Raw genomic sequence first — 57,671 nt, forward strand, 5'->3', positions numbered from 1 at the left:
CCCCGGACCCGGCGGCCACCGACCCGCCCCGGCCCGACGACCGGTGGACGACCACGCCGGCCGGCCCCGGGCCCGCCCCGGCGACCGCCGGGCCGCTCGACGCGGCACCGGCCGACGACGGCGGACCGCTCGACACCGCACCGGCCACGCACCGGTCGGGCGGCCCCGACCCGGCCGACCGGGCGACCGGGGACGGGCGGACGGCGGACGACGGCGTCGACCCGTCGTCGCCTACTGTGGAAGGGCCGGTGACCGACGCGGGCCTGCCGGTGCGGGTGCGCCAGGCGAACCTGGCACCCGAGCTGCGGGCCTCCCCGGGCGCCGGGGAGACCGGGGCCGCGGGCACCCCGCGGCGCGCTCCCGAGCAGGTACGCCAACTGATGAGCGCCTACCAGTCGGGCACCCGCCGCGGGCGCAGCGACGCGGCCCGGCTGCTGGAGGGCACCCGTGCCGGCGAGCGGCCGGACGACGCGGACGACCCGGCGGGCTGACGGCGTCGCGACGGATGCGACGCCGCGACGGGACGGTAACGAGCACGGCGCACGCGCCGGGAAGAGGACGACGAGTGGGGCAGACGACGGCATCCGGTGCGGACCTGACGTGGTTGCTCGACGATCTGGTCAGCCGGGTCAAGCAGGCCGAGCACGCCGTCGCGCTCTCCACGGACGGCCTGCTGATGGCCGCGTCCGGGGGGATGGGGCGGGACGACGGCGAACACCTCGCCGCGATGGCCGCCGGCATCCAGAGCCTGGCCCGGGGGGCCGGGAAGCGGTTCGGCGGCGGGCAGGTCCAGCAGACCATCATCGAGATGGAGTCCTCGTTCCTGTTCGTCACCGCGGCCGGGCCCAACGCGTGCCTGGCGGTGCTGGCCGGCACCGACGCCGACGTCGGCCTGATCGCGTACGAGATGGCGATGCTGGTCGCCCGGGTGGGCAAGTACGTGGCGTCCCCGGCCCGGGGTGTCGACCAGCCGGCCGGCGGGAACTGACCGCGATGGCCGGTGACGGCGACCCCGCGGACGAACAGTGGGTCGACGAGCACGCTGGTCCGGTGGTCCGCCCGTACGCGGTCACCCGGGGCAGGGCCCGCCCGGTGACCGGCTCGTTCGACCTGATCTCGCTGGTCACGGCGACCCGGACGAACGCGGTCGAGGAGGCCGGGCTGGGGCCGGAGCACGTGGCGATCGTGGCGCTGACCCAACGCATGCAGTCGGTGGCCGAGATCGCCGCCCGACTGGACCTGCCGGTGGGCACCGTACGGGTGCTCCTCGGTGACCTGGTGGCGCGGGACCTGGTCCGGGTACAGGAACCCCGGGAGCCGGCCGGTGTCAACGACGAGAGCATCTACGAGGCGGTGATCAATGGACTACGGGCACTCTGAACGTCCGGCGGGGGCGCGGGTGCTGCCCACCGCGCTCAAGGTTCTGGTGGCGGGCGGTTTCGGGGCCGGCAAGACGACCCTGGTCGGGGCGGTCAGCGAGAGCCGTCCACTGCGGACCGAGGAGGTGCTGACCGAGACGGGCATCGGCGTCGACGACCTGTCCGGTGTGGAGCGTAAGAGCACCACCACGGTGGCGATGGACTTCGGCCGGATCACCATCAGCAACGACCTGGTGCTCTACGTCTTCGGCACCCCCGGGCAGGACCGGTTCTGGTTCCTGTGGGACGAGTTGGCGGTGGGGGCGCTCGGCGCGGTGGTGCTGGCCGACACCAGGCGGTTGGCCGACTGCTTCCCGTCCATCGACTACTTCGAGGGGCGGGGCACCCCGTTCGTGGTGGCGGTGAACTGCTTCGAGGGCGCCCGCCGGTTCGGCCTCGACGAGATCCGCGCGGCGCTGGACCTGGACCCGGAGGTACCGCTGCTGCTCTGCGACGCCCGGCAGCGGGAGTCCGGCCGTGGCGTGCTGATCACCCTGCTGGAGCACGCGATGAAGACCCGCGAGTCCCGCCGCCGGGCGGCCGGCGGCTGACCACAACCACACCGCGCGCCGACGCGACGGGCCCCCTCCGCCAGCGGAGGGGGCCCGTTCCTTGCAGGGGGTACGTCAGCTCGCGATCATGCGGCGCAGCACGTACTGGAGGATGCCGCCGTGGCGGTAGTAGTCCGCCTCGCCCGGGGTGTCGATCCGGACCACCGCGTCGAACTCCACGCCGGTGTCGGTGCTGACCCGCACCGTACGCGGGGTGTCGCCGTCGTTGAGCGCGGTCACCCCGGTGATGGAGAAGGTCTCCGCGCCGGTGAGGCCGAGCGACTCGGCGGTGGTGTCCACCGGGAACTGCAACGGCAGCACGCCCATCCCGATCAGGTTGGACCGGTGGATGCGCTCGTAGGACTCGGCGACGACCGCCCGGACGCCGAGCAGCATGGTGCCCTTGGCCGCCCAGTCCCGCGACGAGCCGGAGCCGTACTCCTTGCCGGCCAGGATGACCAGCGGCACGCCGGCCTCCTGGTAGGCGGTGGAGGCGTCGTAGATGGTGGTCTGCTCGCCGGTGAGGTGGTTGACGGTGAAGCCGCCCTCCACACCGGGGACGAGCTGGTTACGCAGCCGGATGTTGGCGAAGGTGCCCCGGATCATCACCTCGTGGTTGCCCCGGCGGGAGCCGTACGAGTTGAACTCGTGGCGCGGCACGCCGTGCTCGGCGAGGTACCGGCCGGCGGGGGAGTCGGCCTTGATCGCGCCGGCCGGGGAGATGTGGTCGGTGGTGACCGAGTCGCCCAGCTTGGCCAGCACCCGGGCACCGGCGATGTCGACGACCGGGCTCGGCTCCTGCTGCATCCCCTCGAAGTACGGGGGCTTGCGCACGTAGGTGGAGTCGTCGGCCCAGGCGAAGGTGTCGCCGGTCGGGGTGGGCAGCGACTGCCAGCGCTCGTCACCGGCGAACACGTCGGCGTACGCGGCGCTGAACCCGGTCGCGCCGATCGCCTGGGCGATGACGTCCTGGATCTCGGCGGTGTTGGGCCAGATGTCGCGCAGGAACACCGGGTTGCCCTCGGTGTCCTCGCCGAGCGGCTCGTTGGCCAGGTCGATGTCCATCGTGCCGGCCAGCGCGTACGCCACGACCAGCGGCGGGGACGCCAGGTAGTTCATCTTGACGTCCGGGTTGATCCGGCCCTCGAAGTTCCGGTTGCCGGACAGCACCGACACGACGGCCAGGTCGCCGGAGTTGACGGCGGCGGAGACCTCCTCGGGCAGCGGGCCGGAGTTGCCGATGCAGGTGGTGCAGCCGTAGCCGACCAGGTTGAAGCCGAGCTTGTCGAGGTACGGCGTGAGGCCGGCCCGCTCGTAGTAGTCCATGACGACCTTGGAGCCGGGCGCCAGCGTGGTCTTGACCCACGGCTTGCGGGCCAGGCCCTTGTCGACGGCGTTGCGGGCCAGCAGGGCGGCCCCGATCATCACCTGCGGGTTGGAGGTGTTGGTGCAGGAGGTGATCGCGGCGATCACCACCGCGCCGTGGTCCAGCTCGTACTCCACGCCGTCGCTGCCGGTGACCCGGACCGGGTTGCTGGCCCGGCCGCCGGCGCCGACGGCGGCGGTCTCCAGGTCGCGCGGCTCGTCGGCGGGGTCGCTGAAGTCGTTGGCGGGCGGGTCGCTGGCCGGGAACGACTCGGCGCTGGCCTCGTCGGCCGGGCCGTTCGCGCCCCGGGGGAGCTGCTCGCGGGCGACACCGGGCTTGAGCTCGCGCTCGCCTGCGGAGTCGTCGGCGACGTAGTCGGTCAGGGCCGAGCGGAACAGCGTCTTGGCGGCCCCGAGCGGCACCCGGTCCTGCGGGCGCTTCGGCCCGGCCAGGGACGGCTCGATGGTGCCCAGGTCCAGCTCCAGGCGCTCGGAGTAGTCCGGCTCGCGGTCCGGGTCGTGCCAGAGCCCCTGCTCCTTGGCGTACGCCTCGACCAGCGCCACCTGGGCGGCGTCGCGGCCGGTCAGCTCCAGGTAGCGGACGGTCTCGGCGTCGATCGGGAAGATCGCGACGGTGGAGCCGTACTCGGGGGACATGTTGCCGATGGTGGCCCGGTTGGCCAGCGGCACGGCGCTGACGCCGGGGCCGTAGAACTCGACGAACTTGCCGACCACACCGTGCTTGCGCAGCATCTCGGTGATGGTGAGGACCAGGTCGGTGGCGGTGGTGCCGGCCGGCATCTCACCGGAGAGCTTGAAGCCGACGACCCGGGGGATCAGCATGCTGACCGGCTGGCCGAGCATCGCGGCCTCGGCCTCGATGCCGCCGACGCCCCAGCCCAGCACGCCCAGGCCGTTGACCATGGTGGTGTGCGAGTCGGTGCCGACGACGGTGTCCGGGTACGCCTGGCCGTTGCGCTCCATGATCGTCCGGGCCAGGTACTCGATGTTGACCTGGTGCACGATGCCGGTGCCGGGCGGGACGACCTTGAACTCGTTGAACGCGGTCTGGCCCCAGCGCAGGAACTGGTAGCGCTCCTTGTTGCGCTCGTACTCCAGCTCCACGTTGCGGGCGAAGGCGTCCTCGCGGCCGAACAGGTCGGCGATGACCGAGTGGTCGATGACCAGCTCGGCCGGTGCGAGGGGGTTGACCTTGGTGGCGTCGCCGCCGAGGTCGCGGACCGCCTCGCGCATGGTGGCCAGGTCGACCACGCACGGTACGCCGGTGAAGTCCTGCATCAGCACCCGCGCCGGGGTGAACTGGATCTCCACGCTCGGATCGGCGGTGGGGTCCCAGGAGCCGAGCTGGGAGATGTGGTCGGCGGTGATGTTCGCGCCGTCCTCGGTCCGCAGCAGGTTCTCCAGCAGGATCTTCAAGCTGTAGGGCAGTCTGTCGTGCCCCGGCACCTGGCTGATCCTGAAAATCTCGTAGCTCGCGTCTCCGACGCGTAGCTGGGTCTTCGCACCGAAGGTGTCGAGGCTCGCCACGTCGTACTCCTTCACACCAGCGACCGTGAGTAGTCCTGAGCAGTCTGTCGCACCGGGCGGAACGTCGCCCAGGTTAGGTAACACTTACTGCCGATTCGTCGTCTTCCAACAAAACCGTACGTCCGTCTTGCTATCGACGCAACCTCGTGCCAGGGTTCGGGACGAGGAGGTGCCACCATGATCCATCATGTGCTGCTCGCCTGCCCGCCCGGTGCCGAGGATTCCTCCCGGGCCTTCTACGTGGGCATCCTCGGCCTGACCGAGAAACCCAAACCCCCGGCCCTCGCCGCCCGTGGCGGCTGCTGGTTCACCGGGTACGACGTTGAACTGCACCTCGGCGTCGAGGCCGACTTCCGCCCCGCCCGCAAGGCGCACCCCGCCCTGCTGCGCCCCGACCTCGACGCCCTCGCCGACCGGCTGGCCCGCGCCGGCCACCCGGTCACCTGGGGTGACGACGACGAGCTGCCCGGGATGCGCCGCTTCCACACCGCCGACCCGCACGGCAACCGGCTGGAGTTCGTCGCCCCGCTGCCCGACCACACGGGGCGGTCGGCCCCCGGTCGCTGAGCGCCGTCGTGTCGGACCCGGCCGCTACGGTGTGCCGATGGCGTCGGTCAGGCAGGTCCAGGTCACGTTCGACTGCGCGGAGCCCGAACGGGTCGCCCGCTTCTGGTGCGCGGTGCTCGGTTACGTCGTGCCCCCACCGCCGCCGGGGTTCGCCGACTGGGACGCGTTCGACAGTGCCCTGCCGCCCGAGCGGCAGGGCTCCGCGTTCGCCTGCGTCGACCCCACCGGCGCGGGCCCGCGACTGTTCTTCCAGCGCGTGCCCGAGGGCAAGGTGGTCAAGAACCGGCTGCACCTCGACGTGCGGGTCGGCCCCGGCCTGGTCGGCGAGCAGCGGTTGGCCGCGCTGGAGGCGGAGTGCGCCCGGCTGGTCGCCCTCGGCGCGACCCGGGTACGCCTGCTGCCCGCCGACGGCCACGACGAGTCGTGCCTGGTGATGCAGGACGTCGAGGGCAACGAGTTCTGCCTCGACTGAGCCACCGCCGCCGCGCCGCACTATCGTTTCCGCCGTGCACATCCGTTTCGACGTCCCCGCCGACCCCGCCTACCCGGGCCGGGTGGCCGCCGCGCTCAGCAGCGTCCGGCTGCGCCGGTTCACCCTGATCGGCGCGGCGCTGGCGGCGGCCGGGGCGGCGGGTCTGCTGGTCTCCCGGGGCGGCCGGCTCTCGTCGCTGTGGCTGGTGCTGCTGGTGGGCGGGCTGCTGTCGATGCTCTACGCGCCCTGGGTGCGCTGGCGGGCCCGACGTCGCTCCGACGACTACGCGGTCGAGGGCGGCTACGACATCACCGACGACAACATCATGATGCGCAGCGGCTCGGAGTCCGGCGGCATCGCCTGGGACGGGGTGGCCCGGGTGCGGGAGGCCGGCGACTTCTGGATCGTGTACGTCGGCCGGATGCCGGCGACGGTGATCCCCCGCTGGCTGATGCCCGCCGAGGACGCCGCGACGTTGCACGCCTTCATGACCGCCCGGGGCCTGCTCGAACCCCGCTGAGCGCACGGTGTTCCCGGGGGCCCGCCCGGCCCGCCCGGCGCGGGTAGGGTTCGAGGTCGGGTCGGAAGGGGTGCGGCAGTGGTCGACGTTCAGCACTGGCTCGTAGCACTTCCCCCGGGGGTGGTCTACCTGATCGTCGCCGGGGTGATCGGCGTCGAGAGCATGGGTGTCCCGTTGCCGGGTGAGATCGTGCTGGTCAGCTCCGCCCTGCTGGCCGCGACCGGGGTGGTCGAGCCGCACTGGGTCGCCACCGCGGCGGCGTTCGGCGCGATCGTCGGCGACTCCGTCGGCTACGCGGTGGGTCGCCGGGGTGGTCGTCCGCTGTTGGCCCGGCTGGGCCGGCGCTTCCCGAAACACCTGGGGCCCGCACAGCTCGCCCGCGCCGAGCAGAGCTTCGCCCGGCACGGCGTCTGGGCGGTGTTCTTCGGCCGGTTCGTCGCCCTGCTGCGCATCCTGGCCGGCCCGCTGGCCGGTGCGCTGCACGTGCCGTACCGGCGGTTCCTGGTGGCCAACGCGGCCGGCGGCCTGGTCTGGGCCTTCGGCACGACCTACCTGCTCTACACGCTGGGCCGGGCGGCCGAGCACTGGCTCAAGGACATCTCCTGGGCCGGCCTGGTCCTGGCCGTGCTCGGCGGGGTGGCCAGCACCTGGTGGCTGCGCCGCCGCGCCCGCCGGCTGGAGTCGACGACCACCCCCGACGGGGCCGAACCGGTGGCGGCCGGCACCGACCGCTGACCGACGCACGGGTACCGACGACGAACGGGCCGCCCCCGGGTGGGGGCGGCCCGTTCGGTGTCCGGGTCAGGACGAGTAGCCGCGGGTGGCGATCCAGTCGGCGAGGTTGTCCACGCTCATCCGGTAGGACGCGGTGTCCGGGTTGGCCGAGTCGGCGATGGTCACGGTCTTCCCACCGTCGCGGTAGCCGATGACGCTGATGTAGTGGCCACCCTCGAAGGAGTGGGCGTTGCCGTCGGTGTCCACGGCGGTGCCGGCGATGTTGGCCACCACGGCCCGGCCGTCGTCGACGGTACGCACGATGTCGGCGCGCAGCTCGTCGGTCTGCTTGTCGTCGGCCTTGGCGCTGCGGATCTCGGTGCTCTCGTACGCCTTGCGGCCGGTCTCCTTGTTCAGGACGGGGGTGATGTCGTTGATGCTGTCGGTGCCGGCCTCGGTGGTGCGCATCTCCTTGGCCATGGCGTCGACGTCGATCTTCTTGCCCTGGACGGACAGGGCGTTACGGGTCGCGGCGGGGCCGCAGTAGTAGAAGTTCGGCTGCGCCTGGTAGTCGACCTTCAGCTCCCGCTCGCCGGCCGGGCGGCGCTCGGCCTGCACGGCTGCGGGGGCACCGGTCCGGGCCTCGGCGGCGTACGCGGCGGTCAGCGGGCCGGCGATGGCGCCGGTGGTGAAGGCGAGGCCGGCAGCGGTCAGGGCGGTCTTACGGATCAGATCGGTACGCATGGTGGCGTGCTCCTCTGCATCGGGGGTGTGGCGCACGCCCGCAGGGGGGTGGGGCGTGGCCGGAAGTTCAGCGGGATCGCCCGGCGATCGGGGGGACCTGCTCGGGCGTCCGGAGGGATGTAACCGACCCGGTGGCGACCGCATTCCACGATCGGGGTCCCGGGGCCGTCCCCCGGGGGGTGGGGGAGTGGCGGTGGTATGCCAGGTACAACGCCCCGCCCCCGGCGGCGATTCCGCCGTGGGGGTGGCCCCGGCCACGGGACGATCGGGCACGAACCGCCTGTGCGGTGGCGGGATGCCCCCGGTGAACCGGACATCCGGTGCGGCACCGGACCCGGGTGCGGTGGGGGTGGACGCGACTCAGTCGGCGCGGATCAGGTCGACCACCGCGTCCCGGGCGGCCCGGACGGCGTCGCGGGACTGCGCGGTGTGGTCCAGGATGTCGAAGGCGTGCTGACCGTCCGGCACCTCCACCAGGCGCACCGGTCGACCGGTGCGGGCGGCGGCGTCGAGGAACGTGGCGATGCCGTTCAGCAGCCCGGGGAGCTTGTCCTGGCCGGCCCGGGTCAGCACCACAGGCGTGGTCGAGCCCGCGCCGAGGGCGTCGACCGGCAGGAACCGGGGCGGCACCTCCCAGCCGGGCAGCGGGACGAGCAGCGGATAGGTCAACGCGATCCCGCGCACCCAGGCCGGCGCGGCGCGCAGCCAGTCGGCCGACAGCAGGCTCCCGCCGGAGAAGAACCAGAGCACCACCCGCTGCGCGTCCACCCGGGGGTCGGCCCGGACGGCCTCGACCAGGCCGGCGATGTCGTCGGCGGTGGCGGGCAGCGCGGCCAGGTCGGTCACCCGGTAGCTGATGACGGCGGCGACCAGGCCCTGCTCGGCGAGGAGCGCCCCGTAGCCCTGGTAGAGCAGCCAGTCCCGGGGGTCCGGCGCGCCCGGCGGAAGTGGGGCACCGTGCACGATCACCACGACGGGGTGCGGACCGTCACCGGTCGGCAGGTGCAGGTCGACCCGGCCGTGCCGCTCCACCGGTGCGGCGGGCGGTGCCAACACGAAGGGTTGCTGCTCGACCGGATCGTCCATACCGGGGAGCCTAACCGCCCACGGCCCGGCGGACCGCCCCGTCGCGACCACCGTGGACACCGCCCGTGGCCGACCGCCGCCGGGCCGCCGCGCAGACGGTCAGGCCGGCTCGTCGCCGGACGTCGCGGCCTGGGCGTGCCGTTCCCGCAGCCGGTCCCGGATCTCCTCCGGGGTGTACGCGCGACGCCGCCGTTCGGCGCGGGCGACGACCACCCCGGTCGCGGCGACCCCCGCGAGACCCGCCAACCCGAGGACCTTCCACCACTGCATCCGTTGCCGCATCGGCCTAGGGTAGACGCCCATGAGCATCAGCCTGGACGAGGCCGTCGACCTGACCCGTACCGGTGACGTCTGGGTGTTCCGGGGGCGCAGCGTGCCGGACCGGGCCATCCAGTTCACCACGAACAGTCCCGTCAACCACGTCGGCATGGCGGTGGTGCTGGACGACATGCCCCCGCTGATGTGGCACGCCGAGCTGGGCCGGTCGCTGCGGGACATGTGGACCGGCACCCACCAGCGCGGTGTGCAGCTGCACGACCTGCGTGACGCGGTCTGCGTCTGGGCCAACCGGTACGGCCAGCGGGCGTGGCTGCGGCAGCTCGAACCGTCGGCCGATCCGACGATGGAGCAGGCGGTGCTGCGGACGGTGGCCCGGCTCGACGGCACCCCGTTCCCGTCCACCGCCCAGTTGGCCTGGCGGTGGGCCCGGGGGCGGGTGCCGCAGCTGCGCCTGCCGCTGCCGGGAAGGCGGGACCGGGACGACGGGCGGGCCGACCTGCCGGCGGGCGACCGTGCGCTGGAGACCGCGTACTGCGCCGAGGTGGTGGCGGTGACCTACGAGGCGATGGGGCTGCTGCCGCCCGGCCGGCGGCCGAACTGGTACGACCCGGGCCGGTTCTGGAGCGGCGACGACCTGGACCTGGCCGGCGACGCGCGGCTCGGCGCGGAGATCGAGGTGCGTATCCCGCCCCGGTGAGGTTTGCCGGCGGTCGGGGACGGCAATTGGTGACGCCGTGAGAGCTTCCACCGACCTCGACACGTTGAGCGACTTCTTCGACCGGTACGGGGTGGCGCTCACCACCGGCGACGTGCCCACCATCGCCGGCTGCTACGCCCTGCCGGGGCTGGTGGTCGCCGACACCTACAGCTTCTCGTTCAGCACGATGGCGGCGGTCGCGCTCTCCTTCGTCGGTGCCGCGCCCGACTACCAGGAACGGGAACTGGTCGCGGCGCACGCGCTGATCGAGGAGGTGGAGCCGGTCTCCGCCCTGCTGACCATGGTGGCGGTGCGCTGGGAGTTCCTGGACAGCAAGGGCCGGGCGGTGCCCGGGGAACGCTACCGTTACCTGCTGCGCGGCACCGAGGACGGCCCGGCGATCTGCACCGTCGTCCGGACCGGCTGAGCGCCGGGTCGCCCCGGCCACGCCCCCGGTGATCATCCCTACCGGACGGTCGCTAATCTCTGCGTACAGGGTCGACCGAGGAGGGCCATGCCGGGCACCCGTGGGACGCGGTGGACGTCCCGACTGCCCCAGGCGGTCGCCGCGATGCCCTGGCTGCTCGCCTCGATCGGGGTGATCGTGCTGCTCCTGCTGCTGGTCAAGGCGTTGGTGGCGGTGCTGGGTCACGACCGCTACACCGAGCACGGCGCCGGTTCACGCAGCGAGGCCGTGATGGTGCCCGGGGTACCGGTGACGACCGGGCCGGTGACGGCGACGCCGTCGCCGTCACCCACCCGCACCAGGCGGGCCACCACCGGTGGCGGGACGGGCGTGGTGCCGTCCGCGACCGGTCGGACGCCCGTCGCGTCCCGGTCGGCCAGCCCGTCGGCGTCGGTGTCGCCGACGACGGTGGCCCTGACGCCGCCGCCGACCACGCTGCTCAACGACGACGCCCCGGGCATCACCTACCGGGGGCGGTGGGCGGTCTCGCGGAACCGGCCGTTCGGCGACCACCGCGACGACGTGCACTACACCGTCCACGACGGGGACTCGTTCAGCTTCACGTTCACCGGCACCGGCCTGGACTACATCACCTCGCGGGACCCCGAGTACGGTGACGCCGACGTGTGGGTCGTCGACTCCGGTGGGCGACCGGTGAAGCAGCAGCGGGTGAGCGCGCGGGCACACCGTTACCAGCCGCAGCAGACCGTGTTCAGCGTGCAGGGGCTGCCGGCCGGGCGGTACACCATCTGGGCGGTCAAACGCGGCGGGGTCTACTTCCAGGTGGACGCGTTGCGGGTGCGCGGCTGACGGGACAAACGAACTGTCCGGTTAGGACAAAGTCCGGACGTTGGGTACTTTCCGACAATCGCCTGAATCGTTACTCTTCTCGGACGGGGCCGACCAGGGAGGGTCATGTCCGGCATGCGTCGCGCGCAACCGCGGGCACACGGAGCGGGTGCGTTGGCGTCGTCGCCCTGGGTCGTGGTCGCCACCGGCGTGCTGGTGATGGTGGTGCTCCTGATCGTCGCGCTGGCCTCGTACCGCAGCCGGGGGCCGGCGTTCGAGGCCCGGCCGGCCGATCCGCTGCCGACGTACTCGCTGCCCGGATCGGGGGCGACGAACCCGGCCCGGGTGGCGGCGAACCTTCCCGAGCCGGTCGTCCCCGGGCTGACGCCCCGTCGCACCGATCCGCCTCCGGTCGAGGTGCCCGTGGTGGTCGTGCCGGGCGGGCCGTCGGGCGGGGACGACGTGCCCACCCCGTCGGCCGGCGGGGTCGTGCCACCGCCCGGCGACCCGGGTGGTGGGCAGCCCCGGCCGACCACGCCCGCGCCGCCACCGCCGGCCGCGCCGCCGTCGTCGCCGGTGACCGGCCGGTTCAGCGTGCGGGACAGTTGGAACAACGAGGCGTTCATCGGTGAGGTGCTGCTCTACAACCGCGACCGGGTGTCCCGGCCGTGGACGGTCCGGTTGGTGCCGCCGCCGGGCAGCCGGCTGGTCACCTCGTGGGTCGAGGGCGCCCCGCAGGGCACTCCCCGGATGTCCGGCGGGGTGTTCACGTACACCAGCGGGGTGAACGTCGGGCCCGGCGCCTCGGTGCCGTTGCGGTTCCACTTCGAGAACACCGGCGGCAGCATCCGGCCGTCGCGGTGCACGGTCGACGGGGTGCCCTGCTCCGGACTGTGACCCGCCGGCCGCTGTCCGGACCACCTGTCGATCCCGGGTTCTGCAAGGTTGCTGCCGTATTGCAGCCGTGTTTGCAAGGCATTGCAGAATCTTTCGGCAAGGGCTAGCGTGCGGGCGAATCAGCGACCATAGGAAGGCCGTCGATGAAACCCCCGCTGCCGCGCAAGGCGCTGCTCGCCCTGGTCTCCACCCTCACCCTCGCTCTCGTCGGCCTCCCGGTCGCCGTCCGTCAACTCGGCGCCGACGCCACCGACCGGCCGTCCACCATCGACGCCCTCGCCGCGGCCGGCGCCGCCCAGTGGGACGCCGAACCCGCCACCGAGGCGCTGCTCGCCGCCGGCACCGGTAAGGGACGCGCCGAACAGTTCTACTTCGTCCTGCCGGACCGGTTCGCCAACGGCGACCGCCGCAACGACACCGGCGGCCTGACCGGGGACCGGCTGCGCACCGGCCTCGACCCCACCGACAAGGGCTTCTACCACGGCGGCGACCTCAAGGGCGTCATCGACAAGCTCGACTACATCCAGGGCCTCGGCACCACCGCCATCTGGCTGGCGCCGGTGTTCAAGAACCGGCCCGTGCAGGGCAGCGGCGCGGACGTCTCCGCCGGCTACCACGGCTACTGGATCACCGACTTCACCCAGGTCGACCCGCACTTCGGCAGCAACGAGGAGATGAAGCGGCTGGTGAAGCTCGCCCACCAGCGGGGCATCCGGGTCTACCTCGACGTCATCGTCAACCACACCGCCGACGTCATCAAATATGCCGAGGACAGGTACGCCTACGTCGACAAGAAGACCGCGCCGTACACCGACGCGCAGGGGCGCGAGTTCGAGGACCGCAACTACGCCGACGGCACCCGGGACTTCCCGACGGTGAACCGGGACTCCGGGGCGTACACGCCGACCTTCGCCAGCCCCGCCGACGCGAAGGTCAAGGTCCCGGCCTGGCTGAACGACCCGACGATGTACCACAACCGGGGTGACTCCACCTTCTCCGGCGAGAACAGCGAGTACGGCGACTTCTACGGCCTCGACGACCTGTGGACCGAACGGCCCGAGGTGGTCCGGGGCCTGACCAAGGCGTACGGCGACTGGATCGCCAGCACCGACGTCGACGGGTTCCGGCTGGACACCGTCAAGCACGTCAACCTCGACTTCTGGCCGCAGTTCAGCCAGGGCATCAAGCGCGCCGCCGACAAGGCGGGGAAGAAGGACTTCTTCATGTTCGGCGAGGTCTACAGCGCCGACCAGGAGGTCACCTCCACCTACGTGCGGCGCGGCGGGCTGCCGGCCACCCTCGACTTCTCCTTCCAGGAGGCGGCGCGCGGCTACGTCACCGCCGACGGCTCGGCCAAGGCGCTGGCCGACGTCTACGCCAAGGACCCGCTGTACGCCGCGCGGGACACCGACGCCGGTCGGCTGACCACCTTCCTCGGCAACCACGACATGGGTCGGATCGGCTCGTTCATCGCCGCCGCCGGGGGCGACGACGCCCGCCAGCTCGGCCGGGACCGGCTCGCCCACCAGCTGATGTTCCTCACCCGGGGGCAGCCTGTCGTCTACTCCGGCGACGAGCAGGGCTTCACCGGGCCGGGCGGGGACAAGGACGCCCGGCAGGACATGTTCGCCACCCGCACGGCGGACTACCTCGACGACGACCTGATCGGCACCACCCGCACCCACGCCAGCGACCAGTACGACACCACCCACCCGCTCTACCGGACCATCGCCGAGCTGGGCCGGCTGCGGGCCGCGCACCCCGGCCTGCGCGACGGCGTGCAGGTCACCCGGTACGCCGCCGACGGGCCGGGCGTCTTCGCCTTCTCCCGGATCTCCCCGGCCGACCGCACCGAGTACCTCGCCGCGGTGAACAACGCCGGCACCCCGCAGACTGTCACCGTGCAGACCTGGTCCCCCGGCATCACCTTCACCGGCATCTACGGCGGCACGGCCACCCCGACCGCCGGCACCGACGGAAAGCTGAGCCTGACCGTGCCCGCCGGATCGGCCGTGGTGCTCCGGGCCGGCCGACCCGTGCCCCAGGCCACCGCGAAGCCGGCCGTCACCCTCACCGAGCCGGGCACCGACCCGGTCGCCACCCGGGCCGCCGTCACCGCGCAGGTGACAGGTGACCCGCTGGCCACCGTCACCGTCGCCGCCCGGGTCGCGGGTGGCAGGTGGACGCTGCTGGGCAGCGCGCACACCGCGCCGTACACCGTGCATCACGACCTGACCGGCCTGGCCGGGGGCACCCGGGTCGAGTACAAGGCGGTCGTGCGCGACGGGAAGGGACGCACCACCGCCACCCGGTCGACCGGTGTGGTCGGCACCCCGGCGCAGGGCGCGTCCCGGGACTGGGTGGTGGTGCACTACCAGCGCCCCGCCGGGGACTACGCCGACTGGGGGCTCTACGCCTGGGGTGACCTCGACCCGGCGTACGTCACGCAGTGGCCCGCCGGGCAGCCGTTCGCCGGCGAGGACTCGTACGGCCGGTTCGCCTGGGTGAAGCTCAAGCCCGGCGCGAAGTCCGTCGGGTTCCTCGTGGTCGACAAGACGGGCACCAAGGACGTCGCCAACGACCGTACCGTCGACGTGACCGCCACCGGCGAGGTCTGGGTCAAGCAGGGCGACCCGGCGCTCTATCCCACCCGGCAGGCCGCCACCGGCGAACCCGACCCGCCCGCCGACCCGGGCACCGCGATCATCCACTGGCGCAAGGCCGACAACGACTACGCCGGCTGGGGCCTGCACCTGTGGGACGGGGCGGCCACCCCGACCGACTGGTCGAGCCCGCTGCCGCCCGAGAGGGTCGACTCGTTCGGCGCGCTGTTCCGGGTGCCGCTGGCGGCCGGCGCGACCGGGTTGAACTACATCATCCACCGGGGCGACACCAAGGACCAGCCCGACGACCAGCGACTCGACCTGACCGGGGTGGGCCACGAGGTCTGGCTGCTGGGCGGGGTGCCCGGCCGGCTGCTGCCCGCCACCGCCACCGGGGCGGCGAAGGATCTCGACATCACCAGGCAGCAGGCGCAGTGGATCGACAGGTCCACCGTCACCTGGGCCGTCGGCCCGACCGACGGCAGGGCGTACGCCCTGGTGGCCGCCCCGACAGGTGGGCTGGGTGTGGTCGACGGCGAGCTGTCCGGGACGTACACCTCGTTGCCGTTGCGGGCGCAGCGCAACGGGCTCACCGAGACCCAGCGGGCGGCCTTCCCGCACCTGTGGGCCCACCAGGCGTTCCACCTCGACCGGGCCGACCTGGCGAAGGTGCCGGCGGCGCTGCGCGGGCAGCTCGTGGTCACCGAGCGGGACGCCCGGGGCGTGCTGCTGCGCGCGACCGGGGTGCAGATCCCCGGGGTGCTCGACGACGTCTACCGCGCCGCCACCGACGCCACGCTGGGTGTCAGCTTCGCCGGTAAGGTGCCCACCCTCGCGGTCTGGGCGCCCACCGCCCGCACCGTCACCCTCGAACTGTCCGACACCCCGTCGGCGTCGCCGCGCACGGTGGCGATGCGCCGCGACGACGGCACCGGCGTCTGGTCGGTACGCGGCAGCCGCGACTGGACCGGCAGGTACTACCGCTACCGGGTGCAAGCCTGGCAGCCGGCCGCCCAGAGGATCGTCACCGCGTCGGTCACCGACCCCTACTCGGTGGCGCTCGCGGCGGACTCCACGCACAGCCAGATCGTCGACCTGGCCGACCCGGCGCTCGCCCCGCCCGGCTGGTCGGGGCTGCGCAAGCCGGCCGCGCCGCCCGCGTCGCAGGCGCAGGTCTCCGAGCTGTCGGTACGCGACTTCTCCATCGCCGACGACACCGTGCCGGCCGACCGGCGGGGCACCTACCTGGCCTTCACCGACCCGGACACGGCCGGCATGCGACACCTGAAGGCGCTCGGCGACGCCGGGGTCAACTACCTGCACCTGCTGCCGGTGTTCGACTTCGCCACCATCCCCGAGAAGCGGGCCGACCAGCGGCAGCCCGACTGCGATCTGGCGGCGCTGCCGCCGGACTCCGACCGGCAGCAGGCGTGCGTCGCGGCGGTGGCCGACACCGACGGCTACAACTGGGGGTACGACCCGCTGCACTACACCGTCCCCGAGGGCGGGTACGCCGTCGACCCGGGCGGGGCGCGGCGGACCGCCGAGTTCCGCCGGATGGTGGCCGGGATCAACGGCGCGGGCCTGCGGGTGGTGCTGGACGTGGTCTACAACCACACCTCCGCCGCCGGCACCGACGCGAAGTCGGTGCTGGACCAGGTGGTGCCCGGCTACTACCACCGGCTGCTCGACGACGGCACCGTCGCCAACTCGACCTGCTGCGCCAACACCGCCCCCGAGCACGCCATGATGGGCAAGCTGGTGGTCGACTCGCTGGTGGTCTGGGCGAAGCAGTACAAGGTGGACGGCTTCCGGTTCGACCTGATGGGTCACCACCCGAAGGCGAACATCCTGGCCGTCCGGGCCGCGCTGGACCGGCTGACCCCGGCTCGCGACGGCGTCGACGGCAAGAAGATCCTGCTCTACGGCGAGGGCTGGAACTTCGGCGAGGTCGCCGACGACGCCCGGTTCGTGCAGGCCACCCAGGCCAACATGGCCGGCACCGGGATCGGCACCTTCAACGACCGGCTGCGCGACGCGGTCCGCGGCGGCGGTCCGTTCGACGGCAACCCGCGCGTGCAGGGCTTCGCCTCCGGCCTGTACACCGACCCCAACGGCGACGACGTCAACGGCAGCGCCGCCGAGCAGAGGGCCCGGCTGCTGCGCCAGCAGGACCTGATCAAGGTGGGGTTGACCGGCAACCTGCGCGGCTACCGGTTCACCGACTCCGCCGGCCGGCAGGTCACCGGGGCGCAGGTGGACTACAACGGCTCCCCGGCCGGCTACACCGCCGCCCCCGGCGAGGCGGTCACCTACGTCGACGCGCACGACAACGAGATCCTGTACGACGCGCTGGCGTACAAGCTGCCGACCGGCACCTCGGCGACGGACCGGGCCCGGATGCAGGTGCTGGCCCTGGCCACCACCGCCCTCGGGCAGGGCACCGGGTTCGTGGCGGCCGGTTCGGAGCGGCTGCGCTCGAAGTCGCTGGACCGCAACTCCTACAACTCAGGTGACTGGTTCAACCAGATCCGCTGGGACTGCGCCCGGGGCAACGGGTTCGGCGCCGGGCTGCCCCCGGCCGCCGACAACCAGGACAAGTGGCCGTATGCCAAACCGCTGCTGGCCGACCCGGCCCTGGTGCCGGGCTGTGCCGCGATCGACCTGGCCGACGCCCGGTACGCGGAGCTGCTGCGGATCCGGCGGTCCTCGCCGGTGTTCGGGCTGACCACCGCCGAGCAGGTGCAGCAGCGGGTCGCGTTCCCGCTGTCCGGGGCGAAGGAGACCCCGGGGGTGCTCACCATGACCCTGGACGCCCGGGGGCTCGGCGGCCGGTGGACGTCGGTGACCGTGGTCTTCAACGCCACCCCGGCGACGGCGAAGCAGACGGTGACCGGCCTGCGGGGCACCGACACCGCCCTGCACCCGGTGCTGGCCGGCTCGGCCGACCCGGTGCTGCGGACCGCCTCGTTCGACCGGGCGGCGGGCACCTTCACCGTGCCGGCGCGCAGCGTGGCGGTCTTCGTGCACCGCTGACCCGGACGACGACCGGCCCCCCTCCGCGTGTCGCGGAGGGGGGCCGGTGCGCGTCCTGCCCGGTGTGCCGCCGTCACCGGCCGCACGTCACCCGAGGGTGCTCAGCCGAAGCAGTTCGGGATGGTGTCGCCCGGGATGGCCAGGCAGTTGGTCGGACGGTTCGCGACGATCGCGGACTTGTCGTCCACGTTCACCACGCCCTCGAAGGTGAACACGCCGCCGGGGGCGAGGGTCGCGAAGTTGTTGACGACCTTCGTCCGGCTGAGGTTGACCTCGCCGAAGATGTTGAAGATGCCGCCGCCGACGCCGATCGGACCGAGGGCCCGGTTGGCGACGACCTCGGACTCGCGCACCGTGGTGACGCTGTCCGCGTTGAACAGCCCGCCGCCGAAGAAGCCGGCGGTGTTCTCCTTCAGGTGGCTCTTCTCGATGGTGACCGCGCTGTCGAACGCGACGGCCACGCCGCCGCCGACACCGGCGGTGCTGTTCTTGGCCACCGTCGAGTTGTCGACGTTGACCTGGGCGTCCGCCACCGCGAGACCGCCACCGGCGAGCACCGCGGTGTTCGACAGCAGTTCGGTGTAGCGCACGGTGGTGTTGCCGCCGATGTCGAGCACGCCACCGCCGAAGCCGAGCGTCTCGTTGTCGGTGATCTTGGACTTCTCGATCAGGACGGTGCCGCCGTCGACGTCCTCGGTGAAGATCTCCGCGGCGCCGTTGGAGATGCCGCCGCCACCGACGATGGCGGTGTTGTCGGTGATCGTGGACTCGTCGACCTGGAGCAGGCCGGCGTTGAAGATGCCCCCGCCGAAGAAGAAGGCGGTGTTGTGGGCGACCTCGGTGTGCCGCAGCGACGTGGTGCCGAAGTTGGCCAGCCCGCCGCCGTTGCCGCCGGACTGGTTCAGCACGACCGAGGTGTCGAACAGGTTGGCGGTGCCACCCGGCTGCACCAGGATGCCGGCGCCGTCGTTGACGCCCGGCTCCTCGACCAGCGTGGTGGCCTTGCCCGGCTTGGCCTTCGCGCTCGGCGCGGCCTTCACCGCGGCCTTGCGGGCGGCCTTCGGCGCGGCCTTCAGGCCGGCCTTCGGGTTCGCCTTGCGGGCGGCGAGCGCCTGGGCCAGCGGGGTGCCGGCCTTGACCTGGGCGGCGATCGCCTGGGAGTCCGAGTAGGCCCCCCACACCGCTGCCGGGGAGACCGGCTGCAACGCCTCGATGGTCTGCCCACCCTTGATGGTCAGGCCCTTGAGGCTCAGGTGACCGCCCGGACCCACGTTGAGGATCCGGAAGTAGTCGGCGGTGGCGTCCCGGGTGATCGTGGTGTGCTCACCCCGCAGGGTGATGTCCTGGGTGATCACCGGCAGGCCGTTGCCGTCCTGGTTGCGGGTCAGGTTGTAGGTGCAGCCCTTGGCCAGGTCCAGCACACCGCCGTCGCGGCTGTTGGCGAAGACGATGGCCTGGATGAGCCGGTCGGTGTCGCAGGGCACCTCCTTCCCCCGCTCGCGGTCCTTACCGTCGTGGTCGTCCTTGTCGCCACGGTCCGGGCCCTCGTCGCCACGACCCTCGTCGCCGCGGCCCTGGTCGCCGTCCTTGGTGACCTGCTGAGTGGTGTTCCACTTCAGTCCGCTCACCCCGACCGCCCCGGCGCTGCCGGCGACGCCCACCGCGGCGAGACTGACCACACCTGTCAACCCGGCGACGCCACTGGCGAGCCAGAGCTTGCGACGGCTCCTGCTCCCCGTCGCCCGCGCGGAGGCTTCGTTGTTCGTTAGGTAGTTGGACATCGGAGCTCTCTGCCCTCTCCTCGTACCAGACAGGGTCGCCGCGCCTGAGCGGACGTCCCCTGCTACAAATCGGTTGTAGCTCCCGAAACCCACGGTATGAGAAGGTTCCTCGCTATGAGGTCAAACCCGAAGAAAGCCCGCCTTGTTTACACGTTCCGGCGGTCGGTGACCCTGGGGACGATCAGCCCCTCCGTGGTGTGATCCGCGCGGGAGCGCCGCGACGGTGGGCAGCTGCGGGCCTGGTGGGCAGGAAACGACGACGGCCCCGCCGCCGGAGGCGTCCGCCGAGGGGCGGGACGCGTCCGACGGCGGGGCCGTCGCGGTGGGTGCGGAGGTCAGCCAGGCAGGCGCGGACCCGCCTCACGCTGCTCGGCCAGCCAGGTCTCCACCTCGTCCGAGCGGCGGGGCAGACCCGCCGACAGGTTCACCGAACCGGTCGCGGTGACCAGGATGTCGTCCTCGATCCGGACACCGATGCCGCGCAGCTCCTCGGGGACCAGCTCGTCCTCCGGCTGGAAGTACAGGCCCGGCTCGACGGTGAGCACGTAGCCCTCGCCCAGCGCACCGTCGCGGTACTTCTCCTTGCGGGCGTTCGAGCAGTCGTGCACGTCGATGCCGAGCATGTGGCTGGTGCCGTGCAGGGTCCACCGCCGGTAGACCGTGGAGGCCGGGTCCATCGCCTCGTCGACGCTCACCGGGAGCAGACCGAGATCCTTCAACGCCTCGGCGAGCACCCGCATCGAGGTCAGGTGCACGTCCCGGAACGCGACCCCCGGGCGGATCGCGTCGATGCCGGCCTGCTGCGCGGCGTACACCGCGTCGTAGACCTGGCGTTGCAGCGGGGTGAACCGGCCGTCGACCGGCAGCACCCGGGTCACGTCGGCGGTGTAGAGGTTGCGGTTCTCCACGCCCATGTCCATCAGCAGCAGCTCACCCGGGCGGGTCGCGCCGTGGTTGTGCACCCAGTGCAGGATCGTCGCGTGCTCGCCCGCGCCGACGATCGAGCCGTAGCCGACGTCGTTGCCGTCGTGCCGGGCCCGCAGCGCGAAGATCCCCTCCAGCAGCCGCTCGGAGACGCCCCGGTCGGCCGGCAGCGCACGGGCCACGTCCTCGAAACCGCGGACGGTGGCGTCGACCGCCTCCTGGAGCTGGGCGACCTCCCACTCGTCCTTGACCAGCTTCAGCTCGGCGATCGCGATCGCCAGCTCCCGGTCCCGGCCCGGCTGCCCCTCCTCCCGGGGGCCGTCCCACGGACGCACCGCCGCGTCGACCCGCTGGTCGAAGCCGCGCAGCACCCGGGTCCGCCCCGGCGCCATCCGGGCCAGCGCCCCGTCCAGCGCGGACAGGTCCTCGGTGGCCAGGCCCAGCTCGGTGGACTTCTCGACCAGGGTGTGCCGGCGGCCCACCCACAGCTCGCCGTGCCGGCTGCGGAAGAACTCGTCGGTCTCCCGGGAGGACCGGGGACGCATGAACAGCGTCGCGTCGTGCCCCGAGCCGTTGGGCCGCAGCACCAGGACGCTGTCCGGTTCGTGGTCGCCGGTCAGGTAGGCGAAGTCGCTGCCCGGCCGGAACGGGTGGTCGGTGTCGTTGGCGCGTACCTTCTCGGTGCCGGTGGGGATGACCAGCGTCTCGCCCGGGAAGGCCGCGGACAGGGCGGCCCGCCGCTTGGCGTGGTGCGGGACCTCCGGTCGGGGGCCGACCGGCAGGCTGGTGTCCCGCCAGCCCTGCCGCATGAAGGACAGGAACGCCTCCGGAAAGTCCGGATCGTGCGATTCGGTGCCATCCGCCGGCTTGCCGTCCGTCCGTTCCTCGGCCATGTCGGCTCCCTTCGCCTCGTCGCTCGTCCAGACGGTACTCCGGCTCCGCCCGGACGGGGTGCCTGCGGTCCCGCACCCGACGTCCCGCCGGCCCGACCCCGTCCGGGTGACTCGACGCTGTCCGGGGCCCGGGGCCGGGCGCGGCGGATCGTGCCGTGGGGAGGGGGACAGAGCCTGCGGTGCCGCGCGGGCGGATTGCGTCGCGTGGAAAGATGTCGGCCATGTGCGGACTCCTGGCCTTCTTCAGCGCGAACGGCAACGCCGCCGCCCACCGCGACAACATCGCGGGGGCGTTGGAATGCCTGCACCACCGCGGACCGGACGAGACAGGGGTCGAGGTGGTCGGCGACGCCACCGGCCACTACGCCGACGGGGTGTTCGCGCACAAGCGGCTGGCCATCATCGACGTGGCGTCCAGCCACGAGCCGCTGCCCTACGCGGGCGGTCGCTACCTGCTGACCTTCAACGGCGAGATCTACAACTACATCGAGCTGCGCGAGGAGCTGGTCCGCACCTTCGGCGCCCAGTTCGCCACCGCCGGGGACGGCGAGGTCATCGTCGCCGGCTACCACTACTGGGGCGAGCAGGTGCTCACCCGGCTGCGCGGCATGTTCGCCTTCGTCATCTGGGACCGGCAGGAGCGCCGGGCGTTCGGCGCGCGGGACTACTTCGGCATCAAGCCGCTGCACTACCTGGAGACCGCCGACGGGCTCTACCTCGCCTCCGAGAAGAAGGCGCTGCTGCCCTTCGCGCACTCCTACTACCAGGGTGACGCCGGCATCGACACCGCCAACCTCAGCCACTACCTGACCCTCCAGTACGTCCCCGAGCCCGGCACCCTGCACCAGGGGATCAGCCGGATCGGCTCCGGGGAGTACCTCACCTGGTCGCCGGGGGGCCGGTTGGACGTGCGGCGCTGGTACCGGCCGGTGTTCCGGCCCGCCCCGGTCGCCGACGAGCAGCGGCTCTACCACGAGATCCGGGAGACGCTGCGGGAGAGCGTCCGGATGCACATGCGCTCCGACGTGCCGGTCGGCTCGTTCCTGTCCAGCGGCATCGACTCCACCGCCGTGGTGGCCCTGGCCCGCGAGTTCAACCCCAACATCCTCACCTTCACCGTCGGCTACGACGTGCCCGGCTACTCCGAGATCGACGTGGCCCAGGACTCGGCCCGGCACCTCGACGTGACCACGATCGCCACCAAGATCGGGCCGCAGGACATGATCGAGGCGCTGCCGAAGATCATCTGGCACCTGGACGACCCGGTGGCCGACCCGGCGCTGGTCCCGCTGTACTTCGTGGCCAAGAAGGCCGCCGAGCACGTCACGGTGGTGCTCTCCGGCGAGGGGGCCGACGAGTTCTTCGGCGGCTACACCATCTACCGCGAGCCGCTCTCCCTGGGCACCGTCAACGGCCTGCCCGGCGGGGTGCAGAAGGGCCTGCGGGCGGTCTCCAAGGCGATCCCGCAGGGGGTCAAGGGCAAGAGCTTCCTGGAGCGCGGCACCACCCCGATCGAGCAGCGCTACTACGGCAACGCCCGGATGTTCACCGAGGAGGAGAAGCGGCACCTGCTGCGCCGCTACGACCCGTCGGTGCGCTACACCGACGTCACCGCCCCGATCTACGCCGAGTGCACCGAACTCGACGACGTCACCAAGATGCAGTACGTCGACCTGTACACCTGGCTGCGCGGCGACATCCTGGTCAAGGCCGACCGGATCTCCATGTCGCACTCGCTGGAGGTGCGGGTGCCGTTCCTGGACCGGATGGTCTTCGACGTGGCGTCGACCATCCCGGTCGACCTGAAGCTGCCGCCCCGCTCCGACGCCACCAAGTACGCCATGCGCCAGGCGTTGCAGGGCGTCGTGCCGCCGGCCATCGTCAACCGCAGGAAGCTGGGCTTTCCCACCCCGACCCGGGTCTGGCTGCGCGGCGAGATGTACGAGTGGGCCCGGCACGTGCTGGCCACCTCCGGCGCGGGCGACCTGATCGACCTGTCGTACGCGATGCGGCTGCTGGAGGAGCACAAGCGCGAGGAGGCGGACAACTCCCGGAAGGTGTGGACGGTGCTGATCTTCTGCATCTGGCATGCCATCTTCGTGGCCAAGACCCTCGACCCGGGCATCCAGCGCAACCAGTCGGCGCTGCTCACCAAGCCGGTGGTCGGCAGCATGGTCCGCTGATCCCGGCCGGTCCCGTCGGCACCGACGCGACGGCACACCGGACCCCGGACGGACCGCAGGCCCCCACCCGACGGGTGGGGGCCTGCGGTGTGTGCGTTCAGCGTCGGGTCACCGGCCGGAGCAGGAGACCGTCGGCAGTCCGTTGGTGCCGGTGCTGCTGGCCGTGAAGCCGAACGTGGTCGTCTTCTCCGGTGCGATCGAGCCGTTGTACGCGGCGTTGGTGACGGTCACCGTCGACCCGCTGGTGCTCAGCGTGCCGTTCCAGACCTGCGAGATCACCTGACCGTTGGGCCAGGTCCAGCTCGCCGCCCAGCCCCCGTAGGTGCGGGTGCTGTGGTTCATGATGGTGACCTCACCCTGGAACCCGCCGGACCAGGCGCTGACCACCTTGTAGACCGCCATGCAGTCGCTGTTGCCCGGCGGCGGGGTCGTGGTCGGCGGCGGCGGGGTGGTGGTCGGCGGCGGCGTGGTGGTCGGGGGCGGGGTGGTGGTCGGCGGGGGCGTGGTGGTGGGCGGCGGAGTGGTCGGGTTGTTGCCGCTGCCGACCCCGGTCACCTGACCGTTGCCACCGTCGAAGGTGACGTCCGAGCAGCCGAAGAAGTTCTCCTGGCTGTCCGAGCGCACCCAGCGGGAGTAGATGATGTGCCGGCCGGACTTGCCCGACGGCAGGTTCCCGCTGAAGTAGTAGTGCCCGTCGTTGGTGCCCGACGCGCCCTGCTGGGGCGGGTTGGTCACCGTGAGGAACGGCTCCTCCAGGTCGCTCCAGGCCAGCGGCCGGGTCGGGCTCCAGCTGTCCTTCGTGACGTAGAAGTAGAAGGTGCCCGGGTGGTGGGCCCAGTTGCTGTACTTGAAGTCCAGCCGTGCGCCGGACGTCAGGTGGGTCAGCGGCCAGTCGGTGCGGGCCAGGTCGTACCCGGCGAAACCGGTGTTGCCGCCGCTGCACAGCTTGCCGTCGGGGATGAACCCGACGGTGCGGCCCCCGGCGTCCGAGCGGAGCACGCTGAACCAGTTGTAGAGGGAGTTGGTGCCGCTCTGGGCGACCGCGGCGGAACAGGCCGGGTTGTTCGGCCTGATCTCGCCGGTGGTGGTCAGGCCGTCCTGCCAGCACAGGTACGTCCGGCTGCCGGGGACGATCGGCGTGCCGTGCGCGGCGGCCGGTTCGGCCTGCACCGTCAGGGCCACGGCCCCGAAGGCGAGGGTGGCGGCCGCGGTGAACAACGCGGCCGTACGGGAACGGAGCACGAGCTTCTCCTGATCTGCGGGGTGGCGCGAGCGCCCGCCCCGCACGAGGGTGGGGGATGCGTCGATCGCGGCTCGGCCGGTGGCCCCGCGGGGCCGACAGGCGTGTGCCGCCGACGGTCCGTGCCCACGGACCGGTGCCTCTCGCGTCGAGCCCCAGCTGATCACCGGACGGGTGCGGCAGCCCTCCGCGCCGGCCCGGCACCCCAATACCATCACGTCCGGACGAACCCTGCAATAGCCGCTGCTCGATGGATGTGGCCGGGGTGCCCGGCCGGCCCCGATCGGCGTGGGCCGTTGTGCCAGCCTGGTAGCCGGACGACGAGGCGTCGGGAGGCGACATGGGATACGCGGTGGTGCTCGGCGAGGCGCTGATCGACCTGCTGGACGCCGAGTGCGGGGGCGGGCCGGTGTTCCGGCAGGCGATCGGCGGCGGCCCGCTCAACGTCGCCGTCGGGGTGGCCCGGCTCGGCGGCACCGCCGAGTTCGTCGGCTCCCTCGGCGACGACGTGCTCGCCGGTCGCATCCGTGCCTTCCTGGCCGACGCCGCAGTCGGGCTGACCGGCGCGGTCACCGTGGCCGCACCCACCACGCTGGCGGTTACCACCCACACCGGGGCCGAGCCGGACTTCCGGTTCTACGGCGAGCCACCGTCGTACGGCCTGCTCACCGCCGACGACCTGGACGTGGCGCTGGTCGAGGGCGCGGACGTGCTCTACTGCGGCTCGATCGTGCTGCTGAGCCCCCCGACGCTCGCCGCCGCCCGGCGGGCCTGGTCGCTCGCGCCCGGCCTGCGGGTCTTCGACCCCAACGTCCGGCCCCGCCTGCTGGCCGGCCCGGCGGAGCTGGCCGCGCTGCGGGAGGTGGTGGTGGAGTTCGCCGCCGGGGCGCACCTGGTGAAGCTCAGCAGCGCCGACGCCGCCCTGCTCTGGCCCGACGAGCCGGTCGAGGGGGTCGCCGCGTACCTGCGGGAGGTGGGCGCGGGCACGGTGGTGGTGACTCTCGGCGCGGACGGCGCGCTGGTCGCCGCCGGCCCCGACCCGGTCCGGGTGCCCGCCCCGACGGTGCACGCCGTGGACGCCACCGGCGCAGGTGACTCGGTGATGGCCGCGCTCGTCGCCGACCTGCTGGCCGACGGCGAGCCGGGCACCCCGGCCGACTGGCACGGGCGGGTCGCGTTCGCGCTGCGGGTCGCCGGCCTGGTCTGCGAGTCGCCCGGCGGGGCGGTCGCCATGCCCACCCGGGAGGCGGTCCGCCGTCGCTTCGCCGACTGAGCGTCACCCGGTCGCCGGGCCGCCCGGGTCGGCCGGTCGTGCCCGGCGCGGTGCCGGCCCGTCCGGGCCGCCCGCGACGGCCGGCGGCTCAGGGGGTGCCGTCGAGTTCCCGGTAACCCCGGCGGGCGGCGACGAGACCGGGACGCGCGCCGAACGGGGAGTCGGCGGCCACCCGCTCCGGCGGGGCCCCGCCCGTGTGCGCGGCCCGGATCAGCCAGGCCAGCTCGACCAGCCGGGCGTGCTGGGCCCGGACGAACGCCACGTCCACCGGCGTGCCGTGGCCCGGCACCACCACCGTGCCGGGCGTGGTCATCCGCAGCAGGTCGGCCACCGCGTCCGGCCACTGCAACGGGTACGACTCCTCGAAGGCCGGCGGCCCGGACTGCTCCACCAGGTCCCCGGCGACCAGCACGTCGGCGTCCGGCACGTGCACCACCAGATCCGCGTCGGTGTGCCCGTGCCCCGGGTGCCGCAGCACCACCCGCCGGCCCCCGAGGTCCAGCACCGTCTCGGTGTGCACGGTGTGGGTCGGGGCCAGCAGGGTCGTCTCGGCCAGTTCGGCGGCCAGCTCCGGCTGTGTCCCGCGCATCTCCTCGTACGCCGCCCGGCGCAGCCGGTCCGGCCGGTCACGCAGGGCGGCGGCGGCCACCTCGTGGGCGTACACCGGGCGGGGCGGGTCGGCGGCGAGCGTCGCGTTGCCGAAGCAGTGGTCGAAGTGGTGGTGGGTGTTGACCAGCGTCCACGGGTACGGGGTGACCGCCCGCGCGGCGTCCGCCAGCGCGGCGGCCTGCCCGGCGGTGGACAGGGTGTCCACCAGCAGCGCCGCGCCGTCACCGACCACCAGCGTGACGTTGACGTCGAGCAGCGGCTCGCGCAGCACGTGGACCCCGTCGGCGACCGCCGTGAACCGGAACGTCACGACGCCCGCACCGCCCGTGCCACGAAACGCTGCCGGTCGACCAGTGCCCGTTCCACCCGCCCCGACGCCACCGTGGTGTCACCGTCGGTCACCGTCACCGTGAACAGCAGCCGCCGGCCGTCGGCCTCGACCAGCCGGGCGTGCGCCACCACCGTCCGCCCGACGGGAGTGGCGGCCAGGTGCGCAAGCTCCACCCGGACCCCGACCGTGGTGCTCCCGGCGGGCATCCCGGGGGCCGTCGCGGCCACCGTGGCCGCCTCGGCGAGGGCCAGCACCCGGGGGGTGGCCAGCACCGGCACGTCACCGGAGCCGACGGCCGCCGCGGTGTCGGCCTCGGTGACGGTCAGTTCGACCCGGGCGGTCAGCCCCGGCGGGAACGGGACGTCCGGTTGTTCCTGCATGCGCTCAGCCTAGTGGGGGGTCACCGGGACCGACCGGACGACGGGCCGGCCGGGACACCCGCCCGTCGGCGCACCGGTGGTCGGCGGTGGTCGATGCGTTGCCCACCGTTAACCTTGACCGCGATGGCCGTTGTGACTGAGCCCCCGCCCCCCGTCCCGACCGACACCCCCGACCCGTCCGTCGGTGGGCGACGGCGGGTGACAGCGATGTCCGTCTGGGCCGTCGCCTTCGTCGTGACCTGGCTGGCCATCGGCCTGCCGACCGACCCGGCGTACGCCTTCCTGTGGATCTGGGCCGGCACCATCGCCTGGAACTGGGGCCGGCCGTGGCGCAGTCACCTGCGGTTCGCCCGGGACTGGATCCCGGTGGTGCTGCTGCTCGCCGTCTACAACCTGTCCCGGGGCTTCGCCGACAACGGCCGCACCCCGCACGCCTACGAACTGATCGTCGCCGACCGGGTGATGTTCGGCTGGGCGACCGGGGGCGAGGTGCCGACGGTCTGGCTCCAGCAGCACCTCTACCGGCCCGACGTGCGCTGGTGGGACGTGCTGGTGAGCTGGGTCTACTTCTCCCACTTCGTGGTGACGCTGGCCGCCGCCGCCGTGCTCTGGATGCGCAGCCGCGAACGCTGGGCGGCGTACATGCGGCGCTGGGGTTTCCTGTGCGCGGCGGGCCTGGTCACCTACTTCGCCTACCCGGCCGCGCCGCCGTGGTGGGCGGCGCAGAACGGCCTGCTGAGCGAGGTCGCGCGGATCTCCACCCGGGGGTGGAAGGAGTTCGGCATGCACGGCGCGGGCAACCTGCTCAACGCCGGGCAGATCGCCTCCAACCCGGTCGCCGCGATGCCCTCGCTGCACACCGCCTGGGCGCTGTTCGTGGTGCTGTTCTTCCTGCGCTCGGCCCGTCGCCGCTGGTGGCCGCTGCTGCTGGCCTATCCGCTGGCGATGACGTTCACGCTGGTCTACAGCGGCGAGCACTACGTCATCGACGTCCTGGTCGGCTGGGCGTACGTGGGGATGACGTTCCTGGTGGTCGGGCTGGCCGAGCGGGCCTGGCGGGCCCGCCGCGCCCGGCGCGGTGCCCCCGCCGACGGTCCGCCGCCCGGCGGATCCGCCCCCACCCCGGTCACCGTCGGCGGGAGCGCCGAACGCTGATCAGCGGGCACGGCGGGCGGCGTGCGCCCGCGCCGTCAGCTCAGCGGCGAGCGCCCACGCCTGCGCCAGGTCACGGTCGTGCGCGGCGGCCCCCGACCCGCCGGCCGTGTCGACGTGTACGGTGGCCAGCCGCAACCGGCGCTGCGCCGGCCCCTGCACCACCCGTACGCTCTGCATCCGGGCGTACGGCACCAGCGTCAACTGGCGGGTGAGCAGGCCGGAGCGGACGGCGAAGACCCGCTCGTGCAGCCCCGCGCCGAGCACCCGGGCGGTGAGCGGGCGCAACCAGCGGGCCCGGCCCGGCGGGGGCGTCAGCGGCAGCGCGGTCAGCGCCACCCCCGGCAGCACCTCGTCGACGATCGCCGCCCCGACGGTCAGGTCGCCGACGGGCAGCAGCCGGTCGGGCCGGTTACGGTCGTCGGCCTCGCCGCCGGAGTAGCCGGCGACCTCCAGCCGCAGCCGCAGCCACCCCTTCATCCGCCAGAGCAGCGGCCAGGTCACCCCGACCGTCTGCACCCGCTCCAGCGGCACGGTCTGCACCCGGGTCTCCAGCAGGCCGTTGTGGATGCGCAGCCGGTCGGCCTCGCGGGCCAGCCGGAAGTTCCAGTCGTCGAGGACCCGCCGGACCGGTTGCAGCAGCACGCCGGCCATCGCGGTCAGGGTGCTGGCCACCGCGATGAACGACCAGGAGCCCTCGGAGAGGAACTGCGCCACCACGAAGGCCACCCCGATCGGCAGCAGGAACGCCTGCGGGGTGAGCAACTGGCTGACCAGCAGGTCGGTGTTCGTCACCGCGTGCAGCGGCCGGCCGGTCGGCTCCCGGTCGGCCGGCCCGGCGGCGTCCCCGTCGGCCGGCGCGACGCCCATCGCCTGCGGGGCGGGGCCGGTGGTCGCCCCGTCGGGCAGGCCGGCGGCCACGGCGAGCAGCCGGTGCCGCAGCCGGGCCGCGTCGGCGACCGAGAGGTACGCCAGCGGCGCCTCGGTCTTGCCGCCGCCGACCACCTCCAGGCGCAGCTCGGCCAGGCCGGTGAGCTGCGCGAGCAGGGGGCGGACCACCTCCACGGCCTGCAACCGTTCCAGCGGGATCGCCCGGGTGCGCCGCCACAGCAGCCCCTCGTGCACCCGCAGTTCCCGCCCGACGATGTGGTAGCCGGTGTTGTACCAGCTCACCACCGCCAGCACCGTCGCGCCGAGGGCGAGCACCGCCACCAGCACCGCGAACCAGCCGAAGCCGACCCGGGACAGCGTCGACCAGGAGAGCCCGGCGATCACCACGACCAGGGACTTCGCCCCCTGCAGCACCGGGCTCAGCGGGTGCAGCCGTTGCCGTGGCTCGGCACCGGCCGGCCCGGCCGTCCCCACCGCCGGGGCGGCCGGAGCCGCCGGGAAGTCGGGAGCCGCCGGGAAGTCGGGAGCCGCCGGATGCGGCGTCCGCGGCGCATCCGGGACCGGCGGAGCCGCCGGGACGTCCGGGGGCGTCGGGTGGGGTGCGCCGGGGCCGGGGGAACCGTCGGTCACAGTCCCTCCGCCCGGTCCTCACCGAGGGCGGTGAGCCGGTCGCGGAGCCGGGCCGCTTCGGCCGGCCGTAGGCCGGGCACCCGGGCGTCGGTGGCCGCCGCGGCGGTGTGCAGCTGCACGGTGGCGAGATCGAAGGCGCGTTCCAGCGGGCCCGCGCTGACGTCGACGAACTGCATCCGCGAGTACGGCACGATGGACAACCGGCGGACCAGCAGCCCGTGCCGGACCAGCAGGTCGTCGGCGCGTTCGGCGTACCCCCAGGCGCGGACGGCGCGGACGATCGTCACCACCCGCCAGGCGCCGCCGAGCAGCACCAGGGCGCAGCCGGCCCCGAACAGCCAGTGCCCGCTGAACGCCCAGCCCAGCGCCAACCCGACCAGCAGCACCGCCAGGCCCATCGCCAGGCGGAGCAGTTCGACCCAGATCAGGTCGGTCGAGATGGGCTGCCAGTGGACCGTGTCCGGCCAGGGTTCCAGGGCGCTCACCGGGGACTGGGGTGGCTCGGCAGCGTTCACGCTTCGAGGGTATGCGATCCGGGGAGCGCGGTGACCTCACGGAGGAACCCGCGGGCGTCGAGGAAGTCGCCGAGGCTGCCCCGGTGGGCCGGGCAGGCGAGCCAGGTCTTGCGCCGCTCGGGGGTGTGCAACCGGGGATTGTTCCAGCGCAGCGCCCAGACGGCGGGCGCGCGGCAGCCCCGGGACGAACAGACGGGTGGCCCGCCTGCGGGGGTGGGATCGGTCACCAGGGGAGTGTAGGCGCGCACCGGGGCCGGAGAACGCGCACCGGGGCCGGAGAGGAGGTGAGCGCCGGGCGGCCACGGGGGGAGCCGCCCGGCGACGGGGTGAATCGTACACGTGGCAGGCCCCTTCGTGTCCAGCCTCGTTCAGCGATTCGGTGATCCGGACGGCGTACCCGAAATCGGGTTCTCCCCACCTCGGCTCTCAGCCGGGCATGCGAGTCTTGTTACCGCACCACGCCACGACGACCGAACATGCTGTGGAGGACCGGTGGCCCAGCCGACCACGCCCGACGCCCCGACCCCGAACGGGACGGCCCCCGAGACACCCGCGGCGGTGACCACCCCCGCCCAGGACGCCACCCTGCTGGAACGGGCCCTGTTCGAGATCAAACGGGTGATCGTCGGCCAGGACCGGATGGTGGAGCGGATGTTCGTGGCGCTCCTGGCCCGGGGGCACTGCCTGCTGGAGGGGGTGCCCGGGGTGGCCAAGACCCTCGCGGTGGAGACGATGGCCCGGGTGGTGGGCGGGCAGTTCGCCCGGGTGCAGTTCACCCCGGACCTGGTGCCGGCCGACATCATGGGCACCCGGATCTACCGGCAGTCGAGTGAGAAGTTCGACGTCGAGCTGGGCCCGGTCTTCGTGAACTTCCTGCTCGCCGACGAGATCAACCGGGCTCCGGCCAAGGTGCAGTCGGCGCTGCTGGAGGTGATGAGCGAGCGGCAGGTGTCGATCGGCGGGCAGAGCCACCGGGTGCCCGACCCGTTCCTGGTGATGGCGACCCAGAACCCGATCGAGCAGGAGGGCGTCTACCCGCTGCCGGAGGCGCAGCGGGACCGGTTCCTGATGAAGATCGTCGTCGGGTATCCGACCGACGCCGAGGAGCGCGAGATCGTCTACCGGATGGGGGTCGCCGCGCCCGAGCCGGCGCAGGTGTTCGACACCGACGACCTGCTCGCCCTGCAACGCAAGGCCGACCAGGTCTTCGTGCACAACGCCCTGGTCGACTACGCGGTACGGCTGGTGCTGGCCACCCGCAGCCCCGCCGAGCACGGGATGCCCGACGTGGCCCGGCTGATCCAGTACGGGGCCAGCCCGCGCGCCTCGCTCGGCCTGATCCGGGCCACCCGGGCGCTGGCCCTGCTGCGCGGCCGGGACTACGCGCTGCCCCAGGACGTCCAGGACATCGCGCCGGACATCCTGCGGCACCGGCTGGTGCTCAGCTACGACGCGCTCGCCGACGACGTGCCCGCCGACCACGTGGTGCACCGGGTGATGTCGACCATCCCGCCGCCCTCGGTCGCGCCCCGGCAGCAGGCGTCCCCACCGCCGGTCAGCGGCCCGCCGGCCGCCGGCTGGCCCGGACAGCACCAGTGACCGCACCGGTACGCCCGGCCGACGCCGGTGGCCAGCGGACCGAGGCGGTGCTGTCCCGCCTGCAACTGCTGGTGACCCGCAAACTCGACGGGCTGCTCCAGGGCGACTACGCGGGCCTGCTGCCCGGTCCGGGCAGCGAGGCGGGGGAGTCGCGCGAGTACCGGCCCGGCGACGACGTACGCCGGATGGACTGGCCGGTGACCGCCCGCACCACCACCCCGCACGTGCGGCGTACGGTGGCCGACCGGGAGCTGGAGACCTGGCTGGCGGTGGACCTGTCGGCGAGCCTGGACTTCGGCACCGGCCGGTGGCTCAAGCGGGACGTGGTGGTCGCCGCGACCGCCGCGCTGACCCACCTGACGGTGCGCGGCGGCAACCGGATCGGCGCGGTGATCGGCACCGGGGCCCCGCCGCCGGCCGCGCCCGCCCGCCGGTGGCGGTCCGCCCCGCCGCCGGAGCCGACCGGCCCGGGGATGCTGACCCGGGTGCCGGCCCGGTCCGGCCGGCGGGAGGCACAGGCACTGCTGCGTGCCGTGGCGCACACCCCGCTGCGCCCCGGGCGCGGCGACCTCGGCGCGCTCGTCGACCTGCTCAACCGGCCGCCGCGCCGGCGGGGCCTGGCGGTGGTGATCTCGGACTTCCTCGCGCCGCCCGCGCAGTGGGGCCGGCCGCTGCGTAAGCTGCGGGTCCGGCACGACGTGCTGGCCATCGAGGTGGTCGACCCGCGCGAGCTGGAGCTGCCCGACGTGGGGGTGCTGCCGGTGGTGGACCCGGAGACCGGGGAGCTGCACGAGGTGCAGACCGCCGACCCGCGGCTGCGCCGCCGCTACGCCGAGGCGGCCGCCGCCCAGCGTGGCGCGATCGCCACCGAGCTGCGGGCCGCCGGCGCCGGGCACCTGATGCTGCGTACCGACCGAGACTGGCTGCTGGACATGGTGCGATTCGTGGCCGCCCAGCGGCACGCCCGCACCCGGGGGACGACGCGATGATCCGTTTCATGCAACCGTGGTGGCTGCTCGCGCTGCTGCCGGTGCTGGCCCTGGCCGCCGCCTACGTCTGGCGGCAGCGCCACCGCCGGGCGTACGCGATGCGGTTCACCAACGTGGACCTGCTGCGTACCCTCGCGCCGAAGGGGTTGGGGTGGCGGCGGCACGCGGCGGCGACCGTGCTGCTGCTGGCGATGGTGGCGCTGGCCACCGGGATGGCCCGCCCGGCGATCGACACCGAGGAGCCGTTGGAGCGGGCCACCGTGATGCTCGCCATCGACGTGTCGCTGTCGATGCAGGCCGACGACGTGTCGCCGAACCGGTTGGAGGCGGCGCAGGAGGCGGCGAAGCAGTTCGTCGGTGAGCTGCCGGCGAGCTACAACCTGGGGCTGGTCTCCTTCGCCAAGGCGGCGAACGTGCTGGTGGCGCCCACCAAGGACCGGGCCGCGGTGACGGCGGCGATCGACGGGCTGACCCTGGCCGAGGCGACCGCCACCGGTGAGGCGGTCTTCACCTGCCTGGAGGCGATCCGGTCGGTGCCGGCCGATGGCGCGGCGGGTATCCCGCCGGCCCGGATCGTGCTGCTCTCCGACGGGTTCCGCACCTCGGGCCGGTCGGTGGAGGAGGCCGCGGCGGCGGCGCAGGCGGCGAACGTGCCGGTCTCGACCATCGCGTTCGGCACCGACTCGGGGCAGGTCGACATCGGTGGTCAGTTGCAGCGGGTGCCGGTGGACCGGTTGGCGCTGGCCCAGCTCGCCGAGACCACCGAGGGTTTCTTCTACGAGGCGGCCTCGGTGGCCGAGCTGAAGCAGGTCTACCAGGACATGGGCTCGTCCATCGGGTTCCGCACCGAGCCCCGCGAGATCACCCAGTGGTACGCGGGGGTGGCGCTGCTGCTGGCGCTCTGCGCGGGCGGGCTGAGCCTGCTCTGGACGTCCCGGATGCTGTGAGGCCGGCCCGGACGTCCCGGGTGCGGTGACCCGTACCCCGGACGTCCCGGGTGCGGTGATCCGGGGCCGGGGCGGCCCGGCGCGGCGGCCGGTGGCGGTCTCAGTGACCGCCGCCGGCCAGGACGAACACGACGGCCACCCAGACGGCGGCGAGGGTGAAGCCCAGCGGGGCGACGTAGCGGCTCATGAACGGCTCCGGTGGCGACTGGACGGTCCGCGGGGCGGGCGGGACCGCAGGGGTTGGTCAGGGCGCGCACACGAAGTCGTGACCGGGCTGCTCCACCGGGGCGTCCCGGCGCGGGACGGCACCACCGGCCGGTCGTCGGCCGGGGCCGCGAACGGGCGGTGCGGGGAGCGGGAGCTGGGTCAGCTCGACCGACTGAGTCGTGGCTCAGCGGGGCTGACGGACGGCCCGGCCACGACTGGGAGGATCGCTATCTCGCACAGCGATCACCTCCTGCGGTCGGCGGGGCCAGAAACGCGAGTCGCATTCGGCTCGCGGACGCCGATCATCGTACAACGGGGACACCCGCGACGCGTATTCGGCCGGTCCCGCCCCGGACGGTGGCCGTCCGCTCCCGCAGGGTGGTCGCACCGCCACCCTGGGCGGGGCGTCCCGGCCCGCCGCGCCGGGGCCGGTGGCGCACCGTTAGCGGTTACCTGTCGGTAACGCCTAGGCTCCGACCGGAATGATCAGCGGAACCGAAGGGGGACCCGTGGCCCGCACCGTGCTGGTGACCGGCGGCAACCGGGGAATCGGACTGGCCATCGCCCAGGCGTTCGCCAAGCAGGGCGACCGGGTCGCGGTCACGCACCGCAGCGGCGACGCGCCGGAGGGACTGTTCGGCGTCCGGTGCGACGTCACCGACACCGCCTCCGTCGACGCCGCGTTCACCACCGTCGAGGCCGAGCTGGGCCCGGTCGAGGTGCTGGTCGCCAACGCCGGCATCACCGACGACACGCTGCTGATGCGGATGTCCGAGGAGCAGTTCACCGGGGTGCTCGACACCAACCTCACCGGCGCGTTCCGCTGCGCCAAGCGGGCCTCGTCCAAGATGCTCCGGGCCAAGTGGGGTCGGATGATCTTCATCTCGTCGGTGATCGGGCTCTACGGCGGCGCCGGCCAGGTCAACTACGCGGCCAGCAAGGCCGGCCTGGTGGGGGTGGCCCGGTCGATCACCCGGGAGCTGGGCAGCCGCAACATCACCGCGAACGTGGTCGCCCCGGGCTTCATCGACACCGAGATGACCGCCGCGCTGCCCGAGGAGCGCCGCACCGAGTACCGCAAGGTCATCCCGGCCGGGCGGTTCGCCGCGCCGGACGAGGTCGCCGGGGTGGTCACCTGGCTCGCCTCGGACGCCGCCGGCTACATCTCCGGTGCCGTCATCCCGGTCGACGGCGGCCTCGGCATGGGTCACTGAGAACGTACGGAGGAAGCCAACACATGTCAGGACTGCTCGCCGGTAAGCGGCTGCTCGTCACCGGCGTCATCACCGACGCCTCGATCGCCTTCTCGGTGGCGAAGCTCGCCCAGGACAACGGCGCCCAGGTCGTGCTCACCGGCTACGGCCGGCTCTCGCTGGTCGAGCGGATCGCGCGGCGGCTGCCCCAGCCGGCGCCGATCATCGAGCTGGACGTGACCAGCCCGGAGCAGCTCGCCGGCCTGGCCGACCAGGTACGCGAGCACGTCGACGGTCTCGACGGGGTGGTCCACTCGATCGGCTTCGCCCCGCAGAGCTGCCTCGGCGGCGGCTTCCTCGACGCCCCCTGGGAGGACGTGGCGACCGCGCTGCAGGTCTCCACGTACTCCTACAAGTCGCTGGCCATGGCGGCGCTGCCGCTGATGTCGCCGGGCGGATCGGTGGTCGGGCTCACCTTCGACGCCACCAAGGCGTGGCCGGTCTACGACTGGATGGGGGTGGCCAAGGCCGGGCTGGAGTCCGCCTCCCGCTACCTCGCGCTGCACCTGGGCAAGCAGGGCATCCGCAGCAACCTGGTGGCCGCCGGGCCGCTGCGCACGATGGCCGCGAAGTCCATCCCCGGCTTCGAGCAGTTCGAGCAGGCGTGGACCGAGCGGGCCCCGCTCGGCTGGAGCCTCACCGACCAGGAACCGGCCGCCCGCGCCTGCCTGGCCCTGCTGTCGGACTGGTTCCCGGCCACCACCGGCGAGATCGTCCACGTCGACGGCGGCTACCACGCCCTGGGCGCCTGAGCCGCACGTGGGGGCCCCGGCGCGGGGCCCCCACGTAACCTGCGGGACCAGGGGCCGTCGTCAGGTCGTCGCCGACCGCGGGGGAGAATGACCCCATGTCGTACGACGCATTGGTGCTGGTCTCCTTCGGTGGCCCGGAGCGGCCCGAGGACGTGCTGCCCTTCCTGGAGAACGTGACCCGGGGGCGGGGGGTGCCGCCCGAGCGGCTGGCCGAGGTCGCCGAGCACTACCTGCACTTCGGTGGGGTCTCCCCGATCAACCAGCAGTGCCGCGAGCTGCTCGCCGCGATCCGGGCGGACCTCGCCGCCCACGGCGTCGACCTGCCCGTCTACTGGGGCAACCGGAACTGGGACCCGATGCTCGCCGACACCGTGGCGCAGATGCGCGACGACGGGATCACCCGGGCGCTGGCGTTCGTCACCAGCGCGTACGGCGGCTACTCGTCGTGCCGGCAGTACCAGGAGGACATCGCCGCCGCGCGGGCTGCCGTCGGCCCGGACGCCCCGGTGATCGACAAGCTGCGCCAGTTCTGGGACCACCCGGGCTTCGTCGAGCCGCACGCCGACGCGGTGCGTTCGGCGCTGGCCCAGCTCGACCCGGCCCGGCGGGACACCACCCGGCTGGTCTTCACCGCGCACTCCATCCCCACCTCCGCGGCCGCCACCGCCGGCCCGCACGGCGGCCGGTACACCGCGCAGCTTGCCGAGACCGCCCGCCTGGTGCACGCCGCAGCCGCCCCCGACCTGCCCTACGACCTGGTCTGGCAGAGCCGCTCCGGCCCGCCGCAGGTGCCGTGGCTGGAGCCGGACGTCAACGACCACCTGACCGCCCTCGCCGGGCAGGGGGTGACCGGGGTGGTGGTCAGCCCGATCGGGTTCGTCTCGGACCACCTGGAGGTGGTCTGGGACCTCGACACCGAGGCGTCCGAGACGGCCAAGCAGCTCGGCCTGGACTTCGTCCGGGCGGGCACCCCCGGCACCGACCCGAGGTTCGTGGCGATGGTGCGCGAACTGGTGGCCGAACGCACCACGCCCGACGGGCCGGCGTCCCGCCGCCGCCTCGGTGAGCTGCCGATGTGGGACACCTGCCCCACCCCGTGCTGCGTGCCCGCCGCGCGCCGCCCCTGATGCCGACGACCCGCCCTCCCCGACACCCCCTTGGGACGACAGATGCTTGACCGCAAGCCGGTGCAGAGCTGGCTCACCGACATGGACGGCGTGCTGGTGCACGAGGGCCAGCCCGTGCCCGGCGCGCCGGAGTTCGTCAACCGGCTCCGGTCCTCCGGCAAGCCCTTCCTGGTGCTCACCAACAACTCGATCTACACCCCGCGCGACCTGCAGGCCCGGCTGACCCGGATGGGATTCGAGGTGCCCGAGGAGGCGATCTGGACGGCGGCGCTGGCCACCGCCCAGTTCCTCGCCGACCAGCGGCCGGGCGGGACCGCGTACGTGATCGGGGAGGCGGGGCTGACCACGGCGCTGCACGCGGTCGGTTACGTGCTGACCGACTTCGCCCCGGACTACGTGGTGCTGGGCGAGACCCGCACCTACAGCTTCGAGGCGATCACCAAGGCGGTCCGGCTGATCAACGACGGGGCGCGGTTCATCTGCACCAACCCGGACGTCACCGGCCCGTCGGTGGAGGGCGCGCTGCCCGCCGCCGGGTCGGTCGCCGCGATGATCTCGAAGGCGACCGGGGTGGAGCCGTACTTCGTCGGCAAGCCGAACCCGATGATGATGCGTTCGGCGCTGAACACCATCAACGCCCACTCGGAGAGCACCGCGATGATCGGCGACCGGATGGACACCGACATCCTGTGCGGCCTGGAGGCGGGGCTGGAGACGATCCTGGTGCTCACCGGGATCAGCACCCGCGCCGAGACGGAACGCTACCCGTACCGGCCGTCGCGGATCGTCGACTCGGTGCTCGACCTGATCGACGAGATCTGAGCCGTACCGGCCCCTGCGGCGGGCCCGGTGGGTGCGGTCAGGGGCGCAGTGGGGCGTTGCAGGCGGCGACCAGCGCCTGCCGGCAGGCGGTGGTGAGCGGGCGCAGCGCCGCGTCGCGCTGCTGCGCCTCGTGGTTGTTGATCGCCCCGCCGGGTGCGCTCTCCCCGGCCAGCGCGAGCACCCGGTCGAGCACGGCGGCGCGGGCGAACAGCCGCCGGGAACGCGGGTCGAACCCGGGCGGCAGGTCGGTCGCGCCGTCCGGGCGACGCAGCGCGGCGAGCGCCCCGGCCAGCTCGGGCCGCCACTGGGCCACGTCGAGCCGGGTCAACGCGGCGGTGGACTCGGCCAGCGCGGTGGCGAGTTCCGCCTCCGCCTCGGCGGCCCCCGGCGCGGTCAGCGACGCCTGGGCCGCGTCGGCCGGCAGCGGGTAGACCCGCCACAGCACCGTCTCCCAGGTCATCCCGGAGCCGGAGGTGTGGGTGCGTACCTCGGGGATCAGGCCGAGCGCACCGGCCACCACGGCCTCCCCGGCCAGCAGCGCCGCCCCGGCGAAGTCGCCCGGACCGGGCAGCCCCCGGGGATCGCCCGGCGCGGGCAGCACCAACCGGATCTCGTCGGGGGAGAGCTTGGCCAGCGCCGGCAGGGCCTCGCGCAGCGGGACGTCCCGCCAGGTGCCCGGGGCGTCGGCGACCAGGTGCTCCTCGTCGCCGGCGACCGACTCGGCGACCTCGTCGAAGGGCACGAGGCCGGCCCGCCAGGCGCGTACCCAGGCCACGAAACGGCTCGACCGGCGCGCGGCCAGGGTGGCCGCGCCCGTTGCGGGGGAGGACATGCGGAAAAGGGTACGTGCTCCCCGCCGCCCCTGTCTCGACTGCCGGATCGTCGGCTGTCCGGTCCGCCCACCGCCGCAGGTGGCGGGCCGTGCGGGCACACGGTCACGGGCCGGTGCCGCCCGGTCGCGCACCCGGCGTGCCGCCGCGTGGCCCGGTCGCGCCGCCCGGCGGGCCGGACCGGACGGCCCGGCGTGTCGGGTCGGGCGGGCGCGTCGGGAGGTGCCGGGGCGCGACGGAGGTTAGCGTGATCGGCATGGCGGGGCGATACGGCGAGGACGTGCTGGCGGGCGACTGGCGGCGACGGAAGGTCACCCCCGAGGTCGACGCCGAACCGGATCTCGTGGTGGAGGACGCCGACTCCGGGTTCTGCGGCGCGGTGGTCGGGTTCGAGGCGTCGGCGGTGGTGCTGGAGGACCGGCACGGCCGGCGGCGGGTCTTCCCGCTGCTGCCCGCCGCGTTCCTGCTCGACGGGGAACCGGTGACCCTGCGCCGGCCGGCCCGCGCCCCGGTGCCCGCCGCCCGCCGCCGGACCGCCTCCGGGTCGATCGCGGTGGCCGACGTGCGGGCGCGGGTGGCCAAGGCCAGCCGGATCTGGGTGGAGGGCGTGCACGACGCCGCCCTGGTGGAGCGGATCTGGGGCGACGACCTGCGGATCGAGGGCGTGGTGGTGGAGCCGCTGGACGGCATCGACGCCCTCGACGCCGAGGTGCGCGGGTTCGGCCCCGGCCCCGGCCGCCGGCTCGGGGTGCTCGTCGACCACCTGGTGCCCGGCTCCAAGGAGAGCCGGCTCGTGGCCCGGGTGGACTCCCCGTACGTGCTGGTCACCGGTCACCCGTACGTGGACGTGTGGCAGGCGGTCAAGCCGGCGGCGGTGGGCATCCGGGCCTGGCCGGTGGTGCCGCCGGGCCGGCCGTGGAAGGAGGGCGTCTGCGCGGCCCTCGGGGTGGCCGAGCCGGCCGAGCTGTGGCGGCGCATCCTGTCCCGGGTGGACAGCTTCGCCGACGTGGAGACCCCACTGATCAACGCGATGGAACGCCTGATCGACTTCGTCACCGAACCCGACTGACACCCACGGCCGGCCGGCCCGGCCCGGTCAGGGCTCCTGGTCGGGGGTGCGGGTGAAGACGAAGGTGCCGATGTCCAGGCCCACCGCCCGCCCGGCCGGGTCGCGCAGCACGGCGAGGACCTCGCCGTCCTCCTCGCCGCAGCGCCCCCGCCAGCGGTCCGGACCGGTCCGGGTGAACCGCAGCGTCGGCTCGCCGGGCCGGCCGGCCCACAGCTCACCGGCCGGGTCGGCCCGGACCTCGTACTCGATGCCCATCCACCACCAGCGGCCGGTCAGCTCGGCCAGTTCCGCCGCCGGTGGCGCGGACGCCGGCCGCCAGGGCGCGACCGGGGCCGGTTCGGCGTCCAGGACCAGGGTGAGCAGTTGCCGGGACAGCCCGCCGATGTGCCCGGTGCGCAAGCCGTACGAGTTGGCGAAGCCGACCACGGCGGTCCGGCTGGGCCGGTGCACGGTGAGGGCGGCCACGTAGCCGGGCATCGAGCCGCCGTGGCCCACGTACACCCGGTCGCCGTCGCGGTACAGCTCCAGCCCCAGCCCGTGCCCGCCGCGCCAGGAGTCCAGGTCGTTGAGCATCACCGGGGTGCACATCTCGGTGAGGGTGTCGGCGGCCAGCACCTCGTCGGTGGGGTCGGCGAGGAACGCCGCCCAGCGGGCGAGGTCGGTCACCGTCGACCAGAGCTGCCCGGCGGGGGCCATCGCCCCGGTGTCGGTACGCGGTTCCTCCCGCAGCGTGTCGTGCCACGGGTGCACCACGTAGCCCCGGGCGTACGGCTCGGTCTCCCGGTAGGTGGTGCGGCGCAGGCCCAGCGGGTCGAGGATCCGTTCGGTGAGCAGCCGCGCCCAGGGCGTCCCGGTGATCCGCTCCAGCACCCCGCCGAGCAGCCCGTACGCCAGGTTGGAGTAGTGGTAGCCGCGCCAGGCGGGGTAGCCGACCTTGTCCGTGGTCACGCCGGCGACCAGGGTGGCCAGGTCGGTGCCCTCGGTGCGTTCCCACCAGGGGCCGTCGGGCTCGCGGAGCAGGCCGCTGGCGTGGCCGAGGAGCTGGCGCAGGGTGAGCCCGCCGACGGCGGTGCCCGGCAGGTGCCGCTCCAGCGGGTCGTCCAGGGTGAGCCGGCCGGCGTCGCGTTCCCGCATGACCAGCGTGGCGGTCATGGTCTTGGTGATCGAGCCGAGCCGGTACTGCAGGTCGGCGTCGGGGCGCGGGTGGTCGCCGGCGGTGGCCAGGTGGACCAGCGTGCCGTCCCGGACGATCCCGAGCGCCAGGGAGGGGGCGCGCCCGGCGGCCTGGGCCTGCGCCACGAGGGTGTCGATCCGGCGGGCGGTCTCGGCGAGCAGGGTCACCAGCAGCTCCTTCGCGGGGGTCGGTTCGGGACTGAACCGAGCTTACTGATCATCAGAAGTGGGTGGATTCGCGTGGACGTGTCACGATCGAGGGGTGGACGCCGTGGTGTGGATCGTGCTGGGTGTGCTGTTGGCCGTCGCCGAGATCTTCACGACGACGCTGTTTCTGATCATGTTCGCGGTCGGCGCGTTCGCCGCCGCCGGGGCCGCCGCGCTGGGTGCGCCAGTCGCCGTGCAGGCGGTGGTCTTCGCCGTGGTGTCGGCGCTGACGGTGGCGCTCGCCCGGCCGACCATCCGCCGGCACATGCGGCCGTCGCTCGACAGCGGCGAGCAGCCGTTCGGGGTGCAGGCGCTGGAGGGCGCCACCGCCCTGGTGATCGAGCAGGTCGATGCCGAACAGGGCATGGTGAAGATCGACGGCGAGTTGTGGACGGCACGTCCGTACGACGCGACGCAGACCTTCGCGCCCGGTGCGCGGGTGCAGGTGATAAAGGTCCAGGGCGCGACCGCCCTGGTGTGGCAGGACGACATTTCCTCCCCCGGCGAGCTGCCGGAAGCGAAAAGGTGACGGTATGGAATTTGTAGCGGTCCTGTTGGTGGCCGTAGCGTTGATCATAGTGGTGACGCTGGCCAAGGCGGTGCGGATCGTGCCGCAGCAGCGTCAGGACGTGGTGGAGCGGCTCGGCAAGTACAAGAGCACCCTGAACCCGGGCCTGAACCTGCTGGTCCCGTTCGTCGACGCGGTGCGTACCAAGGTCGACATGCGGGAGCAGGTGGTCAGTTTCCCGCCGCAGCCGGTGATCACCTCCGACAACCTGGTGGTGTCGATCGACACCGTCCTCTACTACAAGGTGGTCGACTCGGTCCGGGCGACCTACGAGATCGCCAACTTCATCCAGGCGATCGAGCAGTTGACCGTCACGACGTTGCGTAACGTGATCGGTTCGCTCGACCTGGAGCGGGCGCTGACCAGCCGGGAGGAGATCAACCGGCACCTCTCCGGCGTGCTCGACGAGACCACCGGCCGGTGGGGCATCAAGGTCACCCGGGTGGAGATCAAGGCGATCGAGCCGCCGCCGAGCATCCGCGACTCGATGGAGAAGCAGATGCGCGCCGAGCGGGACCGCCGGGCCGCCATCCTCAACGCCGAGGGGCACAAGCAGTCGCAGATCCTCACCGCCGAGGGTGAGAAGCAGGCGGCGGTGCTGCGCGCCGACGGTGACCGGCAGGCCCGCATCCTGCAGGCCGAGGGCCAGGCGAAGGCGATCCGGACGGTCTTCGACGCGATCCACACCGCGAACCCGAGCCAGAAGGTGCTGGCCTACCAGTACCTCCAGGCGCTGCCGCAGATCGCCAACGGCACGGCCAACAAGGTCTGGATCGTCCCGGCCGAGCTGACCAAGGCGCTGGAGGGCATGGGCGGCGCGCTGGGCGGGCTGAGCCGGATGGTCGGCGACGAGCCGGCCCCCGAGGCGAAGCGCACCGCCAGCGAGGTCGAGCGGGAGGCCGCCGAGGCGGCCGAGGCGGCGGCCAGCGCCGCCCAGCAGATCCACGACGAGGTCCGCGTCGCCGAGGCGCAGGCCACCGGCGGCAACGTGCCGAAGGGGCTGCCGGCACCCGAGCCGGTCTCCCCGGCCAGCCTGGTCAGCGACCCGGTCGACCAGCGCGAACGGGCCTGACCCCGTCGCCGCCCACCCCGGGCGGCAAATGTGAGAAACGCTCATCCGGCGCCCCGGCGCCTGCCACGATCGGTCCTGAGGGACGGGTGGTGGTCAGGCCCGGGGCGTCGACGCGTTCCGTGTCACCCGTCGCGGGCAGGCGGGTGGGCCGACCACCCGGCAGGCAGCCGGCGTCGCCCGGCGGAGCGGACGAGGTGAGGCATGAAGGACCCGGCGCAGCGGCTGTTCTCCCGTACCCCCGTTCCCGGCGCACACGACCCGGCCGGGCCGCTGGGCACCCGGCGCACCGGCGGCGGCTTCGGGGTGCTGCCCTTCGTCGGCGACCCCGGACCGGCCGCGCCGGCCACCGACGCCAGCTGGGCGTGGTCGCTGCGCCGGCTGGCCCGCGCCGCGGTCTGGCTGCTGCCCGCCTACGCGGTGCTCACCGGCACGGTGGCGATGGCCAGCGACGGCGGGGTCGGCAACGAGCCCTACCCGGCCGACGGCCAGCCGCTGTACCTGCTCGGCTGGGTGGCGGCGATCTGGCTGGGCCTGCTCGCCCTGCTCGCGCTGACCGGCCTGCTCGCGGCCACCCGTAGCCGCCGGGGCGCGGTGGCCGGGCTGCTGACCAGCATCGGCGGTACGGTGCTCATGCTGCCCTTCGCCGGCCTGGCCGCGTCGACCCCCGTCTTCGGCACCACCGCCCGGACGCTGGTGCTGCTCGGCGCCACCTGTTACACCGTGGGCTGGCTGCTCATCGGCTGGGCGGTGGCCCGGTCCGGGGCGTTCGCGATCGGCGACGGGGTGATGCTGATGATCGCCGCGCCCCTGCTCGGCCTCGGTGGCGCGCTGTTCGGCCCGTTGCAGACCTTCGGGGCGATCTTCGTGCTGGTCGCCGGCATCGGCATCGGCTACCGCTCCGGCCGGCTCGTCCCGGCCACCGTCGCCCGCGACGCCGCCACCGCCAGCGTCACCACCCCCTGACCCTCCCTCCCCGCTCCCGCCCACTCCCGCCCGCCTCCGCCCCGGTGATCAAGAGCTTCGGGTCAGGAATCCGGACGGGACGCGCCCAAACCTCTTGATCACCGAGCCGGGGGAGAGACGGGATGGACCGGACGGACGGGGACGGCAGGGCAGCGGGACGGGGAAGTCGCTGGCAGGTCACGGTGAGTTACCTGACAATCGGGTGCCGGAGTGGGCCGCTGGCCCGTGCGGTGGCAATGCTTACCCGCATGTCCTCACCCCGGACGCCGCTGACGCGGCTGCTCACCGTGCTGCTCGCCGGCCTGCTGGCCGGCCTGGTCCTCGCGGTCGCCGCGCTGCCGGGCAACCTGCTCGCGGGGCTCGCCACCAGGGCGGTGCTCGGGGCGTTCGACGACCTGCCGGCGGCGCTGCGCACCCCGGCCACCCCGCAACGCTCCTACCTCTACGCCAACGACGGTAAGACGCTGCTCACCACGTTCTACGACGTCAACCGCACCGACGTGCCGTTGGCCGAGATCGCCCCGACGCTGCGGCAGGCGATCGTCGCCGCCGAGGACCGGCGCTTCTACTCCCACGGCGGGGCCGACCTGCGCGGCATGGCGCGCGCCCTGGTCGCCAACGTCACCGGCGGCGGCACCGCCCAGGGCGGCTCCACGCTGACCATGCAGTACGTGCGCAACGTGCTCAAGAGCGACCCCAGCCGGACCGCCGAGGAGCGGCAGGCGGCCACCGACCAGACCGTCGGGCGCAAGCTCCAGGAGATCCGGTACGCCACCGAACTGGAGAAGACGCTCAGCAAGGACGAGATCCTCAACCGCTACCTCAACATCGCCTACTTCGGCTCCGGCGCGTACGGGGTCGCCGCCGCCAGCCAGCGCTACTTCGGCAAGCCGCCGGCCGACCTGACGCTCGCCGAGTCGGCGCTGCTCGCCGGCCTGGTCCAGTCGCCCGACGAGTACAGCCCGATCGACGGGGACCGGGACGCGGCCCTGGAACGGCGCGGGTACGTGCTCGACTCGATGGTCGCCACCGGCGCGATCACCACCGCCGAGGCCGACCGGGCCCGCGCCGAGAAGCTGACCCTGCACCCCACCGCCCAGCCCAACGGCTGCACCGCCACGGTCACCGCCGACGCCGGTTTCTTCTGCGACTACCTGCGCCGCTGGTGGCTGGAGCAGCCCGCCTTCGGGGCGACCGAGCAGGAACGGGAGCAGGCGCTGCGCCGGGGCGGCTACCGGGTGGTCACCTCCCTCGACCCGGACGTCCAGGCCACCGCCGCGGCCGAGGCCCGCAAGGTCTACCCCGCCGAGGACGCCCGCGCGCTGCCGATCGCCGCCGTCGAGCCCGGCACCGGCCGGGTGCTCGCCCTGGCCGTCAACCGCGAGTACGGGGTGGGCGACGGGCAGACCGTCAACCCGCTGGTCTCCGGCGGCGGCAGCATCACCGGCTACCAGGCCGGCTCGACGTTCAAGCTGTTCACCATGCTCGCCGCGCTGGAGAACGGCCGTACCCTGTCCACCGGTTTCGACTCGCCGAGCCGGCTGACCACCCGGTTCCCGGCCGAGGGGGAGGCGTCCTGCGGCGGCAGGTGGTGCCCGGCGAACGCCAACCCGGCGCGGATGGACGGCTACCGGATGATGTGGGACGGCTTCGGCCGCTCGGTGAACACCTACTTCGTCTGGCTGGAGGAGCAGGTCGGCCCGGCCAAGGTGGTGGAGATGGCGCAGCGCCTCGGGATCACGTTCCGGGCCCGGACCGACGCCGACCTCGCCGCGCACGACGCCGACAACTGGGGGGCGTTCACCCTCGGGGTGTCCGCCACCACCCCGCTCGACCTGGCCAACGCCTACGCGACGGTGGCCGCCGAGGGGACGTACTGCGCGCCGACGCCCGTGGTGTCGGTGACCGGCCCGGACGGCGCGACCGTGCCGGTCGGCCAGCCGGCCTGTAGGCAGGTGCTGTCGGCGGACGTGGCGCGGGCGGCCACCGACGCGGCCCGCTGCCCGGTCGGCCAGCAGTCGGCGTACGGGCAGTGCAACGGCAGCACCGCCGGTGGGGTGGACCGGATCGTGGGCCGCCCGGTGGCGGGCAAGACCGGCAGCTCGGAGAAGAACGCCACCGAGACCTTCGTCGGGTTCACCCCGCAGGTCGCGGTCGCCGGCATCGCGGCCAACCCCGACGACCCGAGCGACGCGGTCGGCGCGGCCGTGCAGGGTGAGGTGATCACCGCGGTCGCCCGGACCATCCGTACCGCGGTCGACGGCCTGCCGGTGCGTGACTTCACCGCCCCCAGCCGGGAACTCGCCGGCAACCCGCAACGTCCCGCGCCCCGTCCGTCGCCCCGGGCCCCGGAGCAGGAGGACCAGAACTTCCCCTCGGACCTGCTCCGTTGGCTGCAGAACCGCCGGGGCTGACCCGCCGTCGCCCCACCCGGGCGGTCCGTGCTTCGACGCGAGGTCGCCGGAACAGTGGTGTCCGTTCGGCTCGACACCGCTGTTCCGGCGACATTGCCCGCCGGGCTCGGTCAGCGTCGGGCGGCGACGGTGGCGACCGCCCGGTCCAGGGCGGCGGCCACGGTCGCCGGGTCGGCGTCGCCGTCGATCACGGTGAAGTCGGCGAACCCGGGCAGCGCCCGGTAGCCGGCGTCCAGCGCGGTCAGGTGCGCCAACTCCTCGGTGTCGATGCCCCGGGCCAGCACCCGCCGTCGGGCCAGCTCCGGGGTGACCGCCAGGAAGCAGACCAGGTCGGGCTCCGGGAAGACGGCGTACGCGGCGCGGACCAGGCGGACGCCCCGGTCACCCCGGGCCCGCATGATCACGTACTGGCACCAGGTCCAGCGGTCCATCACCCCGACCTGTCCGGTCAGCCGGGTGACCGCCACCGCGCGGGCCAGCGCCAGCCAGCGCACCGTCGCCTCCAGCAGCGGATAGCAGCGCCTGCCGAACAGGTGCACGCCGTCGCGGCGGCCCACCGCCTGCGCCAGCCGGTTCCACAGCGGCCGGCCGCCGGCGTTCTCCAGGTAGACCGCCGGCACGCCCGCCGAGGTCAGCCGCCGGGCCAGGGCGGTGGCCTGGGTCGACTTGCCGGAGCCGTCCACGCCCACCAGCGCCACCATCGTCGATCGTCGCACCCCGGGCACGCTAGCTGTCCGGGGCAACCGCTCGGCCGCATGGTCGACACGAGGTCGGGGGACAGCGGTGTCCGTCCGACCTGATACCGCTGTTGCGCCGGCATCGCGCACAACGACCGGGCGGGGCGGGTGGGTCAGCGGCGACGGGGGCGGTAGGTGGCCAGGGTGGCGGGGATGCCCCGGCGGACGATGCCGGCCCGGTCGGTGTCGCCGCGCAGCAGGGCCGCCGCCGTCTTGCGGGCCTGGTCGAGGGTGAAGTGCGGGGGCAGCATCAGCTCCGCCGGGTCGACCACCGCGTTCACCACCACCGGGCGGTCGGCGGTCAGCACCCGCCGCCACAGGCCGTCGACCTGGTCGGGGTGCTCGACCAGCACACCGTCGAGGCCCAACACCTCGGCCCACCTGTGGTACGCCACGTCCGGCAGGTCCTGGCTGGCCGGATAGCGCGGGGTGCCCTCGGTGGAGCGCTGTTCCCAACTGACGAACGCCAGATCCCGGTTGTTGAGCACCAGCACCACGAAACGCGGGTCGGCCCACTGCCGCCAGTTCTTCGCCACGGTGATCAACTCGTTGACCCCGTTCATCTGCATCGCCCCGTCGCCGATCAACGCCACCACCGGACGGTCCGGGTGGGCGAACTTCGCCGCCAGGGCGTACGGCATGGCCCCACCCATCGACAGCAGGGTGCCGGAGAGGCTGGCCAGCATGCCGGGGCGGACCTGGAGGTGGCGGGCGTACCAGGCGGTGGCGGTGCCGCAGTCCACCGCGATCATCGCGTCGTCGGGCAGCGCGTCGTTGAGGGTGTGGAACAGCAGTTGCGGGTTCACCGGGTGCGCGGGCTGCCCGGCCAGCTCCGCCTGGGCCTGCCGCCAGCCCGAGGTGGCGTCCGCGATCGTCGCCCGCCAGGCCGTCGGCGCGGGCCCGTCGCCCAGCTCCCGCAGCAGCGCCCGCAGGGTCGGGCCGGCGTCGCCGGTCAGGTTGACCTCCGTCGGGTACCGCAGCCCCATCCGGGTGCCGTCCAGGTCGATCTGCACCGCACGGGCCTGCCCCTGCGGCGGATAGAACTCCGAGTACGGCATGTTGCTGCCGACGATCAGCAGCCTGTCGCACTCCTGCATGAGCTGCCAGCTCGGCCGGGTGCCGAGCAGCCCGATCGCCCCGGTCACCCACGGCTCGCGGTGGTCGACGGCGGTGAAGCCGAGCAGCGCGGTGGCCACCCCGGCGCCCAGCCGGTCGGCGATCAGCCGCACCTCCGCCTCGGCACCGAGCGCCCCCTGCCCGACCAGCATCGCCACCCGCTCGCCGCCGCGCAGCACCTCGGCGGCGCGGCGCAGGTCCGCCTCCGGGGGCACGGTCGGCATGCTGCTGGGGGCGGCGCTGGTGTGGTAGTAGCCGTGCGCGTGCGGCGGGTCCGGGACCGCCGGCTCGTCCTGCACGTCCAGCGGGAGCACCAGCGCGGTCACCGTCCGGCGGGACAGTGCCGTCCGGCAGGCCCGGTCCACCAGGTGCCGCACCTGGGACGGGTCGTCGAGCTGGGCCAGGAAGTCCCCGGCCACGTCCTTGTAGAGGGCGAGCAGGTCCACCTCCTGGTAGTAGCCGCCGCCCTCGGCGGTGAGCGCGGTGTTGCCGACCAGGGCCACCACCGGCTGGTGGTCGAGCTTGGCGTCGTAGAGGCCGTTGAGCAGGTGGACCGCGCCGGGGCCGCTGGTCGCCAGGGCGCAGCCGAGCGGGCCGCCGCCGTACTTGACGTGCGCGCCGGCGGCGAAGCCGGCGGTCTCCTCGTGGCGTACCTGGACGAACTCCACCCGGTCGCCGGCCCGTTGCAGGGCGGAGGTCATCCCGTTGATGCCGTCGCCCGGGTAGCCGAAGTAGCGGTGCACCCCCCACTCGGCGAGGCGGGCCACGATGTGGTCGGCGACCGTGGCGTTCCTCGGCAACCGGCCGTCGGTGGTGCCCGCTGCGCTCATCGTGGTGGTCCCTCCGGTCGAGTCCGCTTCCCGCCCCCCTTCCCGCGTCACGCCGGGGGAAACCCGGTCGCCCGGGTATGACCCGACCGGGTCGGGCGCGCACGGGCGGAGCCGGCAGAATCGGGCGGTGCCCGTACACGAGATCACCGACCCCGACGACGTCCGGATCGCCGACTACCGGGCGTTGACCGACGTCGAGCTGCGTACCCGTTGGGAGCCCCCGCACGGGTTGTTCATCGCCGAGGGGGAGCTGGTGCTGCGCCGGGCGTTGCGGGCCGGCTATCCGGCCCGGTCGTACCTGGTCGACGCGAAGCGGGTCGACCAGCTCGCCGACCTGGACACCGGGGACGCCCCGGTCTACGCGGCCACCCCCGACGTGCTGGAGAAGGCGACCGGCTTCCACGTCCACCGGGGTGTGCTCGCCTCGTTCCACCGCAAGCCCCTGCCCACCGCCGCCGAGGTGCTGGCCGCCGCCCGCCGGGTGGTGGTCCTGGAGGACATCAACAACCACACCAACCTCGGCGCGATCTTCCGGGGGGCCGCGGCGCTCGGCATCGACGCGGTGCTGCTCTCGCCGTCCTGCGCCGATCCGCTCTACCGGCGCAGCGTGCGGGTCAGCATGGGGGAGGTGTTCGCGGTGCCGTACGCGAAGCTGGACCGCTGGCCGGTCGGCCTGGACGAGGTACGCGCGGCGGGGTTCACGGTGCTCGCGATGACGCCGGCGGCGGACGCCGTACCGGTGCAGCGGTTGACCCCGGCGCAGCGGGCGCGGGCGGCGCTGCTGCTGGGGGCGGAGGGCCCCGGGCTGACCGGGGCGGCGCAGGCGGCCAGCGACGTGCGGGTGGTGATCCCGATGCGGCGCGGCGTGGACTCGTTGAACGTGGCCGCGGCGGCGGCGGTGGCGTTCTGGGAGTTGGGCCGGGACGACCCGGTGGACGGGTAGCCGCCACGACCACCGGGCTATTTGCATGAGAATGCGGGCACGTGCATAATCTTCCTTGTGTCCAAGGTTCTCACCTCCCTGCCCATCGGCGAACGTGTCGGCATCGCCTTCTCCGGCGGCCTCGACACCTCGGTCGCGGTCGCGTGGATGCGCGACAAGGGCGCCGTCCCGTGCGCCTACACCGCCGACATCGGCCAGTACGACGAGCCCGACATCGACTCGGTGCCCGGCCGTGCGCTCAGCTACGGCGCCGAGGTCGCCCGCCTGGTCGACTGCCGTGCCGCCCTGGTCGAGGAGGGGCTGGCCGCGCTGACCTGCGGTGCCTTCCACATCCGCTCCGGCGGCCGGGCCTACTTCAACACCACCCCGCTGGGCCGGGCGGTGACCGGGACCCTGCTGGTCCGGGCGATGATCTCCGACGACGTGCAGATCTGGGGCGACGGCTCGACCTTCAAGGGCAACGACATCGAGCGGTTCTACCGCTACGGCCTGCTGGCCAACCCGCAGTTGCGGATCTACAAGCCGTGGCTGGACACCGACTTCGTCACCGAACTCGGCGGCCGCAAGGAGATGTCGGAGTGGCTGCTGGAACGCGGCCTGCCCTACCGGGACAGCACCGAGAAGGCGTACTCCACCGACGCCAACATCTGGGGCGCCACCCACGAGGCGAAGACCCTGGAGCACCTCGACACCGGCATCGAGACGGTCAGCCCGATCATGGGGGTCCGGTTCTGGGACCCGTCGGTGGAGATCCCCACCGAGGACGTCACCATCGGCTTCGACCAGGGCCGGCCGGTGACGATCAACGGCAAGGAGTTCGGCAGCCCCGTCGACCTGGTGCTGGAGGCCAACGCCATCGGCGGCCGGCACGGCCTGGGCATGTCCGACCAGATCGAGAACCGGATCATCGAGGCCAAGAGCCGGGGCATCTACGAGGCCCCCGGCATGGCGCTGCTGCACGCCGCCTACGAGCGGCTGGTCAACGCCATCCACAACGAGGACACCCTGGCGAACTACCACCACGAGGGCCGTCGCCTCGGCCGGCTGATGTACGAGGGCCGCTGGCTCGACCCGCAGGCGCTGATGCTGCGCGAGTCGCTGCAGCGCTGGGTGGGCACCGCCGTCTCCGGCGAGGTGACCCTGCGGCTGCGCCGCGGCGAGGACTACTCGATCCTGGACACCACCGGCCCCGCGTTCAGCTACCACCCGGACAAGCTGTCGATGGAGCGTACCGAGGACTCGGCCTTCGGCCCGTCCGACCGGATCGGTCAGCTCACCATGCGCAACCTCGACATCGCCGACTCCCGGGCCAAGCTGGAGCAGTACGCCACCCTCGGGCTGGTCGGCGGGGCGGCCCCGCAGCGGGCGGTCGGCGCGGCGCAGGCCGCCTCGACCGGACTGATCGGGGCGATGCCGCAGGGCGGTGCGGAAGCCATCGCCTCCCGGGGCGTCGCCACCGCCGAGGACGAGGCCCTCGACCGGGCCGCGATGGAGTTCGGCGTCGACTGACCGTCGGGTCACCGGCCGGGACGGGGTCACCGCCCCGGCCGGCGACAGACGGTGGATGGCGGAACCAGGGGTCACCGAGGGTAGCGTGTCGCCCGTGTTCCCTACCGTCCGTGAGGTGCTCGCGCTGGACCCGGTCCGCCACGGGGCCCCCCGGTTGGTCGCCGGGGAGACCGGCCTGGACCGTCCGGTGCGTTGGGTGCACGTGGCGGAGGTGCCCGACATCGCCACCCTGCTCGGCGGGGGCGAACTCGTGCTCACCACCGGCATCGGCCTGCCCGCCGACGACGCCGGACTGCGCGCCTTCATCGGCGACCTCGCCGCGGTGGGCGTCTCCGGGCTCGTGGTCGAACTGGGCCGCCGCTACCCGACCGAGGTGCCCCGGGTGATGGCCGTGGCCGCCGCCCGGCGTGGGCTGCCCCTGGTCGAGCTGCGCCGGGCCACCCCGTTCGTACGGATCACCGAGGCGGTGCACGCCCTGATCGTCGACGCCCAACTGCACGAGCTGCGGGCCGCCGAGGAGATCCACCAACGCTTCACCGAACTGTCCGTCGAGGGCGCCGGGGCCGCCGAGGTGGTCCGGCAGGCCGCCGCGCTGGCCGGCTGCCCGGTGGTGCTGGAGAACCTGTCCCGGCAGGTGCTCGCCTACGACCCGGCGGGGGAGAACGCCGAACTGCTGCTCGACGGCTGGGAGCAGCACTCCCGACGGCTGCGCCCCGCCGGGCGCACCGCGTACGACAGCGACAGCGGCTGGCTGGTCACGACCGTCGGCGCGCGCGGCCAGGACTGGGGTCGGCTGCTGCTGCGCTGGCCGGCGCGGGCGGGCCTCGGCGACGGCCGGCCCGTCGGCACGCCACCCAACCGGCTGACCATCCTGGTGGAGCGGGCCGCCTCGACCCTGGCGCTGGGCCGGCTGATCCGCCGCGACGCCGAGGGGCTGGAACGGCAACTGCACCACACGCTGCTCACCGCCCTGCTCGACCACTCCCGCCCGGTGGACGAGATCGCATTGCGGGCGCGGGCGCTGGGGGTGCCCCTGGAGCGTCGGCACCTGGTCGGCGTCATGGTCCGGCTCCGCCGCGACACCCCGGCCGAATCCGGCGCACCGGGTGAGGGCGGCCCGGCCGACGCCGCCGAGGCCGGCCCGGCCCGGCTGCGTGACCTCGCCGAGGCGGTCGGCCAGGCGCTCCGGGAGGCGAAACTGACCGGGCTGACCAGTCCCGTCGACGACCAGGCGGTGGGGGTCCTGCTGGCCCTGCCGGAGGCCGCCGCCGAGGACCGCGCGCTGGCCGCGTTCGCCGCCGCGCTGCGCCGCCGCCATGGCGACCAGCCGGCGCGGGTGCTCATCGCCGCCGGGTCCGGGGTGGCGAGCCCACGGGAGGTGCGCCGGTCGCTGGTCGAGGCCCGCCAGGTCGCCGAGGCCGCCCGCCGGGACAGCCGTGACCTGCCGGTCTTCCGGCTGCCGCACGTCGGGCTGGCCGGCCTGCTGCACCTGTTACGCGACGAGCCCCGGTTGCAGACCTTCGTCGAACGGGAACTGGGCGCGCTGTTGGCCCACGACGCCCAGCATCCCCGGGAGCAACTGCTCGGCACCCTGCGCGCGTACCTGGAGCAGGGCCGCAACAAGTCGGCCGGGGCGGTCGCCGCGCACCTGTCCCGACCGGCCTTCTACGAACGGCTGGCCCGGATCGGCCGGATCCTCGGCGTGGACCTCGACTCGGTCGAAGCCTGCCTCTCCCTGCACGTCGCCCTGCTGGCCCTCGACGCCATCCGCACCCCCTGACGGGCCTCCCCGCCCCGCCACCCCTCCGGCCTGTCCCCGCCCGACCCGCGCCCGCCTGGCCTGTGCCCGCCTGGCCTGTGCCCGGTGATCAAGAGAAATGCGTCAGATTTCGTAGCCCGGGTGACGCCAACCTCTTGATCATCGCCCGCGCGGCCCGCCCGTCGACCGTGATCAAGAGGTTGGCGTCAGATGTCGCCGTCCCAGTGACGCGAACCTCTTGATCACCGGGGAGATGGGGGCCGGGTGAGGTGGCGGGAGACGGGTGGGGCCGGCGGGGGAGTGGGTCAGGTCAGGGTGTCCAGGGCCTTGGCGTAGGCGGCGGGGACGTGGTGGGGGCCGGCGGGGGTGAAGACGTCGGAGGTGGCCGCCGTCGACCAGGCGGCGGCGGGGACCGCGTCGACCAGGGCACGGACCACCGGGGCGTCGCGCCACTGGTCCTGGGCGGCCAGCAGGCTCAACGCCACCACCGACTCCTCCACCTCGCCGACGCACTCGAACGGCTTGTGCCCGTCCACGCCGAGCAGTTCCCGGTAGCCGGGGATCTGCGTCTCGTCGGCCAGCAGGTCGCCGCCGAAGATGCCGACCACCCGCTCCCGGGGCATGAACGGGGCCATGGCGAGGAATACGAACCGGCACTTCGGGCAGTCGCGGCACCAGCGGGCGCTGGCGTCACGCAGCTTGAACGCGGCGTTGCAGCTGGTGACCACCGCGTCGTACCGGTCGATGGTGGCGAACAGCCGGGCGATGTGCAGCTCCGACAGCGGGCGCAGCAACGAGAAGTACGGCTCGGTGAGCCCCGCGTGCCCGGCCAGCGCCGCCCGCAGCAGCCCCTCGGCCTCGACCCCCTTGGACCACTGGTGGTTGATCTCGTGACCGTTCCAGATCAGGTTCGGGTCGGACGCGGACCGCTCGTTGGACATCACCACCGGCCCGAGCCCGTGCAGCACGGCGGTGGCGACCGCGATCAGCGAGTTGATCGCGGTGACCGGGATGTGCCCGTTGCGCGCCCCGGCGGCGTTCAGGTCGAACAGCACCGGGTCGAGCCGTCGCCGGGCGGCCAGCGCCGGCAGCCCGGACGCCTCGTTGACCGCGACGATCACGTGGTTGGGGTTGACCGAGAACGGCACCGGGTCGAAGCCGCCCCGGCGCAGCGCCTCCAGGCTGACGATGGAGTCCTTGCCCCCGCCGACGGCCGACAGCGGTCGCCGGTCGGAGTCGTCGTACACCCGGGGTGGCGGGACCTCGCCGGCCGGCACCTCGGGGCGCAGCTCCAGCACGTGCGGGAGCTGGTTGCGGTAGGCGTACTCGGCGAGACCCTTGGTGTAGACGGCGGTGACCAGCGCGGCGGCGGCCCCGCCCAGCGGCGTCGGCAGCACCAGGCGCGGCGGGGCGGCGGCCTTGTAGTAGCTGACCCCGGCGACCACGTGCAGCAGTTCCAGGACCCGGCCCAGGGTGGCCAGCGTCTGCGCCGACGGCGGCGTGGCCGGCACCGGCAGCGTGATCACCTCGGTGAACCGCTGCTCGCCGTCGGGGCCGGTCAGGGCGTAGTCGAACGACGCCGCGCCGGTGGCGGGGTCGAACGCGTACGACGGGAAGGTGAAGGCGTCCATCCGCCGGAGCTGCTCGTTGGGCACACGCCATACTAGGCCCTGGTTCGTCCGGCCGGGTCCGCTGTGCCGGGAGCGGACCGGGCCCCACCGTCGACACCTCAGGGAGAGTTCGTGCGCCTGTCCGATCTGCGCGGCCGTACCGTCGCCGTCTGGGGGGCCGGCCGGGAGGGCCGCGCCGCCGTGACCGCCATCGCCGCGCACGGCCCGGCCGACCTGGTCGCCGTCGACGACAGCGCGAACTTCCTCAGCGTGGCCTGGGAGGGTCCGCTCGCCGAGGCCGCGCCGCTGGTCACCGGGGAGGAGGGGTTCGCCCGGCTGGCCGCCGCCGAGGTCGTGGTCCGGTCGCCGGGGGTGCCCAACACCCACCCGTGGCTGGTCGAGCTGCGGGCGCAGGGGGTGACCGTGACCCAGGGCACCGCCCTGTGGATGGCCGACCACGCCGACCGGACGATCGGGGTCACCGGCAGCAAGGGCAAGTCGACCACCTCCAGCCTGATCAGCCACCTGCTCGCGGCGGTGGACCGGCCCAACGTGCTGGGCGGCAACATCGGCGTGCCCACCCTCGACCTGCCCGAGGCCGAGCTGTACGTGCTGGAGCTGTCCAGCTACCAGTGCAGCGACCTGGCCGACTCGCCCCGGGTCGCGGTGGTCACCGCGCTGTTCCCGGAACACCTGGACGCGCACGGCGGTGAGGCCGAGTACTACCGCGACAAGCTGAACCTGATCGCGTACGGCCCGCGCACGGTGGTGGTCAACGGCAACGACCCGCGCCTCGCCCTGGAGCTGGGTGACCGGGCGGTGGTGCGCGCCGGGCTGCCCGACACCGTGCACGTCGCCACCGGCCCGGACGGCACGGACTGGTTCCACCTCGGCGACCAGCCGCTGTTCGCCAGGGGGGTGCTGCCGCTTGTCGGCCGGCACAACGCGGGCAACCTCTGCGTGGCGCTCGCCGTGCTCGACGCGGTCGGCGTGGACGTCGTCGCCCACAAGGACACCCTGGCGGTGGCGGTCGCCGGGTTCCACGGGCTGGCCCACCGGCTCACCGAGATCGTCGACCCGTCCGGCCTGACCTTCGTCGACGACACGCTCGCCACCAGCCCGTACGCGGCGATGCACGCGATCGACGCGTACGACGGGCGGCCGTTGACGGTGATCGTCGGGGGCACCGACCGGGGGTTGGACTACACGCCGCTGGCCACCCACCTGGCCGAGCGGGAGCTGACCGTGATCGGGATCCCCGACAGCGGTCCCCGGATCGTGGCGGCGCTGGCCGGGCTGCCGAAGGTGCGTACCGAGGTGGTGGACGATCTGGCGGACGCGGTCCGGCTGTCGCGGGCGGTGACCCCGGCCGACGGGGTGGTGCTGTTGTCCCCGGCGGCGCCCAGCTACGGCCGGTTCCGCAACTTCGAGCACCGTTCCGAGGTGTTCGCCGAGGCGATCCGGGACACCGCCGGCTGACCGTGGTGTCAGCGTGGTCGGCCACCGGGCTACACAGTGGCAGTTGTCGGCGGCGGGCCGGGGTGGCAGCGTGCGGGGCACGCGAACCGCCGCCGCGGAAGGGTGTGCCGATGACCGCCGACGACCTGCTGGCCCGACACCGGGCCGTGCTCCCGTCCTGGATGCCGCTCTACTACGCCGAGCCGATCGAGCTGGTCGCCGGGTCCGGCCGTCGGGTGACCGACGCCCGGGGCCGCAGCTACCTGGACTTCTTCGGTGGCGTGCTGACCAACATGATCGGCTACGACATTCCCGAGATCCGCGAGGCGGTGCAGCGTCAACTGGACACCGGCCTGGTGCACACCTCCACCCTCTACCTGATCCGGCAGCAGGTGGAGCTGGCCGAGAAGATCATCCAGGTGGCCGGCATCCCGGACGCCCGGGTCTTCTTCACCAACTCCGGCACCGAGGCGAACGAGGCGGCGCTGCTGGCCGCCACCAGCTACCGCCGCTCGCACCAGATCCTCGCCGTCCGCAACTCCTACCACGGCCGGTCGTACGCGGCGATGGCCGTCACCGGCAACCGGGGCTGGACGGCCAGCGCGCACAGCCCGCTCCAGGTGGCCTGGCTGCACTCCGGGGAACGGCTGCGCGGGCTGCTCGCCCGGCTGCCCGCCGACGACCGGATCGACGCCGCCGTGGAGGACCTGCGCGAGGTGCTCGCCACCCAGACCAGCGGTGACGTGGCGTGCCTGATCGCCGAACCGGTGCAGGGCGTCGGCGGTTTCGTCGCCCCGCCCGACGGGTTGTTCGCCGGCTGGCGCAAGGTGCTCGACGAGCACGGCATCCTGCTGATCTCCGACGAGGTGCAGACCGGTTGGGGGCGTACCGGCGCGCACTTCTGGGGCTACCAGGCGCACGGGGTCACCCCGGACCTGCTCACCTTCGCCAAGGGCATCGGCAACGGTTTCGCCCTGGCCGGGGTGGTCGGCCGGGCCGAGATCATGGAGTCGGTGCCGGCGGTCAGTTTCTCCACGTTCGGCGGGAACCCGCTCGCCACCGCCGCCGGCAACGCCGTCCTGGACTACCTGCGGGACCACGACCTGCAGGCCAACGCGGCCCGGGTGGGCGCGATCCTCGTCGACGGCCTGCGCGCCGCGGTC

Annotated in this window: 49 protein-coding genes and 1 pseudogene (1 of these 50 running past the window's edge); 33 read left to right on the top strand and 17 right to left on the bottom strand. The window is 73.5% G+C overall.

Annotated elements, in window-relative coordinates:
• The 4 genes and pseudogenes from B5D80_RS33435 to B5D80_RS21045 all read left to right on the top strand — a co-directional run.
• Positions 1-491 (top strand): annotated as a pseudogene (locus tag B5D80_RS33435) (nitrate- and nitrite sensing domain-containing protein); the annotation flags it as partial.
• Positions 492-565: 74 nt separating this feature from the next.
• Complete coding sequence (locus B5D80_RS21035) at positions 566-988, top strand: roadblock/LC7 domain-containing protein (RefSeq protein WP_088645632.1); 423 nt, start codon at positions 566-568, stop codon at positions 986-988.
• Positions 989-993: 5 nt separating this feature from the next.
• On the top strand, positions 994-1,380 hold the full coding sequence (locus tag B5D80_RS21040) for a DUF742 domain-containing protein (protein WP_088645633.1): 387 nt from the start codon (positions 994-996) through the stop codon (positions 1,378-1,380).
• Positions 1,361-1,969 (top strand): GTP-binding protein, encoded by a 609-nt coding sequence (locus B5D80_RS21045; RefSeq protein WP_088645634.1) that lies wholly within the window; start codon positions 1,361-1,363, stop codon positions 1,967-1,969. Before B5D80_RS21040 ends, B5D80_RS21045 begins: the two co-directional genes overlap by 20 nt.
• A gap of 75 nt (positions 1,970-2,044) precedes the next feature.
• On the opposite strand, the gene B5D80_RS21050 is transcribed toward B5D80_RS21045, so the two are convergent.
• The gene (locus B5D80_RS21050) at positions 2,045-4,897 is read right to left on the bottom strand and encodes an aconitate hydratase (RefSeq protein WP_088645635.1); all 2,853 of its coding nucleotides are present in this window, start codon (positions 4,895-4,897) and stop codon (positions 2,045-2,047) included.
• Between the two features lie 162 nt (positions 4,898-5,059).
• On the opposite strand from B5D80_RS21050, the gene B5D80_RS21055 reads away from it, so the two are divergent.
• The 4 genes from B5D80_RS21055 to B5D80_RS21070 all read left to right on the top strand — a co-directional run bounded on the left by B5D80_RS21055 (position 5,060) and on the right by B5D80_RS21070 (position 7,176).
• Positions 5,060-5,449: a VOC family protein gene (locus tag B5D80_RS21055; RefSeq protein ID WP_088645636.1), complete on the top strand. Its 390-nt coding sequence runs from the start codon at positions 5,060-5,062 to the stop codon at positions 5,447-5,449.
• A 37-nt stretch (positions 5,450-5,486) separates the two neighbouring features.
• Positions 5,487-5,921 (top strand): VOC family protein, encoded by a 435-nt coding sequence (locus B5D80_RS21060; RefSeq protein WP_088645637.1) that lies wholly within the window; start codon positions 5,487-5,489, stop codon positions 5,919-5,921.
• A gap of 34 nt (positions 5,922-5,955) precedes the next feature.
• Entirely contained in the window at positions 5,956-6,441 is a 486-nt protein-coding gene (locus B5D80_RS21065; protein ID WP_088645638.1) for a YcxB family protein, read from the top strand.
• 78 nt (positions 6,442-6,519) lie between these two features.
• Positions 6,520-7,176: a DedA family protein gene (locus B5D80_RS21070; RefSeq protein WP_088645639.1), complete on the top strand. Its 657-nt coding sequence runs from the start codon at positions 6,520-6,522 to the stop codon at positions 7,174-7,176.
• A 66-nt stretch (positions 7,177-7,242) separates the two neighbouring features.
• Here the strand turns inward: B5D80_RS21070 and B5D80_RS21075 are convergent, their stop codons facing one another.
• The 3 genes from B5D80_RS21075 to B5D80_RS21085 all read right to left on the bottom strand — a co-directional run bounded on the left by B5D80_RS21075 (position 7,243) and on the right by B5D80_RS21085 (position 9,267).
• Positions 7,243-7,899: a C39 family peptidase gene (locus B5D80_RS21075; RefSeq protein ID WP_088645640.1), complete on the bottom strand. Its 657-nt coding sequence runs from the start codon at positions 7,897-7,899 to the stop codon at positions 7,243-7,245.
• A 360-nt stretch (positions 7,900-8,259) separates the two neighbouring features.
• A complete protein-coding gene (locus B5D80_RS21080) occupies positions 8,260-8,985 on the bottom strand; it encodes an alpha/beta hydrolase (RefSeq protein ID WP_088645641.1) in 726 nt (241 codons plus the stop codon).
• Between the two features lie 99 nt (positions 8,986-9,084).
• A complete protein-coding gene (locus tag B5D80_RS21085) occupies positions 9,085-9,267 on the bottom strand; it encodes a hypothetical protein (RefSeq protein ID WP_088645642.1) in 183 nt (60 codons plus the stop codon).
• Positions 9,268-9,286: 19 nt separating this feature from the next.
• On the opposite strand from B5D80_RS21085, the gene B5D80_RS21090 reads away from it, so the two are divergent.
• The 5 genes from B5D80_RS21090 to pulA all read left to right on the top strand — a co-directional run bounded on the left by B5D80_RS21090 (position 9,287) and on the right by pulA (position 17,752).
• Positions 9,287-9,961 carry a hypothetical protein gene (locus B5D80_RS21090; RefSeq protein WP_088645643.1) on the top strand — a complete coding sequence of 225 codons (675 nt, stop codon included), beginning with the start codon at positions 9,287-9,289 and terminating at the stop codon, positions 9,959-9,961.
• Positions 9,962-9,998: 37 nt separating this feature from the next.
• Entirely contained in the window at positions 9,999-10,388 is a 390-nt protein-coding gene (locus B5D80_RS21095) for a DUF6841 family protein (RefSeq protein WP_088645644.1), read from the top strand.
• Between the two features lie 87 nt (positions 10,389-10,475).
• Positions 10,476-11,237 (top strand): hypothetical protein, encoded by a 762-nt coding sequence (locus B5D80_RS21100; protein WP_088645645.1) that lies wholly within the window; start codon positions 10,476-10,478, stop codon positions 11,235-11,237.
• A 153-nt stretch (positions 11,238-11,390) separates the two neighbouring features.
• Entirely contained in the window at positions 11,391-12,113 is a 723-nt protein-coding gene (locus B5D80_RS21105) for a cellulose-binding domain-containing protein (protein WP_245854837.1), read from the top strand.
• Positions 12,114-12,256: 143 nt separating this feature from the next.
• Entirely contained in the window at positions 12,257-17,752 is a 5,496-nt protein-coding gene (pulA, locus tag B5D80_RS21110; protein WP_088645647.1) for a pullulanase-type alpha-1,6-glucosidase, read from the top strand.
• A 101-nt stretch (positions 17,753-17,853) separates the two neighbouring features.
• Here the strand turns inward: pulA and B5D80_RS21115 are convergent, their stop codons facing one another.
• Positions 17,854-19,533, bottom strand: coding sequence for a hypothetical protein (locus B5D80_RS21115; RefSeq protein ID WP_088645648.1), 1,680 nt, complete (start codon positions 19,531-19,533; stop codon positions 17,854-17,856).
• 335 nt (positions 19,534-19,868) lie between these two features.
• Positions 19,869-21,350, bottom strand: coding sequence for an aminopeptidase P family protein (locus tag B5D80_RS21120; RefSeq protein ID WP_088645649.1), 1,482 nt, complete (start codon positions 21,348-21,350; stop codon positions 19,869-19,871).
• Between the two features lie 221 nt (positions 21,351-21,571).
• Between B5D80_RS21120 and asnB the strand changes: the two genes are divergently transcribed.
• A complete protein-coding gene (asnB, locus tag B5D80_RS21125; protein ID WP_088645650.1) occupies positions 21,572-23,533 on the top strand; it encodes an asparagine synthase (glutamine-hydrolyzing) in 1,962 nt (653 codons plus the stop codon).
• 108 nt (positions 23,534-23,641) lie between these two features.
• Here asnB and B5D80_RS21130 read toward each other — a convergent pair whose 3' ends face one another.
• A complete protein-coding gene (locus B5D80_RS21130; protein ID WP_088645651.1) occupies positions 23,642-24,775 on the bottom strand; it encodes a lytic polysaccharide monooxygenase auxiliary activity family 9 protein in 1,134 nt (377 codons plus the stop codon).
• Between the two features lie 338 nt (positions 24,776-25,113).
• Here B5D80_RS21130 and B5D80_RS21135 point away from each other — a divergent pair, with 338 nt between their 5' ends.
• Positions 25,114-26,046, top strand: a complete 933-nt coding sequence (locus B5D80_RS21135; protein WP_088645652.1) for a carbohydrate kinase family protein — start codon at positions 25,114-25,116, stop codon at positions 26,044-26,046.
• Positions 26,047-26,134: 88 nt separating this feature from the next.
• Here the strand turns inward: B5D80_RS21135 and B5D80_RS21140 are convergent, their stop codons facing one another.
• Complete coding sequence (locus tag B5D80_RS21140; RefSeq protein ID WP_088645653.1) at positions 26,135-26,965, bottom strand: MBL fold metallo-hydrolase; 831 nt, start codon at positions 26,963-26,965, stop codon at positions 26,135-26,137.
• Positions 26,962-27,366: a thioesterase family protein gene (locus B5D80_RS21145; protein ID WP_088645654.1), complete on the bottom strand. Its 405-nt coding sequence runs from the start codon at positions 27,364-27,366 to the stop codon at positions 26,962-26,964. The genes B5D80_RS21140 and B5D80_RS21145 overlap by 4 nt, the downstream gene beginning before the upstream one ends.
• A 123-nt stretch (positions 27,367-27,489) precedes the next feature.
• Between B5D80_RS21145 and B5D80_RS21150 the strand changes: the two genes are divergently transcribed.
• The gene (locus B5D80_RS21150; RefSeq protein ID WP_088645655.1) at positions 27,490-28,521 is read left to right on the top strand and encodes a phosphatase PAP2 family protein; all 1,032 of its coding nucleotides are present in this window, start codon (positions 27,490-27,492) and stop codon (positions 28,519-28,521) included.
• On the opposite strand, the gene B5D80_RS21155 is transcribed toward B5D80_RS21150, so the two are convergent.
• Genes B5D80_RS21155 through B5D80_RS21165 form a run of 3 tightly spaced genes read right to left on the bottom strand, consistent with a single transcriptional unit; the run spans position 28,522 to position 30,781 of the window.
• The gene (locus tag B5D80_RS21155; RefSeq protein WP_425437226.1) at positions 28,522-30,039 is read right to left on the bottom strand and encodes a PH domain-containing protein; all 1,518 of its coding nucleotides are present in this window, start codon (positions 30,037-30,039) and stop codon (positions 28,522-28,524) included.
• Positions 30,036-30,554, bottom strand: coding sequence for a PH domain-containing protein (locus B5D80_RS21160; RefSeq protein WP_245854839.1), 519 nt, complete (start codon positions 30,552-30,554; stop codon positions 30,036-30,038). Before B5D80_RS21160 ends, B5D80_RS21155 begins: the two co-directional genes overlap by 4 nt.
• Entirely contained in the window at positions 30,551-30,781 is a 231-nt protein-coding gene (locus tag B5D80_RS21165; protein WP_088645658.1) for a hypothetical protein, read from the bottom strand. The genes B5D80_RS21160 and B5D80_RS21165 overlap by 4 nt, the downstream gene beginning before the upstream one ends.
• A gap of 265 nt (positions 30,782-31,046) precedes the next feature.
• Here B5D80_RS21165 and B5D80_RS21170 point away from each other — a divergent pair, with 265 nt between their 5' ends.
• The 7 genes from B5D80_RS21170 to B5D80_RS21200 all read left to right on the top strand — a co-directional run bounded on the left by B5D80_RS21170 (position 31,047) and on the right by B5D80_RS21200 (position 38,250).
• Positions 31,047-32,153, top strand: coding sequence for an AAA family ATPase (locus B5D80_RS21170; protein WP_088645659.1), 1,107 nt, complete (start codon positions 31,047-31,049; stop codon positions 32,151-32,153).
• The gene (locus B5D80_RS21175; protein WP_088645660.1) at positions 32,132-33,142 is read left to right on the top strand and encodes a DUF58 domain-containing protein; all 1,011 of its coding nucleotides are present in this window, start codon (positions 32,132-32,134) and stop codon (positions 33,140-33,142) included. Before B5D80_RS21170 ends, B5D80_RS21175 begins: the two co-directional genes overlap by 22 nt.
• On the top strand, positions 33,139-34,089 hold the full coding sequence (locus B5D80_RS21180; RefSeq protein ID WP_088645661.1) for a VWA domain-containing protein: 951 nt from the start codon (positions 33,139-33,141) through the stop codon (positions 34,087-34,089). Before B5D80_RS21175 ends, B5D80_RS21180 begins: the two co-directional genes overlap by 4 nt.
• A gap of 716 nt (positions 34,090-34,805) precedes the next feature.
• Positions 34,806-35,510 carry a beta-ketoacyl-ACP reductase gene (gene fabG / locus B5D80_RS21185; RefSeq protein WP_088645662.1) on the top strand — a complete coding sequence of 235 codons (705 nt, stop codon included), beginning with the start codon at positions 34,806-34,808 and terminating at the stop codon, positions 35,508-35,510.
• Positions 35,511-35,533: 23 nt separating this feature from the next.
• Positions 35,534-36,301, top strand: coding sequence for an enoyl-ACP reductase FabI (gene fabI / locus B5D80_RS21190; RefSeq protein WP_088645663.1), 768 nt, complete (start codon positions 35,534-35,536; stop codon positions 36,299-36,301).
• Between the two features lie 95 nt (positions 36,302-36,396).
• Positions 36,397-37,428 (top strand): ferrochelatase, encoded by a 1,032-nt coding sequence (locus tag B5D80_RS21195; RefSeq protein WP_088645664.1) that lies wholly within the window; start codon positions 36,397-36,399, stop codon positions 37,426-37,428.
• A gap of 42 nt (positions 37,429-37,470) precedes the next feature.
• Entirely contained in the window at positions 37,471-38,250 is a 780-nt protein-coding gene (locus tag B5D80_RS21200; RefSeq protein ID WP_088645665.1) for an HAD-IIA family hydrolase, read from the top strand.
• 37 nt (positions 38,251-38,287) lie between these two features.
• Here B5D80_RS21200 and B5D80_RS21205 read toward each other — a convergent pair whose 3' ends face one another.
• Positions 38,288-39,082 carry a hypothetical protein gene (locus B5D80_RS21205; protein ID WP_088645666.1) on the bottom strand — a complete coding sequence of 265 codons (795 nt, stop codon included), beginning with the start codon at positions 39,080-39,082 and terminating at the stop codon, positions 38,288-38,290.
• Positions 39,083-39,336: 254 nt separating this feature from the next.
• On the opposite strand from B5D80_RS21205, the gene B5D80_RS21210 reads away from it, so the two are divergent.
• Entirely contained in the window at positions 39,337-40,149 is an 813-nt protein-coding gene (locus tag B5D80_RS21210; protein WP_088645689.1) for a DUF3097 domain-containing protein, read from the top strand.
• Between the two features lie 27 nt (positions 40,150-40,176).
• Here B5D80_RS21210 and B5D80_RS21215 read toward each other — a convergent pair whose 3' ends face one another.
• Positions 40,177-41,490, bottom strand: coding sequence for a serine hydrolase domain-containing protein (locus B5D80_RS21215; protein WP_088645667.1), 1,314 nt, complete (start codon positions 41,488-41,490; stop codon positions 40,177-40,179).
• 94 nt (positions 41,491-41,584) lie between these two features.
• On the opposite strand from B5D80_RS21215, the gene B5D80_RS21220 reads away from it, so the two are divergent.
• The 4 genes from B5D80_RS21220 to B5D80_RS21235 all read left to right on the top strand — a co-directional run bounded on the left by B5D80_RS21220 (position 41,585) and on the right by B5D80_RS21235 (position 46,546).
• Positions 41,585-42,058, top strand: coding sequence for an NfeD family protein (locus B5D80_RS21220; protein ID WP_088645668.1), 474 nt, complete (start codon positions 41,585-41,587; stop codon positions 42,056-42,058).
• A 4-nt stretch (positions 42,059-42,062) separates the two neighbouring features.
• Positions 42,063-43,169, top strand: a complete 1,107-nt coding sequence (locus B5D80_RS21225; RefSeq protein ID WP_088645669.1) for an SPFH domain-containing protein — start codon at positions 42,063-42,065, stop codon at positions 43,167-43,169.
• Between the two features lie 201 nt (positions 43,170-43,370).
• Positions 43,371-44,132: a hypothetical protein gene (locus B5D80_RS21230; protein ID WP_088645670.1), complete on the top strand. Its 762-nt coding sequence runs from the start codon at positions 43,371-43,373 to the stop codon at positions 44,130-44,132.
• Between the two features lie 182 nt (positions 44,133-44,314).
• Entirely contained in the window at positions 44,315-46,546 is a 2,232-nt protein-coding gene (locus tag B5D80_RS21235) for a transglycosylase domain-containing protein (RefSeq protein ID WP_169733087.1), read from the top strand.
• A gap of 110 nt (positions 46,547-46,656) precedes the next feature.
• Here B5D80_RS21235 and B5D80_RS21240 read toward each other — a convergent pair whose 3' ends face one another.
• Positions 46,657-47,262, bottom strand: a complete 606-nt coding sequence (locus B5D80_RS21240; protein ID WP_088645690.1) for a dTMP kinase — start codon at positions 47,260-47,262, stop codon at positions 46,657-46,659.
• Positions 47,263-47,396: 134 nt separating this feature from the next.
• Positions 47,397-49,229 (bottom strand): thiamine pyrophosphate-requiring protein, encoded by a 1,833-nt coding sequence (locus tag B5D80_RS21245; protein WP_088645672.1) that lies wholly within the window; start codon positions 49,227-49,229, stop codon positions 47,397-47,399.
• 127 nt (positions 49,230-49,356) lie between these two features.
• Here B5D80_RS21245 and B5D80_RS21250 point away from each other — a divergent pair, with 127 nt between their 5' ends.
• The 3 genes from B5D80_RS21250 to B5D80_RS21260 all read left to right on the top strand — a co-directional run bounded on the left by B5D80_RS21250 (position 49,357) and on the right by B5D80_RS21260 (position 53,461).
• Positions 49,357-50,172: a TrmH family RNA methyltransferase gene (locus B5D80_RS21250; RefSeq protein ID WP_088645691.1), complete on the top strand. Its 816-nt coding sequence runs from the start codon at positions 49,357-49,359 to the stop codon at positions 50,170-50,172.
• A 57-nt stretch (positions 50,173-50,229) separates the two neighbouring features.
• Positions 50,230-51,681 (top strand): argininosuccinate synthase, encoded by a 1,452-nt coding sequence (argG, locus tag B5D80_RS21255; RefSeq protein WP_088645673.1) that lies wholly within the window; start codon positions 50,230-50,232, stop codon positions 51,679-51,681.
• A 94-nt stretch (positions 51,682-51,775) separates the two neighbouring features.
• Complete coding sequence (locus B5D80_RS21260) at positions 51,776-53,461, top strand: PucR family transcriptional regulator (RefSeq protein WP_450000817.1); 1,686 nt, start codon at positions 51,776-51,778, stop codon at positions 53,459-53,461.
• A gap of 284 nt (positions 53,462-53,745) precedes the next feature.
• On the opposite strand, the gene B5D80_RS21265 is transcribed toward B5D80_RS21260, so the two are convergent.
• Positions 53,746-55,095 (bottom strand): MurL-like N-terminal domain-containing, encoded by a 1,350-nt coding sequence (locus B5D80_RS21265; protein ID WP_088645675.1) that lies wholly within the window; start codon positions 55,093-55,095, stop codon positions 53,746-53,748.
• 87 nt (positions 55,096-55,182) lie between these two features.
• Between B5D80_RS21265 and murD the strand changes: the two genes are divergently transcribed.
• Together murD and B5D80_RS21275 are read left to right on the top strand one after the other, a co-directional pair.
• Positions 55,183-56,529 (top strand): UDP-N-acetylmuramoyl-L-alanine--D-glutamate ligase, encoded by a 1,347-nt coding sequence (murD, locus tag B5D80_RS21270; protein WP_088645676.1) that lies wholly within the window; start codon positions 55,183-55,185, stop codon positions 56,527-56,529.
• Between the two features lie 110 nt (positions 56,530-56,639).
• On the top strand, positions 56,640-57,671 hold the 5' portion of the coding sequence (locus tag B5D80_RS21275; RefSeq protein WP_088645677.1) for an aspartate aminotransferase family protein. It continues 276 nt past the right edge of the window; 1,032 of the gene's 1,308 nt are visible here — the first part of the coding sequence; the start codon lies at positions 56,640-56,642; the stop codon falls past the right edge of the window.

The organism is Micromonospora wenchangensis (assembly GCF_002210435.1).
In the GTDB taxonomy this organism is placed as follows: domain Bacteria; phylum Actinomycetota; class Actinomycetes; order Mycobacteriales; family Micromonosporaceae; genus Micromonospora; species Micromonospora wenchangensis.

Coding starts and splice junctions, on each gene's coding strand:
- B5D80_RS21180 (WP_088645661.1), top strand. CDS start 33,139: ATGATCCGTTTCATGCAACCGTGGTGGCTGCTCGCGCTGCTGCCGGTG.
- B5D80_RS21210 (WP_088645689.1), top strand. CDS start 39,337: ATGGCGGGGCGATACGGCGAGGACGTGCTGGCGGGCGACTGGCGGCGA.
- asnB (WP_088645650.1), top strand. CDS start 21,572: ATGTGCGGACTCCTGGCCTTCTTCAGCGCGAACGGCAACGCCGCCGCC.
- B5D80_RS21200 (WP_088645665.1), top strand. CDS start 37,471: ATGCTTGACCGCAAGCCGGTGCAGAGCTGGCTCACCGACATGGACGGC.
- B5D80_RS21150 (WP_088645655.1), top strand. CDS start 27,490: ATGGCCGTTGTGACTGAGCCCCCGCCCCCCGTCCCGACCGACACCCCC.
- B5D80_RS21115 (WP_088645648.1), bottom strand. CDS start 19,533: ATGTCCAACTACCTAACGAACAACGAAGCCTCCGCGCGGGCGACGGGG.
- B5D80_RS21205 (WP_088645666.1), bottom strand. CDS start 39,082: ATGTCCTCCCCCGCAACGGGCGCGGCCACCCTGGCCGCGCGCCGGTCG.
- B5D80_RS21135 (WP_088645652.1), top strand. CDS start 25,114: ATGGGATACGCGGTGGTGCTCGGCGAGGCGCTGATCGACCTGCTGGAC.
- fabI (WP_088645663.1), top strand. CDS start 35,534: ATGTCAGGACTGCTCGCCGGTAAGCGGCTGCTCGTCACCGGCGTCATC.
- B5D80_RS21040 (WP_088645633.1), top strand. CDS start 994: ATGGCCGGTGACGGCGACCCCGCGGACGAACAGTGGGTCGACGAGCAC.
- B5D80_RS21195 (WP_088645664.1), top strand. CDS start 36,397: ATGTCGTACGACGCATTGGTGCTGGTCTCCTTCGGTGGCCCGGAGCGG.
- B5D80_RS21100 (WP_088645645.1), top strand. CDS start 10,476: ATGCCGGGCACCCGTGGGACGCGGTGGACGTCCCGACTGCCCCAGGCG.
- B5D80_RS21145 (WP_088645654.1), bottom strand. CDS start 27,366: ATGCAGGAACAACCGGACGTCCCGTTCCCGCCGGGGCTGACCGCCCGG.
- B5D80_RS21045 (WP_088645634.1), top strand. CDS start 1,361: ATGGACTACGGGCACTCTGAACGTCCGGCGGGGGCGCGGGTGCTGCCC.
- B5D80_RS21075 (WP_088645640.1), bottom strand. CDS start 7,899: ATGCGTACCGATCTGATCCGTAAGACCGCCCTGACCGCTGCCGGCCTC.
- B5D80_RS21080 (WP_088645641.1), bottom strand. CDS start 8,985: ATGGACGATCCGGTCGAGCAGCAACCCTTCGTGTTGGCACCGCCCGCC.
- B5D80_RS21230 (WP_088645670.1), top strand. CDS start 43,371: ATGAAGGACCCGGCGCAGCGGCTGTTCTCCCGTACCCCCGTTCCCGGC.
- B5D80_RS21055 (WP_088645636.1), top strand. CDS start 5,060: ATGATCCATCATGTGCTGCTCGCCTGCCCGCCCGGTGCCGAGGATTCC.
- B5D80_RS21225 (WP_088645669.1), top strand. CDS start 42,063: ATGGAATTTGTAGCGGTCCTGTTGGTGGCCGTAGCGTTGATCATAGTG.
- pulA (WP_088645647.1), top strand. CDS start 12,257: ATGAAACCCCCGCTGCCGCGCAAGGCGCTGCTCGCCCTGGTCTCCACC.
- B5D80_RS21085 (WP_088645642.1), bottom strand. CDS start 9,267: ATGCGGCAACGGATGCAGTGGTGGAAGGTCCTCGGGTTGGCGGGTCTC.
- B5D80_RS21120 (WP_088645649.1), bottom strand. CDS start 21,350: ATGGCCGAGGAACGGACGGACGGCAAGCCGGCGGATGGCACCGAATCG.
- B5D80_RS21245 (WP_088645672.1), bottom strand. CDS start 49,229: ATGAGCGCAGCGGGCACCACCGACGGCCGGTTGCCGAGGAACGCCACG.
- B5D80_RS21090 (WP_088645643.1), top strand. CDS start 9,287: ATGAGCATCAGCCTGGACGAGGCCGTCGACCTGACCCGTACCGGTGAC.
- B5D80_RS21060 (WP_088645637.1), top strand. CDS start 5,487: ATGGCGTCGGTCAGGCAGGTCCAGGTCACGTTCGACTGCGCGGAGCCC.